Source organism: Streptomyces lancefieldiae, from assembly GCF_031845825.1.
In the GTDB taxonomy this organism is placed as follows: domain Bacteria; phylum Actinomycetota; class Actinomycetes; order Streptomycetales; family Streptomycetaceae; genus Streptomyces; species Streptomyces lancefieldiae.
The window spans coordinates 1-57,671 of the sequence record NZ_JAVRFH010000037.1; the positions used below are offsets into that span (position 1 = coordinate 1).

General features: G+C 71.4%; 48 protein-coding genes, 1 pseudogene and 1 riboswitch (1 of these 50 running past the window's edge). Of the genes and pseudogenes, 24 read left to right on the forward strand and 25 right to left on the reverse strand.

The genetic code is table 11. The annotated features are described in order from the left end of the window. From RM812_RS28710 to rarD, 3 genes and pseudogenes are all read left to right on the forward strand, one after another. Positions 1 to 131 (forward strand): annotated as a pseudogene (locus tag RM812_RS28710) (2-oxoacid:ferredoxin oxidoreductase subunit beta); the annotation flags it as partial. 173 nt (positions 132 to 304) lie between these two features. After that, entirely contained in the window at positions 305 to 1,159 is an 855-nt protein-coding gene (locus tag RM812_RS28715; protein WP_311578450.1) for an SDR family oxidoreductase, read from the forward strand. 125 nt (positions 1,160 to 1,284) lie between these two features. Beyond that, positions 1,285 to 2,331, forward strand: a complete 1,047-nt coding sequence (gene rarD, locus RM812_RS28720) for an EamA family transporter RarD (RefSeq protein ID WP_311578452.1) — start codon at positions 1,285 to 1,287, stop codon at positions 2,329 to 2,331. A 22-nt stretch (positions 2,332 to 2,353) separates the two neighbouring features. Here rarD and RM812_RS28725 read toward each other — a convergent pair whose 3' ends face one another. After that, a complete protein-coding gene (locus RM812_RS28725; protein WP_394816531.1) occupies positions 2,354 to 3,007 on the reverse strand; it encodes a CGNR zinc finger domain-containing protein in 654 nt (217 codons plus the stop codon). Positions 3,008 to 3,043: 36 nt separating this feature from the next. Between RM812_RS28725 and RM812_RS28730 the strand changes: the two genes are divergently transcribed. Together RM812_RS28730 and RM812_RS28735 are read left to right on the forward strand one after the other, a co-directional pair. Continuing rightward, positions 3,044 to 3,514, forward strand: coding sequence for a VOC family protein (locus RM812_RS28730; protein WP_311578455.1), 471 nt, complete (start codon positions 3,044 to 3,046; stop codon positions 3,512 to 3,514). Between the two features lie 153 nt (positions 3,515 to 3,667). Then, positions 3,668 to 4,639 carry a M28 family metallopeptidase gene (locus RM812_RS28735; RefSeq protein WP_311578458.1) on the forward strand — a complete coding sequence of 324 codons (972 nt, stop codon included), beginning with the start codon at positions 3,668 to 3,670 and terminating at the stop codon, positions 4,637 to 4,639. A 33-nt stretch (positions 4,640 to 4,672) separates the two neighbouring features. Here RM812_RS28735 and RM812_RS28740 read toward each other — a convergent pair whose 3' ends face one another. Further along, positions 4,673 to 6,259, reverse strand: a complete 1,587-nt coding sequence (locus tag RM812_RS28740; protein WP_311578461.1) for a tetratricopeptide repeat protein — start codon at positions 6,257 to 6,259, stop codon at positions 4,673 to 4,675. Positions 6,260 to 6,560: 301 nt separating this feature from the next. On the opposite strand from RM812_RS28740, the gene RM812_RS28745 reads away from it, so the two are divergent. Then, positions 6,561 to 7,166 carry a flavodoxin family protein gene (locus RM812_RS28745; protein WP_311578464.1) on the forward strand — a complete coding sequence of 202 codons (606 nt, stop codon included), beginning with the start codon at positions 6,561 to 6,563 and terminating at the stop codon, positions 7,164 to 7,166. An 18-nt stretch (positions 7,167 to 7,184) separates the two neighbouring features. Here RM812_RS28745 and RM812_RS28750 read toward each other — a convergent pair whose 3' ends face one another. The 4 genes from RM812_RS28750 to RM812_RS28765 all read right to left on the reverse strand — a co-directional run bounded on the left by RM812_RS28750 (position 7,185) and on the right by RM812_RS28765 (position 11,863). Further along, positions 7,185 to 8,150, reverse strand: a complete 966-nt coding sequence (locus RM812_RS28750) for an ABC transporter permease (protein ID WP_311578467.1) — start codon at positions 8,148 to 8,150, stop codon at positions 7,185 to 7,187. Then, positions 8,137 to 9,120, reverse strand: a complete 984-nt coding sequence (locus RM812_RS28755; protein WP_311578470.1) for an ABC transporter ATP-binding protein — start codon at positions 9,118 to 9,120, stop codon at positions 8,137 to 8,139. The genes RM812_RS28750 and RM812_RS28755 overlap by 14 nt, the downstream gene beginning before the upstream one ends. A gap of 39 nt (positions 9,121 to 9,159) precedes the next feature. After that, positions 9,160 to 10,380: a LolA family protein gene (locus RM812_RS28760; RefSeq protein ID WP_311578473.1), complete on the reverse strand. Its 1,221-nt coding sequence runs from the start codon at positions 10,378 to 10,380 to the stop codon at positions 9,160 to 9,162. Positions 10,381 to 10,852: 472 nt separating this feature from the next. Next, entirely contained in the window at positions 10,853 to 11,863 is a 1,011-nt protein-coding gene (locus RM812_RS28765; protein WP_311578476.1) for a polyprenyl synthetase family protein, read from the reverse strand. Between the two features lie 712 nt (positions 11,864 to 12,575). After that, positions 12,576 to 12,743: riboswitch (cyclic di-AMP (ydaO/yuaA leader) on the forward strand. Positions 12,744 to 12,747: 4 nt separating this feature from the next. Between RM812_RS28765 and RM812_RS28770 the strand changes: the two genes are divergently transcribed. Further along, positions 12,748 to 13,239, forward strand: a complete 492-nt coding sequence (locus RM812_RS28770) for a transglycosylase SLT domain-containing protein (RefSeq protein ID WP_311578479.1) — start codon at positions 12,748 to 12,750, stop codon at positions 13,237 to 13,239. 6 nt (positions 13,240 to 13,245) lie between these two features. Here the strand turns inward: RM812_RS28770 and RM812_RS28775 are convergent, their stop codons facing one another. After that, positions 13,246 to 14,055, reverse strand: a complete 810-nt coding sequence (locus tag RM812_RS28775; RefSeq protein ID WP_311578482.1) for an HAD family hydrolase — start codon at positions 14,053 to 14,055, stop codon at positions 13,246 to 13,248. A 277-nt stretch (positions 14,056 to 14,332) separates the two neighbouring features. Here RM812_RS28775 and RM812_RS28780 point away from each other — a divergent pair, with 277 nt between their 5' ends. The 6 genes from RM812_RS28780 to RM812_RS28805 all read left to right on the forward strand — a co-directional run bounded on the left by RM812_RS28780 (position 14,333) and on the right by RM812_RS28805 (position 21,551). Further along, complete coding sequence (locus RM812_RS28780; RefSeq protein WP_311578485.1) at positions 14,333 to 15,397, forward strand: GNAT family N-acetyltransferase; 1,065 nt, start codon at positions 14,333 to 14,335, stop codon at positions 15,395 to 15,397. A 44-nt stretch (positions 15,398 to 15,441) separates the two neighbouring features. Then, positions 15,442 to 16,851, forward strand: coding sequence for a glycosyltransferase (locus tag RM812_RS28785; protein ID WP_311578488.1), 1,410 nt, complete (start codon positions 15,442 to 15,444; stop codon positions 16,849 to 16,851). Between the two features lie 155 nt (positions 16,852 to 17,006). Then, on the forward strand, positions 17,007 to 17,762 hold the full coding sequence (locus tag RM812_RS28790) for a polysaccharide deacetylase family protein (RefSeq protein WP_311578696.1): 756 nt from the start codon (positions 17,007 to 17,009) through the stop codon (positions 17,760 to 17,762). A gap of 226 nt (positions 17,763 to 17,988) precedes the next feature. Continuing rightward, on the forward strand, positions 17,989 to 19,896 hold the full coding sequence (locus tag RM812_RS28795) for a hypothetical protein (RefSeq protein ID WP_311578491.1): 1,908 nt from the start codon (positions 17,989 to 17,991) through the stop codon (positions 19,894 to 19,896). Positions 19,897 to 19,941: 45 nt separating this feature from the next. Beyond that, positions 19,942 to 20,397: a hypothetical protein gene (locus tag RM812_RS28800; protein WP_311578494.1), complete on the forward strand. Its 456-nt coding sequence runs from the start codon at positions 19,942 to 19,944 to the stop codon at positions 20,395 to 20,397. Then, positions 20,394 to 21,551 carry a glycoside hydrolase family 26 protein gene (locus RM812_RS28805; RefSeq protein WP_394816528.1) on the forward strand — a complete coding sequence of 386 codons (1,158 nt, stop codon included), beginning with the start codon at positions 20,394 to 20,396 and terminating at the stop codon, positions 21,549 to 21,551. Before RM812_RS28800 ends, RM812_RS28805 begins: the two co-directional genes overlap by 4 nt. A 7-nt stretch (positions 21,552 to 21,558) precedes the next feature. Here RM812_RS28805 and RM812_RS28810 read toward each other — a convergent pair whose 3' ends face one another. After that, on the reverse strand, positions 21,559 to 23,892 hold the full coding sequence (locus RM812_RS28810) for a lipopolysaccharide biosynthesis protein (RefSeq protein ID WP_394816529.1): 2,334 nt from the start codon (positions 23,890 to 23,892) through the stop codon (positions 21,559 to 21,561). Then, positions 23,885 to 25,069, reverse strand: a complete 1,185-nt coding sequence (locus RM812_RS28815) for a DegT/DnrJ/EryC1/StrS family aminotransferase (RefSeq protein WP_311578500.1) — start codon at positions 25,067 to 25,069, stop codon at positions 23,885 to 23,887. Before RM812_RS28815 ends, RM812_RS28810 begins: the two co-directional genes overlap by 8 nt. Before the next feature lie 476 nt (positions 25,070 to 25,545). On the opposite strand from RM812_RS28815, the gene fahA reads away from it, so the two are divergent. From fahA to RM812_RS28855, 8 genes are all read left to right on the forward strand, one after another. After that, positions 25,546 to 26,778 carry a fumarylacetoacetase gene (fahA, locus tag RM812_RS28820; protein ID WP_311578503.1) on the forward strand — a complete coding sequence of 411 codons (1,233 nt, stop codon included), beginning with the start codon at positions 25,546 to 25,548 and terminating at the stop codon, positions 26,776 to 26,778. A 334-nt stretch (positions 26,779 to 27,112) separates the two neighbouring features. After that, positions 27,113 to 28,051 (forward strand): M56 family metallopeptidase, encoded by a 939-nt coding sequence (locus RM812_RS28825; RefSeq protein ID WP_311578506.1) that lies wholly within the window; start codon positions 27,113 to 27,115, stop codon positions 28,049 to 28,051. A 268-nt stretch (positions 28,052 to 28,319) separates the two neighbouring features. Further along, positions 28,320 to 29,108: a GntR family transcriptional regulator gene (locus tag RM812_RS28830; RefSeq protein WP_311578509.1), complete on the forward strand. Its 789-nt coding sequence runs from the start codon at positions 28,320 to 28,322 to the stop codon at positions 29,106 to 29,108. Between the two features lie 35 nt (positions 29,109 to 29,143). Continuing rightward, positions 29,144 to 29,371 carry a 4Fe-4S dicluster domain-containing protein gene (locus RM812_RS28835; protein ID WP_189876099.1) on the forward strand — a complete coding sequence of 76 codons (228 nt, stop codon included), beginning with the start codon at positions 29,144 to 29,146 and terminating at the stop codon, positions 29,369 to 29,371. A 14-nt stretch (positions 29,372 to 29,385) separates the two neighbouring features. Beyond that, a complete protein-coding gene (locus tag RM812_RS28840; RefSeq protein ID WP_311578516.1) occupies positions 29,386 to 30,747 on the forward strand; it encodes an ABC transporter substrate-binding protein in 1,362 nt (453 codons plus the stop codon). Then, positions 30,744 to 31,625 carry an ABC transporter permease gene (locus tag RM812_RS28845; protein ID WP_311578520.1) on the forward strand — a complete coding sequence of 294 codons (882 nt, stop codon included), beginning with the start codon at positions 30,744 to 30,746 and terminating at the stop codon, positions 31,623 to 31,625. Before RM812_RS28840 ends, RM812_RS28845 begins: the two co-directional genes overlap by 4 nt. Positions 31,626 to 31,794: 169 nt before the next feature. Then, complete coding sequence (locus tag RM812_RS28850) at positions 31,795 to 32,565, forward strand: ABC transporter ATP-binding protein (RefSeq protein ID WP_311578703.1); 771 nt, start codon at positions 31,795 to 31,797, stop codon at positions 32,563 to 32,565. Positions 32,566 to 32,576: 11 nt separating this feature from the next. Continuing rightward, positions 32,577 to 35,309, forward strand: a complete 2,733-nt coding sequence (locus tag RM812_RS28855; RefSeq protein WP_311578523.1) for a fumarate reductase/succinate dehydrogenase flavoprotein subunit — start codon at positions 32,577 to 32,579, stop codon at positions 35,307 to 35,309. 48 nt (positions 35,310 to 35,357) lie between these two features. Here the strand turns inward: RM812_RS28855 and recQ are convergent, their stop codons facing one another. Continuing rightward, positions 35,358 to 37,349: a DNA helicase RecQ gene (gene recQ / locus RM812_RS28860; protein WP_311578526.1), complete on the reverse strand. Its 1,992-nt coding sequence runs from the start codon at positions 37,347 to 37,349 to the stop codon at positions 35,358 to 35,360. A gap of 224 nt (positions 37,350 to 37,573) precedes the next feature. Here recQ and RM812_RS28865 point away from each other — a divergent pair, with 224 nt between their 5' ends. After that, positions 37,574 to 38,173 (forward strand): Uma2 family endonuclease, encoded by a 600-nt coding sequence (locus tag RM812_RS28865; protein WP_311578706.1) that lies wholly within the window; start codon positions 37,574 to 37,576, stop codon positions 38,171 to 38,173. Positions 38,174 to 38,250: 77 nt separating this feature from the next. On the opposite strand, the gene nuoN is transcribed toward RM812_RS28865, so the two are convergent. From nuoN to RM812_RS28935, 14 genes are read right to left on the reverse strand one after another with little or no spacing between them, the layout of a single operon-like run. Continuing rightward, positions 38,251 to 39,903: an NADH-quinone oxidoreductase subunit NuoN gene (gene nuoN, locus RM812_RS28870; RefSeq protein ID WP_311578529.1), complete on the reverse strand. Its 1,653-nt coding sequence runs from the start codon at positions 39,901 to 39,903 to the stop codon at positions 38,251 to 38,253. Further along, positions 39,900 to 41,471: an NADH-quinone oxidoreductase subunit M gene (locus RM812_RS28875; RefSeq protein WP_311578532.1), complete on the reverse strand. Its 1,572-nt coding sequence runs from the start codon at positions 41,469 to 41,471 to the stop codon at positions 39,900 to 39,902. Before RM812_RS28875 ends, nuoN begins: the two co-directional genes overlap by 4 nt. Positions 41,472 to 41,476: 5 nt before the next feature. Then, positions 41,477 to 43,441, reverse strand: a complete 1,965-nt coding sequence (gene nuoL / locus RM812_RS28880) for an NADH-quinone oxidoreductase subunit L (RefSeq protein WP_311578535.1) — start codon at positions 43,439 to 43,441, stop codon at positions 41,477 to 41,479. A 14-nt stretch (positions 43,442 to 43,455) separates the two neighbouring features. Next, positions 43,456 to 43,755 carry an NADH-quinone oxidoreductase subunit NuoK gene (gene nuoK / locus RM812_RS28885; protein WP_003974374.1) on the reverse strand — a complete coding sequence of 100 codons (300 nt, stop codon included), beginning with the start codon at positions 43,753 to 43,755 and terminating at the stop codon, positions 43,456 to 43,458. Continuing rightward, the gene (locus RM812_RS28890) at positions 43,752 to 44,594 is read right to left on the reverse strand and encodes an NADH-quinone oxidoreductase subunit J (protein WP_311578551.1); all 843 of its coding nucleotides are present in this window, start codon (positions 44,592 to 44,594) and stop codon (positions 43,752 to 43,754) included. The genes nuoK and RM812_RS28890 overlap by 4 nt, the downstream gene beginning before the upstream one ends. Further along, positions 44,591 to 45,232, reverse strand: a complete 642-nt coding sequence (gene nuoI / locus RM812_RS28895) for an NADH-quinone oxidoreductase subunit NuoI (RefSeq protein WP_311578553.1) — start codon at positions 45,230 to 45,232, stop codon at positions 44,591 to 44,593. The genes RM812_RS28890 and nuoI overlap by 4 nt, the downstream gene beginning before the upstream one ends. Beyond that, entirely contained in the window at positions 45,225 to 46,601 is a 1,377-nt protein-coding gene (gene nuoH, locus RM812_RS28900) for an NADH-quinone oxidoreductase subunit NuoH (protein WP_311578556.1), read from the reverse strand. Before nuoH ends, nuoI begins: the two co-directional genes overlap by 8 nt. Next, a complete protein-coding gene (locus tag RM812_RS28905) occupies positions 46,598 to 49,126 on the reverse strand; it encodes an NADH-quinone oxidoreductase subunit G (RefSeq protein ID WP_311578559.1) in 2,529 nt (842 codons plus the stop codon). The genes nuoH and RM812_RS28905 overlap by 4 nt, the downstream gene beginning before the upstream one ends. Further along, positions 49,123 to 50,472: an NADH-quinone oxidoreductase subunit NuoF gene (nuoF, locus tag RM812_RS28910; RefSeq protein WP_311578563.1), complete on the reverse strand. Its 1,350-nt coding sequence runs from the start codon at positions 50,470 to 50,472 to the stop codon at positions 49,123 to 49,125. Before nuoF ends, RM812_RS28905 begins: the two co-directional genes overlap by 4 nt. Further along, positions 50,469 to 51,341, reverse strand: coding sequence for an NADH-quinone oxidoreductase subunit NuoE (gene nuoE, locus RM812_RS28915; protein ID WP_311578566.1), 873 nt, complete (start codon positions 51,339 to 51,341; stop codon positions 50,469 to 50,471). The genes nuoF and nuoE overlap by 4 nt, the downstream gene beginning before the upstream one ends. After that, on the reverse strand, positions 51,338 to 52,672 hold the full coding sequence (locus tag RM812_RS28920; RefSeq protein ID WP_311578568.1) for an NADH-quinone oxidoreductase subunit D: 1,335 nt from the start codon (positions 52,670 to 52,672) through the stop codon (positions 51,338 to 51,340). Before RM812_RS28920 ends, nuoE begins: the two co-directional genes overlap by 4 nt. Then, entirely contained in the window at positions 52,669 to 53,448 is a 780-nt protein-coding gene (locus tag RM812_RS28925) for an NADH-quinone oxidoreductase subunit C (RefSeq protein ID WP_311578571.1), read from the reverse strand. The genes RM812_RS28920 and RM812_RS28925 overlap by 4 nt, the downstream gene beginning before the upstream one ends. Continuing rightward, a complete protein-coding gene (locus RM812_RS28930; RefSeq protein ID WP_018528252.1) occupies positions 53,445 to 53,999 on the reverse strand; it encodes a NuoB/complex I 20 kDa subunit family protein in 555 nt (184 codons plus the stop codon). The genes RM812_RS28925 and RM812_RS28930 overlap by 4 nt, the downstream gene beginning before the upstream one ends. A gap of 12 nt (positions 54,000 to 54,011) precedes the next feature. Beyond that, entirely contained in the window at positions 54,012 to 54,371 is a 360-nt protein-coding gene (locus tag RM812_RS28935) for an NADH-quinone oxidoreductase subunit A (protein WP_003974383.1), read from the reverse strand. A gap of 764 nt (positions 54,372 to 55,135) precedes the next feature. Between RM812_RS28935 and RM812_RS28940 the strand changes: the two genes are divergently transcribed. After that, a complete protein-coding gene (locus tag RM812_RS28940) occupies positions 55,136 to 55,978 on the forward strand; it encodes a C40 family peptidase (protein WP_311578588.1) in 843 nt (280 codons plus the stop codon). 460 nt (positions 55,979 to 56,438) lie between these two features. Then, positions 56,439 to 57,062 (forward strand): peptide deformylase, encoded by a 624-nt coding sequence (gene def / locus RM812_RS28945; protein ID WP_311578591.1) that lies wholly within the window; start codon positions 56,439 to 56,441, stop codon positions 57,060 to 57,062. Positions 57,063 to 57,078: 16 nt separating this feature from the next. Here def and RM812_RS28950 read toward each other — a convergent pair whose 3' ends face one another. Beyond that, on the reverse strand, positions 57,079 to 57,671 hold the final stretch of the coding sequence (locus RM812_RS28950) for a geranylgeranyl reductase family protein (RefSeq protein ID WP_311578594.1). The gene runs 691 nt beyond the window's last position; 593 of the gene's 1,284 nt are visible here — the last part of the coding sequence; its start codon lies beyond the right edge, outside the window; it ends in the stop codon at positions 57,079 to 57,081.

Here is a 57,671-nt window from a genome sequence, read left to right on the forward strand (position 1 = left end):
TGCGCTCCGTCGACCGGCCCGTCTACGACACCCTCATGTCCGACCAGCTCGACACCGCCGTCGAACGCAACGGCAAGGGCGACCTCGCCACACTCCTCGCCGGCGGCGACACCTGGACCGTCGTCGGCTGAGAGCGGCGGTGCGCGACGATTTCTCGAGGCCCGGGCCCCAGGCGCCCGGGCCTTTTCGCGCGCCGGGCACTTACAGGTACGCCAGTACCTTACTTTGAAGTGCGCACTTTCCAGAAGTTAGCGCTCCCTCTAGGGTTAGTGTCATCGACCCCGCCACAAGGAGCACTGAAGCCATGAGCATCGTCGTCACCGGAGCCACCGGACACCTCGGCCGCCACGTCGTACGGCAGCTGCTGGAGAAGGTGCCGGCCGACCAGGTCACCGCGGTCGTCCGGGATCGCGACAGGGCCGCCGACCTCGCCGCCCGGGGGGTCCGCCTCGCGGTCGCCGACTACAACGCCCCCGAGACCTTCGACGGCCTGTTCGCGGCCGGCGACCGGGTCCTGCTGATCTCCGGCAACGAGTTCGACAAGGGCCGCGTCCAGCAGCACACCGTCGTGATCGAGGCGGCCAGGAAGGCCGGAGTCGCCCTGCTCGCCTACACCAGCGCCCCCAGCAGCCTCAAGGCCTCGCTCGCCGACGACCACCGCGCCACCGAGGAGGTGCTGGTCGGCTCGGGCGTGCCGTACGTGCTGCTGCGCAACGGCTGGTACCACGAGAACTACACCGAACGGCTCGCCCCGGTCCTGGAGCACGGCGCCCTCGTGCAGGCGGCCGGCGAGGGCCGGATCTCCTCCGCCTCCCGCGCCGACTACGCGGCCGCCGCCGTCGCCGTACTGACCGGCGAGGGCCACGAGAACACGGCGTACGAGCTGGGTGGCGACGAGGCGTGGAGCTTCGCCGAGTACGCCGCCGAGCTGAGCCGGCAGACCGGCAAGGAGATCGCCTACAACCCCGTCTCCGCCGAGGCCTACACCGGCATCCTCACCGGCGCCGGAGTGCCCGGGCCGCTGGCCGCCGTCCTGACGGGCGTGGAGGCATCCATCGAGAGGGGCGAGCTGGTCGTCTCCACCGGCGACCTGTCCCGCCTCACCGGCCGCCCGGCCACGCCGTTCGCCGAGGCGATCGCCGCCGCGCTCACGGACTGACCTCCCTCTCGCCTGTCATGACCGTATGCCGATACGGGCATGACAGGCGGTCGGGTGCGGCGCTACCTTCGTCCTGGCATGCATCCGCCGTCCGGCATGCCGTACGTGAGAAGGAGGTGCCCGCGGTGGCAGGGTCGTCGAGGAGTGAGCAGCGCATAGGTCTGCTGAACGGCTTCGCCGCGTACGGGATGTGGGGGCTCGTCCCGCTGTTCTGGCCGCTGCTCAAGCCCGCCGGGGCCGGAGAGATCCTGGCCCACCGGATGGTGTGGTCCCTCGGCTTCGTCGCCGTCGCGCTGCTCGTCGTACGGCGCTGGGCCTGGGCCGGCGAGCTGCTGCGGCAGCCCCGCAAGCTCGGCCTGGTGACCGTGGCCGCCGCGGTCATCACCGTCAACTGGGGCGTCTACATCTGGGCCGTGAACAGCGGTCACGTCGTCGAGGCCTCGCTCGGGTACTTCATCAACCCGCTGGTCACCATCGCGATGGGCGTGCTGCTGCTGAAGGAGCGGCTGCGGCCCGTGCAGTGGGCGGCGGTCGGCACCGGCTTCGCGGCCGTGCTCGTCCTCACCGTCGGCTACGGCCAGCCGCCGTGGATCTCCCTCTGCCTCGCCTTCTCCTTCGCCACGTACGGCCTGGTCAAGAAGAAGGTCAACCTCGGCGGAGTCGAGTCGCTGGCCGCCGAGACGGCGATCCAGTTCCTGCCCGCGCTCGGCTATCTGGTGTGGCTGGGCGCGCACGGCGACTCCACCTTCACCACCGAGGGCGCCGGCCACGCGTCCCTGCTCGCCGCGACCGGCGTGGTCACCGCGGTCCCCCTGGTCTGCTTCGGCGCGGCGGCGATCCGCGTGCCGCTGTCCACGCTGGGGCTGCTGCAGTACCTGGCCCCGGTCTTCCAGTTCCTGCTCGGCGTCCTCTACTTCGGCGAGGCCATGCCGCCCGAGCGTTGGGCCGGTTTCGCTCTGGTCTGGCTGGCGCTCACGCTGCTCACCTGGGACGCCCTGCGCACGGCCCGCCGGACCGCCCGGACACTCAGGGCGCAGCTCGACCGGGCGGGCGCCGGCGTACCGCCGGGCAGGGGGAACGTGCCGAGCGAGCCGCAGATCGTCGCCTCCGGCGCGCCGGTCCCGGATCCGGCCGGGCACCAACAGCTCGACGCCCCGGTGAGGAAGCCGTAGCGGCGAAGCCGCAGCGTCCGCGTCAGTCCATTTCCGGTGCCCGTCGTGCGCGGTGTGCCCTGACCTTCTCCCGGTTGCCGCAGTGCTCCATCGAACACCAGCGGCGGCGGCCCGGGCGTGAGGTGTCGACGAAGAGCAGACGGCAGTCGGGGGCACCGCACTCGCGGATGCGCTCGGCGTACGGGCCGGTGAACAGCTCGATCGCGTCGTGGGCGACCGTGGACAGGAGCCGCGTCCCCGTGGCGCCCGGGGCCCAGCCGCGAGTGCCGTCCGGTTCGATGCGGGTGACGAGCGGGGGCTCGGCCGCCGCGGCGTTGACGACGTCCAGGTGAGCGGGACGGAGCGGACGCCCGTGCGCGCGGTCCGCGGTGAGCAGGAAGAGGGCGTCGCGCAGGCCGCGGGCCCGCTCCACATCCGCCCGGTCCACGGCCAGGTCCAGTCCGTCCGGCAGTCGGCTGCGGTCGGCCCAGGCCGCCAGATCGGCGGGTTCGTACAGCACCTCCCAGCGCGCGTAGGCGCCCGGCCCGCCCGTCGTCAGCAGTTCGAGGCAGAGTGCGCCCGGGTCGAAGCGGTACGGCTTGCCCTCGCGCGACAGGAGCGTCAGTCCGGGAGGCCCCGAAGGCTTGGGAGGACCGGGAGGCACGGGAGGACCTGGGGTCGGTTTCGGCGATTCCATTGCGCGCTCACTCATGTAACCAGTATTACTAGTTACATGACCTTCCGCACAGGCCCCACTCCCCTGCACTTCAAGATCGTCTTCGACTCCGCCGCCCCGCACGCGCAGGCGGACTTCTGGGCCGCCGCCCTCCATTACGAGGTGGAGGACAACAGCGCGCTCATCGAGAAACTGCTGGGATTCGGGGCCGTACCGGCCGAGTTGACCGTCGAGTCCCACGGCCGCCGCGCCTGGCGGGACCTGGCTGCCGTGCGGCACCCCGACGACCCGTTCCAGGAGGAGAGCGGCACCGGGCTGGGGCGGCGCCTGCTGTTCCAGCGCGTGCCGGAGGCCAAGGCCGGCAAGAACCGGATCCACCTCGACCTGCACTCGGGCGAGGCTGCGCGCGAGGAGGAGGTCGCCCGGCTGGAGGGGTTGGGGGCGAGCGTCCTGCGGCAGGTGAAGGAGCCGGGCGGGGAGTGGGTGGTGATGGCGGACCCAGAGGGGAACGAGTTCTGCGTCCACTAGAGGGACGCGCGACGCCGAGGGTTTCCGATATGTGCAACGCGGTGGCCGAATAGCGGCCTTGACGGGGGGTCAGCCCCGGCCACACCATCCAGGCACCCCATTCACTGTGGAGTCCCTTCCCCAGGGATCCCCTAGGAATTCGGAGCCCCCCACATGAAGCTCCCCGTTTCCGGGCGTGCGCTGGCGGCCGGTGCCGTCGCGGTCACCACGCTGGTGACCGGCGGATCCGTCGTCGGCGCCGCGTCGGCCTCCGAGCACGCCGCGTCGGCCCCCGCGCACGCGGCCGCCGCCGCACCCGACATACCGCTGGCCGGCGTCAAGGCCCACCTGACGCAGCTCCAGTCGATCGCCACGGCGAACGGCGGCAACCGCGCCCACGGCCGGCCCGGCTACCAGGCCTCGATCGACTACGTGAAGTCCAAGCTGGACGCGGCCGGGTTCACCACGACCGTCCAGCAGTTCACCGCCTCCGGGCGCACCGGCTACAACCTGATAGCCGACTGGCCCGGCGGTGACGCGAATCAGGTTGTCATGGCCGGGTCACACCTGGACAGCGTCTCGTCCGGCCCCGGCATCAATGACAACGGCTCCGGTTCGGCGGCCGTCCTGGAGACCGCGCTCGCCGTGGCCCGGTCCGGCTACCAGCCCACCAAGCACCTGCGTTTCGCCTGGTGGGGCGCCGAGGAACTGGGGCTGGTCGGTTCCCGCTACTACGTCAACAGCCTGTCCTCCGCCAACCGCGCGAAGATCAGCGGCTATCTGAACTTCGACATGATCGGCTCACCCAACCCCGGCTACTTCGTCTACGACGACGACCCGACGATCGAGCAGACCTTCAAGGACTACTTCACCGGCCTCGGCATCTCCACGGAGATCGAGACCGAGGGCGACGGCCGCTCCGACCACGCGCCCTTCAAGAACGCCGGCGTTCCCGTGGGCGGTCTCTTCAGCGGCGCGGACTATCGCAAGACGTCCGCCCAGGCGGCCAAGTGGGGCGGCACCGTGGGCCAGCCGTTCGACCGCTGCTACCACTCGTCCTGCGACACGACCGCCAACATCAACGACACGGCGCTGAACCGCAACAGCGACGCCATCGCTTACGCGATGTGGGAACTGTCGGAGTAGGCCCGCCGCCTAGTCCCGCCCGGGGCTGCCCGCTCAGTCGGTCCGGGCGCGGACGCGCTCGGTGAGACGGTTCATGCGGGAGCGGGCGGACTCCAGTTGCTCGACGTCCTCCGCTGCCGGTCCTTCCTCGGCGGCCAGTTCGCCCCACAGGCCGACCAGGTCGTGCCCCAGCTCGAGGCCCCGTGACGGGTCGCGTACGGCGCGCCAGGCGGTGGCCGCGCTCTGGACGTTGCCGTACGCGGCCTCCGCGTCGCCCGTGCTGCGGTGGATCCGGGCCAGGTCCAGGGAGAGGTGGAAGGCGCGGTCCGGGTCCCCCGACAAGTAGGCGATGTAGGCCGTCAGTTCGCGGAGCCGGAGTACCTCCGGGTGCTCCGGACCCAGCGTGTGTGAGGCCTCCAGCACCGTCTGCTCCGCCAACCGCGCCGCCTCCTCCGTACGCCCCTCCTTGACGGCCTCGTTGATACGGGCCGTCGGCCCCGCGAGGATCGCGGGGGTGGTGGCGTCGCCGGGAGCGGTGAGCGGTTCGTCCCCGAGCACCGCCTCGGCCACGGCGTCGAAGCCACGGGCGGGGGTGGGCTTGGGGTCGGGGTCGCGGTCGACGACCGGCTTCGAGGAACGGAACGGCTCGGGGGCGGGGGCCGACTCGGGGGCGGGGACCGGCTCGGATACAGAAGCCGGCGTGAGGGCACGAACCGGATCGGACCCGGTGGGCGACCCGGGTCCAGTGGGTGACCCAGGCCCGGACGTCGGCCGGGCACCGGCGTCCGCCCGGGCACCGGAAGCCGGCTCAGCCCCCGTGGCTGCCCCAGAACCCATGGGCGACCCGAACGCGGCGGGCCACTCGGGCCCGGTGACCGGCCCAACGCCGGTTGCCGACCCCACACCGGTTGCCGACCCGGACCGGGCGTCCGGCCCGTACCCGGTGGGCCCGTACCCGGTGGGCCCGTACCCGGTGGGCCCACCCCAGGCGGGCGACTCGGCCCAGGCGGGCGTCCCAGCCCCGGCTGCCGACGTAGGCCGGGTAGGTGTCCCCGCGCCCTCGGACGGATCGGTCGCGGGGACCCCGTCCATCCGTGGCGGCGGCCCGAACACCCCCGTCGGCGGCGCCACCGTACCCGGCGCCGCACCTTCGGCCGGTTCCGACAGCGCCCGCAGCGTGAACGTCGGCACCGACTCGCCGGCCGACGCCCGCTGCGGCTCGGGCGCCGGGCGGAACGTCGGAGCACTGTCCCGCGTCGGCTCCATCGGCCGCAGGACGGACGTGGGGCGGTCCCGCCGTACGGCGTCGTCCTCCTCGGGAGCCGTCGGCACCGGCTCCGCGGCGAGGTGGCTTGAGCCGTCCGGGTCGACCCGGAGCGGGACGGCGTAACCGAGGCGCTCGTCGTGGATCGTGGCGAGGACCGGGTGGCCGGCGGCGAGGGCGAGCCGGTGGAGGCGGTTCAGGACGGCGTTCTGGATCTCCTCGCCGGGAGCCGCGACGACCGGCGAACCGTCGACCGAAGCGCTGCGCGCGCCGGAACCGCCCCCCGGCACGCGGACGTCGATCGGCGTCGCCGCGGGGGCGGACGAGCGCTCGGCACGCTCATGGTCCCGCTGCTTGTCGCGGCCGAGACGAGACATCGTTCCCCCACTCATCGGCGGCTTCCGGCGGCGTTGTCGGTTTCCGCACCGTCCAGAGCCTGTCATGCCTGTCATGCCTGTCATACACCTGCAGTCGAGTGTCTCCGCTCACCCGCGATTCCCGCGTCACCGGGGTGTCACAGGCTCGTTCCAGGAGGTCACGCCCGTGTCGGCGGGGCGTGCGCACGAGGGGCGTGACACAGGAAGAGCGCGGGTCGGCGGCCACACATGCGAACTTTCATGCACATGCATATACTGCACGTGCTGGTATTCGCGCACGCCGATGATTCCGGGGGACCTCATGACCCGCCGTTTCCTCTTCCTGCTGGGCAGCAGCCGCCCCGACGGCAACACCGAGCTGCTCGCCCGCCGCGCCGCCGAACAACTGCCCGCGGACGTCGAACAGCGGTGGATCGACCTGGCCGAGCACCCCCTGCCCGAGTTCGAGGACCTGCGGCACGACAGCGACCACAGGCGACCCGCGGAGGGCAACGCGGGCCTGCTCCTCGGCGCCACGCTCGCCGCGACCGACCTCGTGATCGCCTCGCCGCTGTACTGGTACTCGCTGTCCGCCCCGGTCAAGCGCTACCTCGACCACTGGTCCGGCTGGCTGCGCACCCCCGGCCTGGAGTTCAAGGCGACCCTGTCCGGCCGCACCCTGTGGGGCGTCACCGCGCTCGCGCACGAGGAGCAGGAGGTCGCCGACCCCCTGATCGGCAGTCTGAACAACTCGGCGGCCTACATGGGCATGCGCTTCGGCGGCGTGCTGCTCGGCAACGGCAGCAGGCCCGGTGACGTCCTGAAGGACACCGAGGCACTGAAGCGCGCCAAGACCTTCTTCGCCGAGGAGGCGCCGCTCGCCCGCTTCCCCTACGAGCGGACGGGCGCCGCCGCGCCTACGCCGTGATGTCCTACGCCGTGATGTCTACGCCGTGATGTCCTTCGCCGTGAACCGCGCCCAGGCGGCCGAGCCGAACACCGCCGCGTAGAGGCCCTGGAGGCCGAGGTTCTTCACCAGGTCGTCCCAGTAGACCGGTTCGCGCATCAGGTCGGCGAAGGACAGCCAGTAGTGGGAGAAGAAGTAGGGCTGGAGCGCGTCGAGCTGCGGGATCTGGTCGAGGATCTGGACGGTGATCAGCAGCCCGACCGCGGTCGCCATCGCCGCGATGCCGCTGCCGGTCAGGGTCGAGACGAACAGGCCGAGAGCCGCGACACCGACGAGGGAGGCGGCGACGACCAGGGCGATCAGCAGCGCCCGCCCCAGGCCCTCGGCGTAGGTGATCCGGGTGCCGGAGATGGTGACCAGGTCGCCGACCGGGAAGAGCAATGCCCCGACCGCGAGCGCCGAGACCGCGACGACCAGGGTGGCGGCGAGGCAGAAGGCGATCACCGTCGCGTACTTGGTGAGCAGCAGCCGGGTGCGGCCGGCCGGGGCGACCAGGAGGTAGCGGAGGGTGCCCGCGCTCGACTCGCCGGCGATCGCGTCGCCCGCGATGACACCGACCGCCATCGGCAGGAAGAACGGCAGGGTCGCGGCGAGCGCGGTGAAGACCAGGAACAGGCCGTTGTTGCTGATCTGCGAGATGAAGGCGGGCCCCTCGCCGCCTCCGCCGCCCCCTCCTCCGCCTCCGAAGGACGACCCGTCGCTCGTCTCGATCTTCACGGCGATTCCGACCAGGACCGGCACCGCGGCCAGCACGCCCAGCAGGGCGAGAGTACGCCAGCGCCGGAAGGTGATCAGCAGCTCGCTGCGGAGCAGCCCGAAGGACCACAACGGACTCGGGACGCGCACCGCCGCCCTCTGCGCTTCGGCCCCCGAAGCCTCCACCCGCGACGCATCCACCCGCGACGCCTGCGACGACTCCGCCCGCGACGCCTCAGCCCGCGACATCGAAACCCTCCCCGGTCAGCGCCACGAACGCGTCCTCCAGGGAGGCCCGTTCCACTCCGAAGCCGCGGACCCGCACGTGGGCCGCGACCAGGGCGGCGTTCAGGTCGGCGAGGTCACGGTCGGGTGGCTCCGCCGTCACCCGGTCCTCGGCGACGACGACGTCCCCGGCCCCCTGCTCCTTCAGCACCCGGGCCGCCTCCCCCGTGTCCGGCGTGGTCACCACCAGCCGCCCCCGCGCCCCGGCCGCCAGGTCGGCGACCGCGCCCTGCGTGATCAGCCGTCCCCGCGCCATCACCGCGGCGTGCGTGCAGACCTGCTCGATCTCGTCCAGCAGGTGGGAGGAGAGGAAGACGGTGGTGCCGTCGGAGGCCAGTTCGCGCACGAGCGCGCGGATCTCACGCATGCCCTGGGGGTCGAGTCCGTTGGTGGGCTCGTCCAGGACGAGCAGGCGGCGCGGCTGGAGCAGCGCCGCGGCGAGGCCGAGCCGCTGCTTCATGCCGAGCGAGTACGCCTTCGCCTTCTTGCCGGCGGCGGCCGCGAGGCCCACTCGCTCCAGCGCCGCCGCGACGCGCTCGCGCCGGGTGCGCGGGTCCGCGGTCGGGTCGGCGGCGTCGTAGCGCAGGAGGTTGTCGCGGCCGGAGAGGAAGCCGTACAGGGCCGGTCCCTCGATGAGGGCGCCGACCTGGGGCAGTACGGCGCGGGCGGCGCTCGGCACGGGCCGGCCCAGCACACGCGCGGTCCCCGAGGTCGGCTCGATCAGGCCCATCAGCATGCGGATGGTGGTCGTCTTGCCGGAGCCGTTGGGGCCGAGGAAGCCGAAGACGCTGCCCGCCGGGACGGTCAGGTCCAGACCGTCGACGGCGAGCTGTCCGCCGCGGTAGCGCTTGGTGAGCCCGCGGGTGGCGATGACGGCGTGCTCCGCGCTCCCCTGGTCCGGGCGCTCCGGCTCCGTGGCGGACGGTTCGGCCATCGGCTCCCTCTCCTCGTCGTCGTACGGGACGGACCCCGTCTACTGCGCGGCGTCGGCCGCCTTCACCAGTGCGTCCTTGGTGACCGCACCGGCGTAGACCTTGCCGTCGTCGGTGATCAGGGCGTTGACCAGGCGGGTCTTGAAGACCGTGCCCGAGCCGAAGTCGCCCTTGACCTGGTCGCCGAACGAGCCGAGGAAGCCGCCGAGGTCACCGCCCGCCGAGGCGGTGGGCAGGCCCTGACCGCCGGTGTCGAAGGTGGCTATCGCGTTCCAGCCCTCGCCGATGACCTCGAGGCCGTCCATCTCCCCGGCGAGGTCGCCCTCGGCCACCCGCCCGTGCTCCGGCGCCTTGGCCGCCTCGTCGGCCTCGTCGGCCTCGGTGACCTTCGCACCCTTGGGCGGGGTGAAGTCGAACGTCGACGCGGCCGGCTTCGCGAAGCTGACCTGCGTGAAGCCCGCGTCGAGGACGGCTGCACCACCGCTCGACGGGGTCAGCGTGAACTTCAGCGGCATGCCGGTCTCGGCGTCCACCGCCACGGTGATCGCGCCGACCGTGGAACCGTCCTGCTTGGGCTTGACGACCAGTCGGTACGCGTCCCGGCCGGCCACCTGCGCGGTGCCGTCGACCGTGACGGACGTGGTGTCGTCGACCGCCTTGAGCGCCTGGTCGGTGAGGTCCTTCGGGGTGGCCGGCACCTTCTTCTCCGGCTGCTCCGCGCTGCCGGACGCGGTGGAGTGGTAGACCTCGTTGGACTTGCTGTCGTAGCCCCAGACGTCCTTGCCGTCGTGGATCAGGCTGTACTCGGCGGCGTTCTCCAGCAGCGACAGCTTCTGCCGGTCGGGGCCGTCGGCGGCGACCCGCAGCGTGTGCGTGCCGGTCACCAGCTCGGTGAGCTTGGCCGACGGGTCGGCGGCCGAGCCGTCCTTGTCCCCGTCCGAGCTCGGACCGCCAGACATTCCGGACATCAGGCCGCTCTCCAGGCCGCCGAGGTCCGGCAGGCCCAGGTCCGTGCTGATCTTGACCGTGCCGGACAGCTGCTGGACGTCCGACGTGGCGATCTTCTCGATGAGCTGCTCCGCCGTGACCTTCGGCAGGTCGGGGTCCCCCGAGTCGGCGAGCGCGGGGACGAGTCCGATCGTCGCGGCCGCCACTCCCATCACCGCGACCGGGACGGCGTACCGCGCGGCCCTGCGCCGTCCGGACCGCAGGCCCTCGCCCGCTCCGGCGGTCGTGTTGTCGTCGGAATCGATCGATGCCATCTGTGCCCTACCTCCGTCGTCGGCGGCGGCTGTCTCGCGACCTCGCACTCGTTCACCCGTGAGCCGCCATTCTCACCCGAATCGGTGAGGATTGGTGTGTTCCGTGGTGACCATCTGACCAAATCGACCGAGCGGAATCGTCAGACCCCGGGCTCAACTCCGTGTACTCCTGCGGGATGACACGAAGGGGCGGCGACTCCCCCGGCCCGTAGGGGTGGGGTACACCGTCCGGTACCGGGCGGCGGAATACGCCGTCCACCAGGCGGCCGGACACGCCGGCCGCACCGGGTAGCGGGATACGCCCGCCGCACCGGGCAGTGGGACACGCGCCGATCCACACCGGGCAGTGGGCCATGCCGGCCGCACCGGCGGCGGGACACGCCGGTCGGCACAGGGCGGTGGACACGCCGGACGGCACCGGAAACGCGCTCGCACGGGGAACCCGTGACGCGGGTCACGGGCGGCCGGGCGCTCAGCCGGCCCGGTGCACCACGGCGTCGCACAGCTCCACCAGCGCGGCCTTGGCCTCGCACTCCCTGAGCGGGGCCAGCGCCGCACGGGCGTCCTTGGCGTACCGCACGGTGTCCCGCCGCGCCTGCTCCAGCGCGGGGTGGGCGCGCAGCAGCCGCAGCGCCTCCGCGTGCCGCGCGTCGTCACTGAGGTCGGAGTCCAGCAGCTCGCACAGGGCGATGTCCTCGGCGAGCCCCAGCCGGGCCGCCCGCTCGCGCAGCCGCAGCACCGGGAGGGTCGGGATGCCCTCGCGCAGGTCGGTTCCGGGTGTCTTCCCCGACTCGCGGGAGTCGGAGGCGATGTCCAGGACGTCGTCCGCGAGCTGGAAGGCGACGCCGAGGCGCTCGCCGTACTGGGTCAGCACGTCCACGACCGTCTCGTCGGCGCCGGACATCATCGCGCCGAACCGGCAGGAGACCGCCACCAGCGACCCCGTCTTGCCGCCCAGCACGTCCAGGTAGTGGTCGACCGGGTCGCGCCCGTCCTGCGGGCCCGCCGTCTCCAGGATCTGGCCGGTGACCAGCCGCTCGAACGCGAGGGCCTGCACCCGGACCGCCTCGGGCCCGAGGTCGGCGAGGATCTGGGAGGCGCGGGCGAAGAGGAAGTCGCCGGTGAGGACCGCGACCGAGTTGCCCCAGCGGGTGTTCGCGCTGGGCACCCCGCGCCGCACGGCGGCCTCGTCCATCACGTCGTCGTGGTACAGCGTGGCGAGGTGGGTCAGCTCCACGACCACGGCCGAGGGCACGATCCCGGGGGCGTAGGGGTCGCCGAACTGGGACGCGAGCATCACCAGCAGTGGCCGGAACCGCTTGCCTCCGGCACGTACCAGGTGCTGGGCGGCCTCGGTGATGAAGGGAACCTCGCTTTTGGTTGCCTCAAGCAACCCTTCCTCGACAGCCACCAATCCGGCCTGGACATCGGCTTCCAGAGCCTGGTCCCGCACGCTCAGCCCGAACGGCCCGACGACGGTCACGAGGGGTCTCCTGTCTGCTGGTGTCTACTGGCGATTACCTGGCTTGTCGATAGGTCGCTGCCACCACTCGAGCCAGCGTATCCGGTCACGTTTCGATCACCGCTAGCGCCCACCGTTACAGGCCGGTCGGTATCGGATCATGCGCGCTATGTTTTTGATCAGCTGATATGAGCAGATATTGATCGACATCACTCGAGGGTCTCGATACGGGGCACGGTGGCCGGAAGCCGCCACCGAAGATCCCATCACCGCTCCCCGGGGTCCGCACTCCGGGAGCGTCACCCACTCGGCACACACACCCCCCTCCCCCTCTCGAACGGATGCCCGCACAGCATGCGGGAACACCCGCAGGGGCGCGACACGAGACACGAGGAGCGGTCGGCCGGGCCGGACCGCCGGCCGGCTGCCGACGCCCTCACCACCGGCAGCCGGTTGACGCCCAGTTGGGCCTAATGCCCGATTTGCCACTCTTCTCGGGTCCCGTGAGTTGGCTCACGTCGCCCCACCCGTCGCCGACCCCGCCGCGAACCGTGTCTCCCCTTTGCCCCGTAAGCCAGTTGAGGCTTGGCAACCGCAAAGGATCAAGCACCCCAAACGCCCCAGAACAAGGTCAACAGGCACGTTGGGTGATTCCTGCACTTGTTTCGGACATGTGCTCTCGCATACGTTCCCGGCCAGTCGGGCGGACGCCGAATCCTGCCACCGCCGGACGCACAGTCATCCACCAACACACTCGCAGGCAGGAGCGGGGGACCCAGGTAAGTCGCCGCGCCGGTCACCACCGGAGCGGCTCGGGGTGAAGCCGTGCCCGACAGGGCGCGGCCGGGCACCTCCCCGCCCGAACCCGACAGCTCACCTCGCAGGCGTAAGGAGAGGGACTCAACATGTCTGCCAACGGTCAGAACCGTCACGCCCGGACCACCCGCCTCGCCCGCAAGCTCGCCCTGGCCGGCACCGGCGCCGCCGTACTCGCCCTGCCGCTCATCGGCGCCACCGGCGCGTCCGCGGCCACCCCGGCCGCCGCCACGACCGCCACCACGGCGACGACGACGTACCCGAACAACCTCGACGGCTGGATCCGGGAGTCGCTCGACATCATGGCGCAGCACGGCATCCCCGGGTCGTACGAGGGCATCCACCGCAACATCATGCGGGAGTCGTCCGGCAACCCGCTCGCCATCAACAACTGGGACATCAACGCCGTCAACGGCACCCCGTCCAAGGGCCTGCTCCAGGTGATCGACCCGACCTTCCGGGCGTACCACGTGGAGGGCACCTCCTGGGACCCGTACGACCCGGTCGCCAACATCACCGCGGCCTGCAACTACGCGGCCGACCGTTACGGCTCGATGGACAACGTCTTCGGCGCCTACTGAGCCGCACTAGGACATCGCGAAGACACGCTCGAGGACGACGGCCACGCCGTCGTCCTCGTTCGTCAAGGTGACCTCGTCGGCCACCGCCTTGAGTTCCGGGTGGGCGCCGGCCATGGCGACGCCGTGGGCCGCCCAGTGGAACATGGGGATGTCGTTGGGCATGTCCCCGAAGGCGATGGTCCGGCGCCGGGACAGGCCCAGGTGCTCGGCGGCCAGCGCCAGACCGGTCGCCTTGGTGATGCCGCACGGCTGGAGTTCCACCGTCCCCGGCCCCGACATCGTGACCGTCGCGAGGGAACCGACCACCGTGCGGGCCGTCGCCGCCAACTCGTCGTCGGACAGATCGGGATGGCGCAGCAGCACCTTGCTGATCGGCGCGCTCCACAGCTCGTCGCGCCGCTCGACCCGCACCGCCGGCAGCGTCGGGTGGGGCATCAGGTACCCCGGCTCGATGAGCGTCAGGCCGTCGACGCCGTCCTGGTCGGCCGCGGCGTACACCTGCCCCACCTCCGCCTCGATCTTGCCGAGCGCGGTCTCGGCCAGCTCCCGGTCCAGGGTGACCGACCACAGCATCCGGTGCGCGCCGGCGTCGTACACCTGCGCGCCCTGTCCGCACACCGCGAGCCCCGTGCAGCCGAGGCGGTCGAGCAGGGCCCGCACCCTGGGCGCCGGCCGCCCGGTCACCACCAGATGCCGCGCACCGGCCTCACCCACCCGCGCCAGCGCGGCCAGCGACCGGTCGGAGACGGTGTCGTCGCCGCGGAGCAGCGTGCCGTCGAGGTCGGTGGCGACGAGTGAATACGCGGTGCGGTCCATGATCAGAGAATACGGACGCCGCACCTGTCCGACTCACCGGCGATCGCATCCGAACGAGGACGCACGACTACGTACGACAAGGCGCGAGGACGGCGCGAGGACAGCCCGAACGTGTCCGAAACCTGTCACATCATCGGCTACAGCCGGTTAAAGGCCTGTGCACCGATTGGCAACAACATCTGCCGCTACCTACCCTGCGGGGCGGCCCCGGGGGTACCTTCCTGTTGTCCAGGGGGGACTTGATCGGGGGGTCGGGTTGAACGGCGGACGTGTACGCGTGCTCAGGCCACAGGAGCTGGGCGAGGGGGAACGGCAGCACTGGCGCGAGCTGCGCGCCAGGTCGACGGCGCCGCGCAACCCGTTCATGGAACCGGAGTTCACCGACGTCGTGGGCCGGGTACGGCCGCGGGCGCGGGTGGCGGTGCTGTACGACGGCGGTGAGGCGGCCGGTTTCCTGCCGCACGAACGCGGACCACTGGGCCAGGGCCGGGCGATCGGGCTCGGGGTGTCGGACTGCCAGGGCGCGGTGCTGCGCCCGGGACTCACCCCGGACACCCGCCAACTCCTGCGGGCCTGCGCCCTGTCGAGCTTCGCCTTCGACAACCTGGAGGCGGAGCAGGAGCTGTTCGTGCCGCACGCCGCCGAGGAACACACCGCCTACGTCATCGACGTGGAGAAGGGGTACGAGGCGTACGAGAGCGTGCTGCGCGCCCAGTCGCCGAAGTTCCTGAAGACCACCCTCGCCAAGGAGCGCAGGCTCGGCCGCCAGGTCGGGGACGTGCGCTTCGTGTTCGACGAGCGCGAACCGGCCGCGCTGCGCACGCTCATGGAGTGGAAGTCGGCGCAGTACCGCAGGACGGGCCGACGGGACCGGTTCGCGCAGGAGTGGATCAGCCGGCTCGTCGCCCGGCTGGCCGAGACCCGGGCGCCGGAGTGCACCGGCACCCTGTCCGTGCTCTACGCCGGCGGCCGACCGGTCGCCGCCCACTTCGGGCTGCGCTCGGCGACGGTCCTGGCGTGCTGGTTCCCGGCCTACGACCTCGACTTCGCCAAGTACTCGCCGGGGCTGGTACTGCATCTGCGGATGGCCGAGGCGGCCGCCGCCGAGGGCATCGGCATGCTCGACATGGGGCGTGGGGCTGCGGAGTACAAGGACTCGCTGAAGACCGGCGAACTTCCCGTGTACGAGGGATCGGCAACCCGCCCGGGGGCGGGGGCCGCGCTGCACTGGCTCGGCCGCGAACCGGCCCGCCGCGCGCACGGCTTCGTGCGCACCCGTCCCCGGCTGGCCTCGCTGGCGGCACGGACGTTGAAGGGCATGGCCCGGCTGCGCCGGTCATGACGGGCCGTGTGCGGCCCAGGGGCTTCGAGCGAGGGGGTGGGCGCGTGTCCCGAACGGCACGTGCGCGACAGGAGACGCAAGAGGAGATCGCCCGGTTTCTGAGCATCGGGCCGGTCCAGGTCGCCGAGCTGGACCTGGGCGCCGAGGCGGGGGGCCTCAGACCCGGGCCCGGCAGTCCTCCGGTGACGTCCGGCGCGGTCTTCGTGCTGGTCAGGAGGGACGGCCGGCCCGTCGGCACACTGCTGGGGCAGGTACCGGAGGGGGCTGATCCGGCTGAGGTGCTGGCGGGGCCGGCCGGCGCCATGCTGGAGGGGGCGCCTCACGAGGCGGTGCGCGGGGCGGCCTGCGAGGCCCACGGCGAGCCGGTGCCCGGGGCGGACGACGGGACGCTCGGCGATGCGGGCCGTGTGGCCAACGGCGAGGCGGACGACGCGAAAAGCGGCCAGGTGGCGCGCGGTGCGCCGCCCGCCAGTGTCGTGGTCGCCACCCGGGAGCGCGCCGGCCAACTCGCCCGCGCACTGGACTCGCTGCTCGCACAGGACCACCCGGACTTCGAGATCGTCGTCGTGGACAACGCGCCCGTGACCCGGGAGACCCGGGAGCTGGTCGAGCGCAAGTACGGCGAGCGGGTGCGGTACGTGTGCGAACCGCACCCCGGCCTCGCGGTCGCGCACAACCGGGGGCTCGCCGCCGTGCGGCGCGAGGTGGTCGCCTTCACCGACGACGACGTGGTCGCCGACCCGCGCTGGCTCACCGAACTGACCTCGCCCTTCGCCGCCGACCCGCGCCTGGGATGCGCGACCGGGCTGATCCTGCCCGCGCGGCTGGGCACCCCGGCGCAGGTGCTGCTGGAGAGCCACGGCGGCTTCGCCAAGGGCTTCACCCCGCGGACGTACGACCCGCGGCGACCGCCCGCCGACGAGCCGCTGTTCCCGTTCACCGCGGGACGCTTCGGCTCCGGCGCCAACATGGCCTTCCGTACGAACGCGCTGCGTGCGGTCGGCGGCTTCGACCCGGCGACCGGCGCGGGCACGCGCGCGCGGGGCGGCGACGACCTCTACGGGTTCGTCCGCGTCCTCGCCCAGGGACACCGGCTGCGCTACACCCCCTCGGCGTTGGTGTGGCACCACCACCGGGAGACCTGGCGCGACCTGGAGACCCAGGCGTACGGCTACGGCGCCGGCCTCACCGCCTACCTCACGGCGATCCTGGTGAACCGGCCCGCGCTGCTGCCGGCCTTCCTCGCCCGAGTGCCGGGCGGTCTGGCGCACGCGCGCGGGCTGACCGCCGTACGGGAGGCGCAGGGCGGCGGCGCGCCGGGCTCCCACGACGAACGGACCCATCCGTGGCCGCGGCGGCTGTCGCGGTTGCAACGGAGGGGAATGGTGTACGGACCCGTGGGCTACCTGCGTGCGCGGTACGCCCTCCGGACGGCGCTCAGGGGGCCGGGATGACGACGACGGACGGCCGCGGCCAGGACGCCGCGGACGGCAGACGACCGGGACGACGACCGGCGGGGGGAAGCGGCGCGGACGGGGACCCGGCGCCGACTGCCGGGAGCGCCCCGGCGGCGGGCTCCGGTATTCCCGTCTTCCTCTACCACGCCGTGATGGACGATCCGCCCGCCTGGATCGCCGAATTCACCGTCAGTCCCAAGGACTTCGCCGCCCAGCTCGACGCGATCGTCGACAGTGGGCGGACGCCCGTCACCATCAGCGCGGTCTCCGACCACCTCGCCGGGCGGGCGCCCCTGCCGTCCCGGCCCGTGGTGCTGACCTTCGACGACGGCTTCGCCGACCTGCCGGGGCCCACCGCCGAGGCACTGGCCGACCGCGGACTGCCCGCCACCGCCTACCTCACCACCGGAGCCGTCGCGCCGGGCGGCCACAGTCTGCTGCCCCCCGCGCCGATGATGACCCTGGACCGGGCGGCGGAGCTGGAACGTTCCGGCATGGAGATCGGCAGCCACACGGTCACGCACGCCCAGCTGGACACGTTGTCCGGGAAGGCGCTGGCGCACGAACTGCGCACGTCCAAGGACGTGTTGGAGGACGCCCTCGGCCACCCGGTACGCCACCTCGCCTACCCGCACGGCTACAACAGCCCGCGGGTACGGGCCGAGTCGGCCCGCGCCGGCTATGAGACGGCCACCGCCGTGAGGCACGCGCTCAGCTCGGACCGCGACGAGCGCTACCGCATCGCCCGCCTCATCGTGCGCCGCGGTCACACCCTCGCCGACTTCGAGGGCTGGCTGGCGGGCGGCGGCGCCCGGATCGCGCCGTACCGCGACGGTCCGAAGACGGTCGGCTGGCGGTGGTACCGCCGGGCCCGCGCCGCCGTACGCGGTCCCGTCTTCGCCGGGTGAGCAGGGGACGGCCGGGATCGGGACGGGCCGGAATCGGGTCCGGCCCGGTCGGCCGGGAAGGGTCGGGCCGATCCGGGGTGATCCCGGGTGATCCGGGGTAAGCCGGGGTAAGCCGGGGTAAGCCGCGATGAGGGGGACAACGGTCGCGTCGGGGCGAGTCTGACGATTTTGGTGTGAAAAGCCGAGTAAATTCTTATACTTGTCCCCGGGGGAGGGGAGCCTCAGCGTGCAGCAACATGTGCCCGTACCGACCGCCGAGAGCAGCGTGCCGCCCGCCCCCGATCCCGCCGCCGGCCCGGGGCGCCCGGGAGGAGGCACCGACGGTGAACCCGGTTCCTGGCGGACCGCCCTGCGCCGGCCCCGCACCCTCGGCCTGCTGACGCTGCTGCTCGCAGCCGCCCTGTGGCTGTACGCGCTGCCCCGCATCGGCTTCCGGGAGATGGGCGACTACGGTCTGCTGGACCGCCTGCCCGCCGCCTACTACCTCTCGCTGCTGGTCCTCACCGCGGGCTTCGTCCTCAGCCTGCGGCGCGCGGCCACCGCACCCTGGTGGCCGACCGCACACTGCGCCGCGATGCTGTTCGCCCTCAAGGCACCACCTGCGGTGCTCTACGACGAGGTGCGCTACCCGTGGGCCTCCAAGCACGACGCCGTCGTCAACACGCTGCTCGCCAACGGCGAACTGCGGCCGGGGGCGGCCCTGTCGGGCAACATGTCGGCGTACGACCAGTGGCCGGGGTTCTTCACGCTCAACGGGGGCCTGGTCCGCGCCTTCGGCGTGGAGAGCGCCGCCACGTACGCCAACTGGGCACCGATCGTCTTCGGCCTGCTCATGATGCCGGTGCTGGTGCTGATCTACCGCACCTTCTGCCGGGACTGGCGCCTGGTGTGGACCGCCGTCTGGATCTTCCAGCTCGCCAACTGGGTGGGCCAGGACTACTTCGCTCCGCAGGGGCTGGCGTACCTGCTGCATCTGACGGTCATCGCGGTGGTGCTGCGGCACTTCGTACGCCCCGGCTCCGCCGGACGGCTGCGCGACCGCACCTTCCTCGACCCGGCGGCGGCCACCGTGCCGCCCCCCACGGGCACCAGGCAGCGCGCGATCTGCGTGGCGGTCCTCGCCCCGCTGATCGCCGCCGTCAACGCCACGCACCAGCTCACCCCGGTGATGCTCTGCATCTGCCTGCTCGCCCTCAACCTCACCCGCCGCTACCGCAACCTCGGGCTGCTGGCGGTCGCCGGCCTGCTGATGCTCACCTGGGACCTGACCATGGGGCGGCCCCTGTTCGTCGAGACGCTCTCCACCCTCAAGGAGTCCCTCGGCGAACTGACCCAGAACTCCCGCGCCGGCTACGCGGGCCAACTCACCGGCCCCGGCCCCGAACTCGCCGGTACAGCCAACGTACTGATGGTGCTGGCGATCGTCGTCCTCGCCGGGTCCGCCGTCGTGCTGCGGCGCCGGCTGACCCGCAGCGCGCTGCCGCTGCTGCTGGTCTCCGTCGCCCCGGTGCCGCTCTTCGTCGTCAACGACTACGGCGGCGAGATGCTCTTCCGCGTCTATCTGTTCGGCCTGCCCGGCGGTGCCTTCTTCGCCGCCGCCGCTCTCGTGCCGGCCTTCGCGGGCACCCACCGCGGCCGGGCGAAGGTGCTGCGGCACAGGGCCGCGGCCGTCGCCCTGCCGGCCGTACTGCTGGTGCTGCTGGCCGGGTTCCTGCCGTCCTACTACGGCAAGGAGAAGATGTACTACACGCCGCCCGCGGAGACCGCAATGGTCACCCGGACCCTGGACAACGCCCCCGAGGGCTCGCTGATCCTCGCCACCACCGGCTCCTTCCCGCAGGCCCTGCACCGCTACGACAGCCTCGAGCACTGGTACTTCGCCGAGCAGGAACTGCCCGAGAACGAGAAGATGCTGAAGGACCCGGCCGGTTACCTCGCCGAGGGAATCCCGCCGGGGACGACGGCGTACGTGATCCTCACCCGCACCCAGGACACCTACACCGCCGGAGAGGGCCTGCTGCCGGCCGACGGCTTCGAGAGCCTGCGGACGAGACTGTCCGCCTCGCCGCTCTTCCGGACCGTCGAGAGCCACCCCTACGGCGTCGTCCTGGAGTACCGCCCCGCCACCCGATGACGACCACCAGGTGATCGCAGAGACGAAGGGCAGTCAGGTCAGTCCATGAACACCGCAGGCTCGCAGGACACCGACCACAGCGAAGAGACCCGGGGCGCCAGGGTCACCCCGACACACCTCAGAGTCCTCGTCGCGGCCTCCGGCTGGCTGGCGCTGGCCGCCACCGCCCTGCCCGGGCCCTCACCGCTGCGCTGGATACCGGTACTGCTCTTCGTCCTGTTCGGGCCGGGCTGCGCGGCGCTGTATCCGCAGCCGCGCGGGCTGGCCGCCGGTGCCCGCCTGGAGGCCGCCGCGCTCGTCGCGCCCGTCAGCCTCTCGCTCGGTGTGCTCGCCGCCACCTCGCTGTTCCTGGTGGAGGGCTTCTCGACAACCGCCTTCCTCGCCTCGCTGGCCGTCCTCACCACGGTCACCGCCGCCCTGCCGGGACTGCCCCTGCCCGCCGCGCGGCGCGGCGCGGCCGAACGCGTCAAACGCGGGCCCGCCGCCGGTGGTGGCACATGACGGGCCGGCACCGGGTGAGCGGACGGTCCGAATCCCGCGGGGTGGCGGACAGGGGCGCGGCGAAACGCGCCTACACGGCGGTCGTACTGGTGGCCGTGGCCGCGCTGATCGCCGGGCTCGGCATCTGGGCCGGCCGCTCCGAGGAACCGGAGGCCTCGGGGGACGCCCTGCCCGACAACGCGGCCTCCGGCAAGGTGCCCACCGGCCCCTGCGCGCCCAGCGACACGCTCGTACCGGCCTGCGGCGCCTGGTGGGGCGCCTATGTGCCGTACGCCGGGAACGGATCGCTCAAGGACGCCGTGCTCGGCTTCGAGAAGCGGATCGGGCGCAAGCTGGACCTCGTCTACAACTACCACGACATGTCGGGCACCGAGCTCGACGGACAGCTGCTCACCCCTGACGAACAGGAGCTCGGCAGGGACAGGCTGCTCATGCTGGCGTGGGAGTCCACCGTCTGGACCGAGCCGCACCACGAGAACTGGACCGAGACCCAGCTCGGCTGGAAGAACATCGCCTCGGGGAAGTACGACGAGGAGATCCTCGATCCGCAGATCCGGCGCATCAAGGCCTACGGCAAACGGGTCTTCGTCTCCTTCGACCAGGAGACCGACGCCCGCATCAAGGAAGGCGCCGGGACCCCGGAGGAGTTCGTCGCCGCCTACCGCCATCTCCGCGACCGGTTCCGTGAACTGGGGGCCGACAACGTGGTGTGGGTGTGGACCGTCTCCGGCTACCTCGGCAGCGCGGACGAGATGAAGGCGCTCTACCCCGGGGACGAGTACGTCGACTGGATCGCCATGGACCAGTACAACTACTACCAGTGCCACAACACCACCGACTGGAAGGACTTCCTGCGCAGCCAACAGCCCAGCTACGCATGGCTGCGCGAGAACATCAGCGACGACAAGCCGGTCATGCTCGCGGAGTTCGCCACCGCGCCCGACGCCGACAACCCCACGCGCCAGCGCGACTGGTACACCCGGATTCCCGCCGACGTGAAGAAGCTCCCGGAGGTGAAGGCGCTGGTGCACTGGAACCGGCCGACCTCCGACAAAGCCGCGTGCGACCTGACCGTCAACGACGGTCCGGGGCTCGACGGCTACCGGGAGGCCGGGAAGAACGGCTACTTCCACCAGCCGGTGCCCTCTCGCTGACCGGCGGTCAAGGGCCGGGTCGGCCGCTGCGCCTCCACCGGGGCGGGAGCCACCGCATCGAGGCGGTGCGGTCGGCCAGCAGGAGCAGGAGAAATGCGGCGAGGAGCGGCAGCGCTGCGGGGACGAGCGCCTGCCGCCACACCCAGCCGCTCACCGCGACGAGGTACAGGACCCCCCAGCACCCCTGCCACGTCAGCCGCCCGACGGCGCGCGCGAGCAGCAGCCACAGCGGAACCAGGCAGAGGAGAAGCGCGGCCTGCGGCACCCACCGCAGCAGCGGCTCGGTCCCGCGCAGTCCCACCGCCTCCACGAGGACCCCGGCCGTCCGTTCGTACCACGCCCCGTCGACCGGTCGGGGTTCCCACCCGAGGGCCACGGGCGCGGTGTGCAGGGCGAGCAGTGCGGATCCCAGAGCCGTCCCCGACAACCACGTGGCACGCGCCGCGCACAGCGTCACCGACGCCACGAACACCACGAGCAGCAGGGCTCCCGCGACGAGCGCCGGGAACGGCAGCCACTCCAGCAGCTGCCGCCCGGTCAGTACACCACTGGCGTCCCCGGACGCGCCGGACGCGCCGTCGAGCCAGGGCAGGCCGCGCAGCGCGGCCCAGAAGACCACGGTGGCGGCGGCGAGCAGGCACCACAGGGCGCCCCTCAGCCACCGCTCCCGGGAATCGTCGGGCCCCTCCCCCGCGGCAGGCGCCCTCCCGTCCGGCCCGTCGGCCCGTGCGTCGGCGCCGACGTCGGGGGCGGCCTCGGCGTCGGGGGCGGCGTGGTGCGGTCGCACGACCAGCGCCAGCGTGTCCGCCTGCAGTGCCTCGCGCTCGTATCCGGGCCGCCCGATGAACAGGCCGACCGTGTCCTCGTCCGGGCCCTTGTGCCCGTAGGCCGCCCAGCGCGCCCAGTTGGTGCCGTAGCCGGCGGTCGCGTTCAGCCGCGCCCACCGGGTGCCGTAGTCCGGCCCGGTAGCGGCCGGACCCCTGCCCCAGCGCCGCCTCCTGTCCGTGCGCGGCCCCTTGCCGCCGGCGTCCTCGATGCCGCGGAGGGCGCCGCGCAGTCCGGGCGCGCATCCGGCGGCGACCACCGTCATGCTCAACAGCACCGCCCAGCCGGCGCCCGCGATCCCGGCCGGCGTGAACAGCATCGCCGCGCTGCCCAGGACGAGGACGCACATGGTGCCCTGCACGGCGGCGAGCACGCCGGTGCGCCCCTGGACGCGCAGCACTCCTATGTACAGCTCGACGACGATGCGCGGCAGCGCACCGATGGCCAGCAGCCGCAGCACCGTGGAGCCGTGCTCGGAGTAGTCGGCGTCGAAGGGCGCGAGGATCTGCGGGGCGAAGACGACCAGGAAGAGCACCACCGGCACCAGCAGCAGCGTCATGCGGCGCAGCGCACCGCGGACGCCGTCGGCGAGGCGGCGGGGGTCGTGCGAGGCGTGCGCGGTGAGGGAGGAGGCCATGTTGATGGCCATGAACTCCATCGTGCCGCCGACGGTGTAGGCGACGTAGAAGTAGCCGTTCTCCGCGGCGCTGAAGCGGACCGCGACCATCACCGGCAGCAGGTTGATCATCGCGAGGCTGAACAGCGCGCCCAGCGAGTCCCCGGCCAGGAAGCGGCCCATCTCCCGGGCCTCGGGCGGCTCCACGTCGTGGTCGGCGGCGGCCTGGCGCGGGATGAGTCTGCGGAAGATCAGCCAGCCCAGTGGCAGCGTGGAGAAGGCGATGGCCACGGCCCACGACACGAAGATGCCGAGCACCGGAAGCGTGCCGGCGAAGACGGCCAGGAGGACCAGTTTCCCGACCGAGAACACCGCGTTCCCGGCCGGCACCCACTCGGCCCTGCGCAACCCGGTCAGCACCCCGTCCTGGAGGGTGAGCAGCGCCCAGGCCACGCACGCCGCGACGAACAGCGTCCCCGCCTGGGCGGTGCCCAGCGGTGCGTAGGACGCCCCCCACAGGTCGAGGGTGAGCAGGAAGACGACGGCGGCCAGGGCGACGACCACCGAACTGGCCACGTACGCACGCCACACCAGCGGCCCGGTGGCGCGGCCGGCGCGCGGCACGAAACGGACCACGGCGCCGATCATCGTGGTCGCCGTGATGCTGGCGAGCAGCCGCATGGCGGCGATGGCGGCCGAGCCCTGCCCGACGGCCTCCTCCGAGTAGTAACGCGCGGCCACGAGCCAGAAACCCAGGCCGAGCACGGCGGAGACACCGGTGCTGAGCATGAGGAAGTAGGCGTTCTTGAAGAGCGAGTCGCCGCCACGCCCTCCCCCGGGCGGCTTCGAGCCGCCCGCCGCGGGTGCCGCGGCGGTCACGTGCACCTGGGTCTCAGCCACCGGACGGACCCAGCCCTTCCGGCACCTCGGCCGGCCGCACCCCGGACTCCTCCAGCGCCGCGACCACCGCACGGGCGCGCCGCGGGTCCACGGGCAGCGCGTGCCGGGCGAACCAGCGCGCTCCCTCGGGGGACGGGGACAGGTCGGTGAAGGCGGCGCCCGCGTAGTCGTCCAGGGGCGGATCGTAGAGGTAGCCGACGACGATGCCGCGCCGGGCCAGCGCCCGCTCCGCCGCGTCCCGGTCCGCCACGAACAACGGCACCCGGAACAACGGGGGCGCCACGCCCGGCGGCCGGCTTCCCGGACCTCCCCACACGGCCGGCTTCGCCCAGCGCGTCGACAGCAGCAGCTCCGCCCCCGCCCGGCAGCCGTCGAGTACGCCGTCCAGCCGGTCGAGCCTGCGCCCGACGCGTCCGAGCCGGAACCGGCCGGACCGCAGCCGGTAGTCGTGCATGTCCACGCGGACCCATGGATCGTGCGCGGCGAGATTGGGGGCGGTGGCGACCGCGCGGGCCAGCTCCTGGGGACGCAGCGGCATCCGGATCTCCTCCCGCTCCATCAACCCCAGCAGCCGCATCGTGGCCCAGGCGGCCCGCCGCAGTCCCAGCCCTCGCACCGCCGCCTCCGCGTACGGCCGTACGGCGTAGGCGAGCTCGGCCGTCGTGCTGCGCGGCAGCAGCAGTTCGTCGCAGGTCTTCTCCAGCGCCTCCCGCAGACCCGGGTCGGCGAGCGCGAGGATGCCTCCGGCCTTGGCGCCGACATGCTTGGACAGGCTGAAGACGGAGGCGTCGCCCCAGGCACCGACCGGCCGGCCGCCCACCTCGCTGCCGATGGCGTGCGCCGCGTCCTCGAGCAGCGGGATGCCCAACGCGTCGCAGCGGGCGCGCAGTTCCGGGGCCGGGTCGGGGTTCCCGTACAGGTTCGTCGTCAGCACGGCGGACAACGAGCCCCACACCTGCGCGGGCACGGCATCGATGTCGATGGACGCGTCCGACGGCTTCAGCGGCGCCTGCACCGGCCGCAGTCCGGCCGCGAGCACGACGAAGAAGATGACGTCGTCGTTGACCGGCGACATCAGCACCCGGCCGCCGGGCGGGCACCAGTGGCGCAGTGCCACGTACAACCCGAAACGGCATGACGGTACGTACACGCATTCCCGGCCGAGTCGGCCGCGCATGGTCTCTTCCAGCCGTCTCCTCGGCCGCGAACCATCCCGCACCGATCCCGGACCGGCCTCCCCAATGGCCATCCGCCCCCCTGGTGTGCCCTCGAACGCCCCCTCCCCGAGGCCTTCCGGCACCCGCCCAGAGTCACCCCGTTCGCACCGCTCCGTCAAGATTGCGTACCGGCCTGTGGACAACTTCCCGCACACAACCGGATGCGGAGCGCCACAGCCCCGTCCGTTCACGCGGGCGTACGCGGGCGGCGAAGCAACCGCCCCACCGGCCACTGTCCGCGCCTCTCGTACCGGCGCCCGGCTCACTCCCCGCACGTCAGCCCGCCTGAACGCGCCCTCCCCGCCACGCACCGCCACCTCGCGGTGCACTGCCCAAGACCGGTATGTCCCCCGTAACGTGTGGCCCGGCCACGGATCACGTGGCGCACACGGCGCGCACGGCGCACATGGCGAGCACGAAAGCGAGGCAGCACCCGATGCCCCCCTTCGATGTCCCCGAGGGCGACCCCTTCGGCCCGCACAACCTTCCGTACGGCGTGTTCTCGATCCCCGGCACGCAGGAGCGGACGGTGGGCGTCCGGCTCGGCGACCACGTCCTCGACGCCGGCGCGGCGGCCCACGCGCTCGGATCGCCGTACGCCTCCCTGCTCGCGCGGCCCACCCTGAACCCGCTGCTGGCGGCCGGCCGCACCGCCTGGTCCGACGTACGGCGCGCGCTGACGGCCTGGGTGACGGTCCCCTCCCACCGGGAGACCCTGGCCCCGCTGCTCCACCCGCTGTCGTCGGTGACCCTGCACCTGCCCTTCGAAGTCGCGGACTACGTCGACTTCTACGCCTCCGAGAACCACGCGCGGAACGTCGGCCGGATCTTCCGTCCCGACGCCGCCGACTCCCTCACCCCCAACTGGAAGCACCTCCCGATCGGCTACCACGGCCGCTCCGGCACGGTCGTCGTGTCGGGCACGGACGTCGTACGGCCGTCCGGCCAGCGCAAGGCCCCGGCCGACGCCGCCCCCGTCTTCGGCCCGTCCGTCCGCCTCGACATCGAGGCGGAGGTCGGCTTCGTGGTGGGCGTGCCGTCCGAGCCGGGCAGCCCGGTGGCGCTCGGCGACTTCCGCGAGCACGTCTTCGGGCTGTGCCTGCTCAACGACTGGTCCGCGCGGGACGTGCAGGCCTGGGAGTACGTCCCCCTCGGCCCGTTCCTCGGCAAGTCCTTCGCCACGTCGGTGTCGGCCTGGATCACGCCGCTGGACGCCCTGGAGGAGGCGCGGGTGTCGCCGCCGGAACGGACGCACGAACTGCTCCCCTACCTGGACGACACGAACGGGGAGGGCGACGGCCCCGGCGGCTACGACCTGCGGATCTCCGTCGCCGTCAACGGTCACGTCGTCTCCGAGCCGCCGTTCTCCACCATGTACTGGACGGCCGCCCAGCAGTTGGCCCACATGACCGTCAACGGCGCCTCGCTGCGCACCGGCGACCTCTACGGTTCGGGCACGGTGAGCGGACCGGCCGAGCGCGAGCGCGGGTCGCTGCTGGAACTGACGTGGAACGGACGTGACCCGCTGGAACTCCCCGACGGCAAGCGGACGTTCCTGGAGGACGGGGACGTGGTGACCCTGTCGGCCTGGGCGCCGGGTCCGGGCGGCACCCGGGTGGGGCTGGGAGAGGTGACCGGGCGGGTGGTCGGCCGGGCGGCGCAGCGGTAGCCTCCGCGCCCGGTCCCGAACCCGTTGCCCGTCGGCACCTGACTCACACCGCCCGTCACCGTCATACTGGCGTCGGGCGGTGTGCGCGGCACGTTCGCCCTCCCGGGCAGTGTTCGAGGGCCGCACACGACGCGGGCCCCGGATACGACTCGGAGCACCGCACGACCGGAGCCGCCCTCACCGCCGCGCAGCCCCACAGCAAGACAGCCCTCCGCACAGCCCGCACCACCCAGCACAGCCCGCACGACCCCGCACAGCCCCCACCACCCAGCACAGCCCCGCACGACCCAGCAAGCCAGAGCCGCCCTTCCGACCAGGATCCGGAGCCCGTGGCATGACCGTCTGCCTGCTCCTGCTGTTCGTCGTCGCCGTGACCGCCGCGGTACCGGCACCGCGCGCGCTGACCCGGTCCACGTGGCCCGAACGGGATCCCGTGGTCGCGCTGTGGGTATGGCAGTGCCTGGTCGCCACCGTACTGCTGTGCTGCCTGACGGCCCTCGTCCTCGGCGCCGCGGCCGTCTTCGGCACGGTGCGCGCCCAGCTCTTCGCACCAGCGCCGCCCGCGGTGACCGCGGCCTACGACCTCTCCGCCGGCCCGACCTGGGCGGCAGCGCTCACCCTGCTGCTGGCCGGCGGCGCCGCCTGGACGACCGCCATGCTCGCCCGCGAGCTCGTCGAGGCCCGCCGACGCCGTGCCCGGTCCCGCGCCCACCTGCGCGAACGCGCCCCCGACCTGCCCGCCGGGCTCCCCGCCGCCCGCGGTCCCCTGCTGGTCCTGGAGGACGAGTACCCGGACGCCTGGTGGATGCCCGGGGCCCCTCCTCAACTGGTCGTCACCACCGGCGCCCTGCACCGCCTCACCGATCACCAGCTCGACGCCGTCCTCACCCACGAGCGCGGCCACGCGCGGGCCCGCCACGACTGGCTGCTGCATCTGTCCACCGCCCTGGCCACCGGCTTCCCGCGGGTACCGCTCTTCACCCATTTCTGCGACCAGACCCACCGGCTGGTCGAACTCTCCGCCGACGACACCGCCTCCCGCCGCTGCGGCCACCTGACCACGGCGCTGGCCCTGATCGAGCTCAACCAGCACCGCGGTGTCCTGTCCTGCTCCTCCAGCCACCGCCTCCTCGGCGAACGAGTCGACCGCCTCCTGGAGCCCCCACCCCGTCTGACCCCGCGCCACCGCGCCCTGACCACGGCGACCGCGGCGCTGGTCCCGTTCCTCCCCCTGCTGATCACCTTCGCCCCGGGCCTGACGGCCCTGGCATAACCGTCGGCACCGCCACGTCCGGCACATCCAGCGGACAGTGGTCCCGCTCCCGCGTTCGGCCCGCTCCCCCGCAGGCCACCCCGTGGGCCGCCGGAGGGCGGCACGCCGGTGGCTGCGCCCCAGGGCGGCAACCGGTGGCGGCACACCGGTGGCAGAACTCCCCTGCCCCGGCGGAAAACCCCAGCTCACCCGCCCGACCGGCGGAGCCCCCGGTGGCGCAACAATCCAGCAACACCACCAACCCCACCGAATAGGTATGGTTCCGGCCATGCCCGCCACCGACCGCATCCGAGACCACGCCGGCCAGGGCGCGACCACCGTCGCCGCCCACCGCACGCGGCGTCGGCTGCGCGCGGACCGGGCCCGGCAGCTCGCCGACCTGCTCCGCCGCCAACTCCTCACCGACGCCTTCCCGGACGGCGTGCTCCCCCACGAGGACGCCCTCGTCGGCGAGTACGACGCGTCCCGCAACACCGTCCGCCAGGCTCTCGACCTCCTGCGCGCCGAAGGCCTCGTGGCCCGTCAGCCCGGCGTCGGCACCGTGGTCGTGGCCCGTAAGTACGCCCACGGACTGGACCGTCTGATGGGCCTCGCGGAAACCCTCCACGAACACGGCCGGGTCACCAACGAGGTCCGGACGACGGTCCCCGTCCCGGCCCCCGCTCCGGTCGCCGAACGCCTCCGCGTCCCACCCGGCGCCGACGTCCTCTACATCGAACGCCTGCGCCGCCTGGGCGGCGTCCCCCTCTCCCTGGACCTCACCTATCTCCCCCTCGACATCGGCACCGAACTGCTCGGCGCCGACCTCGAGAACACCGACGTCTTCCGCCTCCTGGAGTCCGTCACCGGGCGGCCTCTCGGCCACGCCGAGATCACCCTGGAGGCCGTCACCGCGGACGCGCACTCCGCCGCCGTACTGGAGGCTCCGCGCGGCGCGGCGGTCCTCATGCTCGAACGCCTCACCCACCTCGCGGACGGCCGGCCCGTGGACCTGGAGTTCATCCGCTTCCGCGGCGACCGCATCGCGATGAACGGCCTTCTGCACCGGTCCCTGTAAACACCCTCTTTCGCGCACCCTCCCTGGAGACAGCCATGCCCTTGGCGCCCCAGCGGGCCGACGTGCCCGTGACCATCGACGAGTCCAAGTGCATCGAAGGCTGCACGCTCTGCGTCGACATGTGCCCGCTGGACTCCCTCGCCATCGACGAGAGCAACGGCAAGGCGTACATGCACGTCGACGAGTGCTGGTACTGCGGCCCGTGCGCCGCCCGCTGCCCCACCGGGGCCGTCACGGTCAACATGCCCTACCTGCTCCGGTGAGAGGCCCGACGCCCATGAAACCCCACCGCACCGCACTCCTCGCCACCGCGGCCGTCGCCGCGCTGCTCCTTCCCCTCACCGCCTGCGGCGGCGACGCGTCGGCCGACGGGAACGGCTCCACGGTCACCGTCACCGTCGGCTACCAGTCCAGGACGATCAACACGGTCACGGCCGGCACCCTCCTGCGCTCCCTCGGCTACTTCGAGGAACAGCTCAACGCCCTCGGTGACGGCGTCACCTACAAGGTGAACTGGCAGGACTACGCGACCGGTGCCCCCATCACCGCCCAGATGACCGCCGGGAAGATCGACATCGGCTCGATGGGCGACTTCCCGCTGCTCATCAACGCGGCCCGCGGCAAGCAGCTCGGCAAGCCGACCCGCCTGGTCTCGGTCACCGGCTACAACCTCCTCGGCGGCCTCAACACCATCGTCACCGCACCGGGCTCCTCCCTCACCTCCCTGAAGGACCTCAAGGGCAAGAAGGTCTCGACGAGCGTCGGCTCGGCCGCCGACGGCACCCTCGTACGCGCCCTGCAACGCGCCGGCCTCGACGCCGACAAGGACATCGAGAAACTCAACCAGCAGCCCGCGGTGGGTGCTTCGGCCCTCTCCTCGGGGAGCGCGGACGCCCTGTCGCAGTTCGTCGCCTGGCCCGGACTGCTTGCCCACCAGGGCAAGGCGAAGGCACTGTACGACGGCGCGCAGCTGAACCTGCCCACCTTCCACGGCGTCACCGCCCGCGAGGACTTCGCGAAGAAGCGCCCGGCCGTGCTGGAGGCGTTCCTGAAAGCGCAGACACAGGCGACCGACTACCTCGAAGGCCACCCGGTGGCCGCCGCCGAGCAGGTCGCGAAGGCCACCGGCCTGCCCGCCGAGGCCGTCTACCTCTACAACGGCGCCCAGGGCATCGCCACCTTCGACCCGGCGATCAAGCCACAGCTCGTCGCGGCCCTGAAGGAGGACGTGACGATCCTCAAGGACGCCAAGCTCACCGGCGACGTGGACGTGGACGCCTTCGTCGACGACCAGTACGTGAAGAAGGCGCTCGGCCCGAAGGAGTACGCCGAACGGCTCTCCGCCACACCCCCGAATCCGGCCGGCGAGGTCTGGCCCAAGGGCGCGCAGAAGACCGTCGCCTTCACCTCCCCCACGGCGCTGCTGCGGCACGTGGCCGAGCATCGCGACGCCGTCCGGGCCGCCTACGTCCCCGACACCACCACCGGCACCCTGTGGTTCGCCGACCAGGCGGTGTGGGTGTCCGACGGCTCCGCGCTCCTGCCCTTCGTCGCACCGGCGACCGCCGAGGCGTACGTCGCCGGGCACGACGGAGCGCGTGTCGTCACCTACGCCGAGGCACTGGAGCGGGCGTCGTGACCCGGTATGCGCTGCGCTGCGCCTCGCTCGCCGTCGCCCTCGGCCTGTGGCAGCTGCTGACCGGCCAGGACATCGACCTCTGGCTGCGCTTCTCCCAGTTCCCCACCGTCACCGACGTGGCCCATGCCTTCGCCGACCGGCTGGCGGGCCCCGACTACTGGACGGACCTCACCGACAGTCTCACCCGCATCCTCACCGGCTTCCTGCTCGCCGCCGTCCTGGGCGTGGCGACCGGCGTGCTCGTGGCACGCTCGCGGCTCGCCGAGGACCTGCTCGGCCCGGTGCTGGAAGTGATCCGCCCGATCCCGGCCATCGCCCTGGTCCCCGTCGCGATCCTCCTCTTCCCCTCCAACGAACAGGGCATCGTCTTCATCACCTGCACCGCCGCCTTCTTCCCGGTCCTGGTCTCCACCCGGCACGCCGTGCGCGCGCTGACCCCCGTGTGGGAGGAGGCGGTGCGCACCATGGGCGGCGGCCGATGGCGGGTGCTCGGCTCGGTGGTGCTGCCGGGCGCCCTGCCCGGCGTCTTCGGTGGCCTGTCGGTCGGGATCGGCGTCTCCTGGATCTGCGTGATCTCCGCCGAGATGATCTCCGGCCAGTACGGAGTCGGTTACCGCACCTGGCAGGACTACACGGTCGTCGACTACCCGGGTGTCTTCGTCGGCATGGCCACCATCGGCGTGCTGGGCTGGCTGACCTCCACGGCCGTGGAACTGCTGGGCCGCCGCCTCACCCGCTGGCTGCCGCGCACGTCCTACGTCCCCGCCGTCCGCCCGAAGTCCGCGCGGGCTGGCGCGGCCACCTCGCGCGCCGGCACCGCGGTACGCAAGGAACCCGAACTCGAGGAGGCACGCGATGAGCACCTCGTCCGAGACTGAGACTGAGACCGGAACCGACACGGGGGCGGACACCGGAACCGGAACCGGCACCGGCACCGGCACCGGCACCGAGATCAAGACCAGGCCTGAGACCGCGACCTTGACCGGAACCGACACCGACACCGAGACCGAGACCGCCACCGATCTCGAGACCGGGACTGCGACCGAGATCGATACCCGCCCGTCGGCCGCCGCACGGACCTCCCCCCGCGGCACCGGCCTCGCGCTCCGGGACGCCACCCTCGGCCGCCCGGACGCTCCCGCGCTGACCGGCGTGGACGTCGACGTGTCCCCCGGCGAGATCCTCGCCGTGGTCGGCCCCTCGGGCTGCGGCAAGTCGACGCTGCTGCGCACGCTCGCCGGGCTGCTTCCCCCGCTGGCCGGGGCGGCGGAACAGGACGGCCGCCGGATCGACGGGCCGGGGGCCGACCGGGCACTGGTCTTCCAGGAGGACGCCCTCCTGCCCTGGCGCACCCTGCGCGCCAACGTCGAGCTCCCCCTCGCCATCCAGGGCCTGCCCCGAGCCCAACGCCGGGAGCAGGCGGCGGCCTGGCTGGAGCGGGTCGGACTCGCCGCGCAGGCCCGGCAGCTGCCCCACCGCGTCTCCGGGGGCCAGCGCCAGCGCGCCCAGTTGGCCCGCGCGCTGGCCGGACGTCCCCGCGCCGTCCTGATGGACGAACCCTTCGGCGCCCTCGACGCCCAGACCCGCGCCGGGATGCAGGACCTGCTGGTGGAGGTGCTGAACGGCACCGGTGCCACCGTCGTCTTCGTCACCCACGACGTGGACGAGGCCCTGTTCCTCGGCGACCGTGTCGCCCTGCTCGGCGCCGGCCGTCTCACCGCCGTACGCGACGTGCCCCGTCCCCGGGACCGCTCGGCCCACGACGACCCGGCGCGCGTGGCGCTGCGGCACGACGTCCTGACATCCCTCGGCACCTGAAAGGCCCTCTGGTGGAGATTCCCGCCCTCACCGACGCCGAAGAACTCTCCTGCGACGTCCTCGTCATCGGCGGCGGCACCGCCGGCACCATGGCCGCGCTGACCGCCGCCGAGCACGGCGCGAACGTACTGCTGCTGGAGAAGGCCCACGTCCGGCACTCCGGTGCCCTCGCCATGGGCATGGACGGCGTCAACAACGCCGTGGTCCCCGGCCGCGCCGAACCCGACGACTACGTCGCCGAGATCACCCGCGCCAACGACGGCATCGTCGACCAGTCCACCGTCCGCCAGACCGCCACCCGCGGCTTCGCCATGGTCCAGCGTCTGGAGTCGTACGGGGTGAAGTTCGAGAAGGACGAGCACGGCGACTACGCGGTCCGCCAGGTCCACCGCTCCGGCTCGTACGTGCTGCCGATGCCGGAGGGCAAGGACGTCAAGAAGGTCCTGTACCGGCAACTGCGGCGGCGCGAGATGCGCGAGAGGATCCGCATCGAGAACCGCGTGATGCCGGTGCGGGTCCTGACGGCGGAGGGCCGGGCGGTGGGCGCGGCGGGCTTCAACACCCGCACGGGACAGTTCGTGACCGTCCGCGCGGGTGCCGTGATCCTGGCGACCGGCGCCGCCGGCCGGCTCGGCCTGCCCGCGTCCGGCTACCTCTACGGCACCTACGAGAACCCGACCAACGCGGGGGACGGCTACGCCATGGCCTACCACGCGGGCGCCGAGCTGACCGGCATCGAGTGTTTCCAGATCAACCCGCTGATCAAGGACTACAACGGGCCGGCCTGCGCCTACGTCGCCAACCCCTTCGGCGGCTACCAGGTCAACCGGCACGGCGAGCGCTTCGTCGACTCCGACTACTGGTCGGGCCAGATGATGGCCGAGTTCGCGGCGGAGGTCGCCAGTGACCGCGGCCCGGTGTACCTGAAGCTCAGCCATCTCCCGGAGGAGTCCGTCTCCGCGCTGGAATCCATTCTGCACTCCACCGAGCGCCCGACCCGCGGCACCTTCCACGCGGGCCGCGGCCACGACTACCGCACCCACGACGTCGAGATGCACATCTCCGAGATCGGCCTGTGCGGCGGCCACTCCGCCTCGGGCGTACGGGTGGACGACCACGCCCGCACCACCGTCCCCCGCCTCTACGCCGCCGGTGACCTGGCCTGCGTGCCGCACAACTACATGATCGGCGCGTTCGTCTTCGGCGACCTGGCGGGCGCGGACGCCGCCCAGTACACGGCGTACGCGGGCGAACTGCCGGCCGAGCAGGTGCGTCAGGCGCACGAGCTGGTCTACCGACCGCTGCGCAACCCCGACGGCCCGCCGCAGCCCCAGGTCGAGTACAAACTGCGCCGCTTCGTCAACGACTACGTGGCCCCGCCGAAGTCCGGCGCCCGGCTGTCGCTCGCCCTGGAGTCGTTCGAGCGGATGCGCGCGGACATCGCGGCGATGGGCGCCCGCACCCCGCACGAGCTGATGCGCTGCGCCGAGGTCACCTTCATCCGCGACTGCGCGGAGATGGCCGCCCGGGCCTCCCTGGCCCGCACCGAGTCCCGCTGGGGCCTCTATCACGAACGCGTCGACATTCCCGAGCGCGACGACGCCTCCTGGTTCCACCACCTCGATCTGCACAAGTCCCCCTCCGGTGCCATGGAGTTCACGGCGCGTCCCGTGGCTCCCTATCTGGTGCCGATCGACGAGTTCACGCCGGTCGGTGGTCCCTCCCGGCACCTCGGTGAGGTGCACCCGGAGCAGGTGGCGACGGCCGGCGCACGTGATGTCGCGCCGCTGGCGGCGGGGCTCCGACCCACTGCGAGCGCGCCGGGCGACGGCGGCCACGACACCGCCGAGCCGACCGCCACGGCCTCGCCCCGGCTGCTGGAACTCCTCTCCCTGGCCGAGAGCGAATCCGAGCTCACCGTCCTTCGGCCATACCTGTCCGACCCCGAGCCCGCCGTCCGGCGCACGGCGGTCACCGTCCTCACCGAGACCGTGCCTCCCGGCACCGGCCCGGCGCTCGCCGCCGCCCTGTCCGACACCGACGGCGAGGTACGGGCCGCCGCGGCCGCCTCCCTGCGCGAACTGGTCGAGACGCTGACACCGGAACCCGCGCTGGGCGAGCCCCTCGTCCAGGCACTGACCCAGTCCGACCCCGTCGTACGCGCCACCGCCCTCGACCTGTTGCGCGTCCTGCGCCTGGGCGGCGCCGGCACCTTCACCACGGCCCTCGCCGACCCGGACACCGCCGTGCGCATCGAGGCGGTTCGCGGTCTGGTCTCCCTGGACGCCGCGGAGTCGCTCTCCCCGGCCGCCGCGGATCCCTCCCGCGAGGTCCGGGTCACCGCCGCCAAGGCGCTGGGGACGCTGAAGGCGGATGCCGGCGCCGACAGTGCCCTCGGCCGGCTCACCGAGGACCCCGACGCTCTGGTGCGCGGCGCCGCCTTCGCGGCCCTGGCGGAGACGGGCTGCCCGGCCCCGCTCGCATCACGGGCGGTCACCGCGCTGTCCGACCCCGCATGGCAGGTCCGGGCCGGCGCGGCCACCGCGTTGTCGGCCGCCGACTCCGGCAGCGCGGTCCCCGTTCTCGCCAAGGCCCTCGCCGATCCGAACGCCGACGTCCGCAAGGCGGCCGTTCTCGCCCTGACCCGGCACACGGCCACCACCGAGGACGCCCGGTCGGCGCTCTCCACCGCCACGAGCGACACCGACGCCGACGTCAGGGCGTACGCGAGCCGGGCGCTGTGACGCCGAGGACGGCTGTGCCGGGACGCGTCCCGCTGTCCGGTCGCCCGGCTATATCCAGTCGTCCGGCTCCGGCTCCGGCTCGGTCTCGGGCCAGTCGTCCCGGCCGGCTCCGGCGTCGATCGCGGCGGAAGGGGCCGGTGGCGTCTCGCCGGCCAGCCCGGCGAGTACCGCCAGCACGCCTTCCCCGTACGTCACCAGCTTCTTCTCGCCGACGCCGCTGATGCCCCCGAGCTGCCCGATCGAGGTGGGCCAGGCGGTCGCGATCTCCCGGAGCGTGGCGTCGTGGAAGATGACGTACGCCGGGACGCCCTGCTCGCGGGCCTGCTCCGCACGCCAGGCGCGCAGCGCCTCGAAGGCGGGGAGCAGCTCCGCGGGCAGCTCCGCCGCGGCGGCCTTGGCCTTGCGGTCTCCTCGTCCGCCGCCTGTCGCCCGGGCCGCGGCCGGCTTCTTGGGCTCCTTGCGCAGCGGCACCTCGCGTTCCCGCCGCAGCACCGCACCGCTGGCCTCGGTCAGCACCAGCGTGCCGTACTCCCCCTCGACCGCGAGCAGCCCCTGCGCCAGCATCTGTCGGGCGACGCCCCGCCACTCGCCCTCGGTCAGCTCCTCTCCGATGCCGAACACGGAGAGCTGGTCGTGGTCGAACTGGATCACCTTGGCGGTGCGCTTGCCCAGCAGGATGTCGATGATCTGACCGGCGCCGAACTTCTGGCCGCGCTCCCGCTTCAGCCGCACCACCGTCGAGAGCACCTTCTGTGCGGCGACCGTGCCGTCCCAGGTCTCCGGCGGGGTGAGGCAGCTGTCGCAGTTGCCGCAGCCGGCCGGGTCCGGCTCCTGTCCGAAGTAGGCGAGGAGCTGGCCGCGGCGGCACTGGACGGTCTCGCACAGGGCGAGCATCGCGTCCAGATGGGACTGGGCCCGGCGTCGGAACGCCTCGTCGCCCTCCCCCGACTGGATCAGCTTGCGCTGCTGTATGACGTCGTTGAGGCCGTACGCCATCCAGGCGGTCGACGGCAGCCCGTCCCGGCCTGCGCGGCCGGTCTCCTGGTAGTAGCCCTCGACCGACTTGGGCAGGTCCAGGTGGGCGACGAACCTCACGTCCGGCTTGTCGATGCCCATGCCGAAGGCGATGGTCGCCACCACGACCAGGCCCTCCTCCCGCAGGAACCGGGACTGGTGCGCGGCGCGGGTGCCCGCGTCCAGGCCGGCGTGGTACGGAACGGCCTCGATGCCGTTGCGCGACAGGAACTCGGCGGTCTTCTCGACCGAGTTGCGCGAGAGGCAGTACACGATGCCCGCGTCGCCGGGGTGCTCCTCGCGCAGGAAGCTCAGCAGCTGCTTCTTGGGGTCGGACTTCGGCACGATCCGGTACTGGATGTTGGGCCGGTCGAAGCTCGCCACGAAGTGCCGAGCCGTCGGCATGTTCAGCCGCTCGGTGATCTCGCGGTGCGTCGCGTGCGTGGCCGTCGCCGTGAGCGCGAGCCGGGGGACGTCCGGCCAGCGCTCGCCGAGCAGCGCCAGCGCGAGGTAGTCGGGCCGGAAGTCGTGGCCCCACTGCGAGACGCAATGCGCCTCGTCGATCGCGAAGAGGGAGATCTTGCCGCGGGAGAGGAGGTCGAGGGTGCCCTCCAGCCGAAGCCGCTCGGGCGCCAGGTACAGCAGGTCGAGCTCGCCGGCGAGGAACTCGGCCTCCACCACGCGGCGCTCGTCGAAGTCCTGCGTCGAGTTCATGAACCCGGCCCGCACACCGAGCGCCCGCAGCGCGTCCACCTGGTCCTGCATCAGCGCGATGAGCGGCGAGACCACGACGCCCGTACCGGGCCGGACCAGGGCCGGGATCTGGTAGCACAGCGACTTCCCGCCGCCGGTCGGCATGAGCACGACGGCGTCGCCACCCGCGACCACGTGATCGACGACCGCCTCCTGCTCGCCGCGGAAGGCCTCGTACCCGAAGACCCGGTGCAGCGTGGCCAGCGCCTCACTGTCCGTGTCCCTCGCCTGTGCCGCCTCTGCCATCTCGCCGATCACGCCCGTCCCGCCCATCGTCGTGTCCCCCGTACGTCCTGCCTCGCCCGTCCTGGTCCGTCCTGTCCCGACCACTGCCTCAACGATAGGGGCCCGCACCGACAGCTCCGGAGTTATCCACAGGCCGCCTGCCGCTGCCCACGTCAAGGACACGATCGTCGTTCACACGTTCGCGGGAGACCCGTCCGTTTCCGGCGGATAGTCTGATTGCACCCGCGAGACTCCGTCCCATGGGAGCACTGATGAGCGTCGCACCGAAGGCGTCCACCCCCACCTGGCCCATCCCGCCGGAGGGCGGCTGGACCGCAGACGACCTGGACCGGCTTCCGAATCTGCCTCCGCATACGGAACTGATCGACGGGAGCCTGGTCTTCGTTAGTCCGCAGACCGCCTTTCATGAACGAGCTGTCGACTTCTTCAAATGGCAGTTGCAGTCGCTGGTCCCAGCCGAGTTCGAGGTCTTCCGTGAGTTCACGATCGACATCGACGCGCAGAACAGGCCGGAACCGGACGTCGTCGTCGTGCGGGCCGACGCGTGGACGGAGTCGGATCAGACCCGGTTCCCGTCCACGGCCGTGATGCTGGCGGTCGAGGTGGTCTCCACCGATTCCATCTCCCGCGACCGCGAAACGAAGCCTCTGAAGTACGCCAGGGCCAAGATCCCCCACTACTGGCGTATCGAGAACGAGCAGGGGCTTGCGGCAGTGCACGCCTTCGAACTCGAGCCGACCGTAGAGGCCTACACCAGCGTCGGCATCTTCCGCGAGCGAATGAAGGTGAGTGCGCCCTTCCCGATGGACCTGGACCTGACCGCCATCAAGGCGCGCCCCGGCGGCGAGTGACTCGCGCACAACAAGACGGCGGCCCGGCCTTTCACAGGAAAGGTGCCGGGCCGCCGTCTCCCGCGGCGAGCGCCGCGTCAGCGCACGAACACACCCGCCTGTCCCGCCAGGTCCAGGAAGTACTGCGGCGCCACGCCGAGCACCACCGTGACCGCCACGCCCACGCCGATCGCCGTCATCGTCAGTGGTGACGGCACCGCGACGGTCGGGCCCTCCGGCCGCGGCTCGCTGAAGAACATCAGCACGATCACGCGGATGTAGAAGAACGCCGCGATCGCCGACGAGATCACGCCGATCACGACCAGCGGGGCCGCGCCGCCCTCCGCCGCCGCCTTGAACACGGCGAACTTGCCCGAGAACCCGGAGGTCAGCGGGATGCCCGCGAAGGCGAGCAGGAACACCGCGAACACGGCCGCCACCAGCGGCGACCTGCGACCGAGCCCGGCCCACTTCGACAGGTGCGTCGCCTCACCGCCCGCGTCGCGCACCAGCGTGACGACCGCGAAGGCGCCGATCGTGACGAAGGAGTACGCGGCCAGGTAGAAGAGGACGGACGAGATGCCGTCCGGCGTGGTCGCGATGACACCCGCGAGGATGAAGCCCGCGTGCGCGATCGACGAGTACGCCAGCAGCCGCTTGATGTCCGTCTGCGTGATCGCGACGATCGCACCGGCCAGCATGGTGACGATCGCCACGGCCCACATCACCGGCCGCCAGTCCCAGCGCAGGCCCGGCAGGACGACGTAGAGGATGCGGAGCAGGGCACCGAAGGCCGCGACCTTGGTCGCCGCCGCCATGAACCCGGTCACCGGCGTCGGCGCGCCCTGGTAGACGTCCGGCGTCCACATGTGGAACGGCACCGCGCCCACCTTGAACAGCAGGCCCATGACGATCAGCGCGGACCCCACGAGCAGCAGCGCGTCGTTGCCCATGGTGTCGGCGAGTGCCGGGGAGACGTTCTGCACGGTGCCGTCGACGACCTGGGCGATCGTGCCGTACGACATCGAACCCGCGTAGCCGTAGAGCAGGGCGATGCCGAACAGGGTGAAGGCGGAGGCGAACGCGCCGAGCAGGAAGTACTTGACCGCGGCCTCCTGCGACAGCAGCCGCTTGCGGCGGGCCAGCGCGCACAGCAGGTACAGCGGCAGGGAGAAGACCTCCAGCGCCACGAAAAGCGTCAGCAGGTCGTTGGCCGCCGGGAAGACCAGCATGCCGGCGACGGCGAAGAGCAGCAGGGGGAACACCTCTGTGGTGGTGAACCCGGCCTTCACCGCCTTCTGCTCGCTCTCGCTGCCCGGGACGGCCGCGGCCTGCGCGGCGAAGGAGTCGACGCGGTTGCCGTGTGCCGCCGGATCGAGCCGTCGCTCGGCGAAGGTGAACAGGCCGACCAGGCTCGCCAGCAGGATGGTGCCCTGCAGGAACAGGGCCGGTCCGTCGACGGCCACGGCGCCCATCGCCGCGATGCCGGCCTTGGTCGTGCCGTATCCGCCCGCCGCGAGCGCGACGACCGCGGCGAAGGCGGCGATCAGCGCGACGACGGACACGAACAACTGCGCGTAGTAGCGGGACCTGCGCGGCACGAAGGCCTCGATGAGGATTCCGATGATCGCCGCGCCGATAATGATCAGGGTGGGCGACAGCTGCCCGTACTCGATCTTCGGCGCGTCGATCTTCGCGATCGGGTCGGCCGCCGCCGTTGTCCACAGGCTGTGGACGGCTGTTGCGCTCACTTGGCCGCCTCCACCTCAGGCTTGGGGTCCGTCTTGTGTACGTCGGACATGGTCTGCTTCACCGCGGGGTTGACGATGTCCGTGACGGGCTTCGGGTAGACGCCCAGGAAGATCAGTAGCGCCACCAGTGGCGCCACGACCACCAGCTCGCGCACCCGCAGGTCGGGCATCGCGGACACCTCCGGCTTCACCGGGCCCGTCATCGTCCGCTGGTAGAGGACGAGGGTGTAGAGCGCGGCGAGCACGATGCCGAAGGTGGCGATGATGCCGATCACCGGATAGCGCGTGAACGTGCCGACCAGGACGAGGAACTCACTGACGAAGGGCGCGAGGCCCGGCAGCGACAGGGTCGCCAGGCCGCCGATCAGGAAGGTGCCGGCGAGCACCGGGGCGACCTTCTGCACTCCGCCGTAGTCGGCGATGAGCCGCGAACCGCGGCGCGAGATCAGGAAGCCGGCGATCAGCATCAGGACGGCGGTCGAGATGCCGTGGTTGACCATGTAGAGCGTCGCGCCGGACTGGCCCTGGCTGGTCATCGCGAAGATGCCCATGATGATGAAGCCGAAGTGCGAGATCGACGCGTACGCGATCAGCCGCTTGATGTCGCGCTGGCCGACCGCGAGCAGCGCCCCGTAGATGATGCTGATGACCGCGAGGACGAGGATGACGGGCGTCGCCCACTTGCTCGCCTCCGGGAACAGCTGGAGGCAGAAGCGGAGCATCGCGAAGGTGCCGACCTTGTCGACGACCGCCGTGATGAGCACGGCGACCGGGGCGGTCGACTCCTGCATGGCGTTGGGCAGCCAGGTGTGCAGCGGCCACAGCGGCGCCTTCACGGCGAAGGCGAAGAAGAAGCCGAGGAACAGCCAGCGCTCCGTGCTGGTCGCCATGTCCAGCGAACCGTTGGCCCGTGCTTCGGCGATCTCCGTGAGCGAGAAGTTCCCGGCGACCACGTAGAGCCCGATCACCGCGGCCAGCATGATCAGTCCGCCGGCCAGGTTGTAGAGCAGGAACTTCACCGCGGCGTACGACCGCTGTGTCGCCGCCGTCTTCTCGCCGTGCTCGTGGGCCCGGTCGCCGAAGCCGCCGATGAGGAAGTACATCGGGATGAGCATGGCTTCGAAGAAGATGTAGAAGAGGAAGACGTCGGTGGCCTCGAAGGAGATGATCACCATCGCCTCGACGGCCAGGATCAGGGCGAAGAAGCCCTGGGTCGGCCGCCACCGGCTGCTGCCGGTCTCCAGCGGATCGGCGTCGTGCCAGCCCGCCAGGACGATGAACGGGATCAGCAGGGCGGTCAGCGCGATCAGCGCCACCGCGATGCCGTCCACACCCAGTTCGTACCGGACGCCGAACTCTGCGATCCAGGAGTGGGACTCGGTGAGTTGGTAGCGGTCGCCGTCGGGCTCGAAGCGGACCAGGACCACGATCGCCAGTGCGAGGGTGGCCAGCGAGAACAGCAGCGCCAGCCATTTGGCCGCGGTGCGTTTCGCGGCCGGCACGGCGGCCGTGGCGATGGCCCCGACGGCCGGGAGGACCGCCGTGGCTGTCAGCAGGGGAAAGGACATCGGTATCAGACCGCCCTCATCAGCAGGGTCGCGGCGACGAGGACCGCCGCACCGCCGAACATCGAGACCGCGTACGAGCGCGCGAAGCCGTTCTGCAGCCTGCGCATCCGCCCGGACAGGCCGCCGACCGAGGCCGCCGTGCCGTTGACGACCCCGTCGACCAGGGTGTGGTCGACGTAGACCAGGGAGCGCGTGAGGTGCTCGCCGCCGCGGACCAGGACGACATGGTTGAAGTCGTCCTGGAGCAGGTCGCGCCGGGCGGCCCGGGTGAGCAGCGACCCGTGCGGGGCGACGGCCGGGACCGGACGCCGTCCGTACTGCGCCCACGCGATCGCGACGCCGATGACCATGCAGGCCACGGTCGCTCCGGTGACCACCCCGGCGCTGATCGGCGCGTCACCGTGGTCGTGCCCGGTGATGGGCTCGAGCCAGTGCAGGAAGCGGTCGCCGATGCTGAAGAACGCGCCGCCCGCCACCGACCCGACAGCCAGCACGATCATCGGGATCGTCATGACCTTCGGGGACTCGTGCGGGTGCGGTACGGCGTGCTCGCCGCGTTCCTCGGCGGCGGGCTCCACATCGGGCGCCGCCGGGGACGGAGTCGGCCGGTTGCGCCAGCGCTCCTCACCGAAGAACGTCATCAGCATCACGCGCGTCATGTAGTACGCCGTGATGGCCGCGCCCAGCAGGGCCGCGCCGCCGAGGATCCATCCCTCGGTGCCGCCCTTGGCGAACGCCGCCTCGATGATCTTGTCCTTGGAGAAGAAGCCGGACAGGCCGGGGAAGCCGATGATGGCGAGGTAGCCGAGGCCGAAGGTGACGAACGTGATCGGCATGTACTTGCGCAGTCCGCCGTAGCGGCGCATGTCGACCTCGTCGTTCATGCCGTGCATGACCGAACCGGCGCCGAGGAACAGCCCGGCCTTGAAGAAGCCGTGCGTCACCAGGTGCATGATCGCGAAGACGTAGCCGATGGGGCCGAGGCCCGCCGCCAGCACCATGTAGCCGATCTGCGACATGGTCGAGCCGGCCAGTGCCTTCTTGATGTCGTCCTTGGCGCAACCGACGATCGCACCGAACAGCAGCGTGACCGCGCCGACGATCGTGACCACCAGCTGCGCGTCGGGCGCGCCGTTGAAGACGGCTCCCGAGCGGACGATCAGGTACACGCCCGCCGTCACCATGGTCGCGGCGTGGATGAGGGCCGAGACGGGGGTCGGGCCCTCCATCGCGTCCCCGAGCCAGGACTGCAACGGCACCTGGGCGGACTTGCCGCAGGCAGCGAGCAGCAGCATCAGGGCGATCGCGGTGAGCTTGCCCTCGTCGGCCGAGCCCGCGAGTCCGGCCTCCCCGTGGCCGCCGAGCACCGGCCCGAAGGCGAAGGTGCCGAACCACAGGAACATCAGCATGATCGCGATCGACAGGCCCATGTCGCCGACGCGGTTGACCAGGAAGGCCTTCTTGGCCGCCGTGGCCGCGCTGGGCTTGTGCTGCCAGAAGCCGATCAGCAGGTAGGAGGCGAGACCGACGCCCTCCCAGCCGACGTACAGCAGCAGGTAGTTGTCGGCGAGGACGAGCAGCAGCATCGCCGCGAGGAACAGGTTCAGGTAGCCGAAGAAGCGGCGGCGCCGCTCGTCGTGCTCCATGTACCCGATCGAGTACAGGTGGATGAGCGAGCCGACGCCGGTGATCAGCAGGACGAACGTCATCGACAACTGGTCGAGCCGGAAGGCGACGTCGGCCTGGAACCCCTCCACCGGGATCCAGCTGAACAGGTGCTGCGTCAGGGTGCGGTCCTCGGCGCCGCTGCCGAGCAGGTCGGCGAAGAGGACGACGCCGATCACGAAGGACGCGGCGGCCAGCAGCGTGCCGATCCAGTGGCCGACGGCGTCCAGTCGGCGGCCGCCGCACAGCAGGACCACCGCTCCGAGCAGAGGCGCCGCCACCAGCAGCGCAATCAGATTCTCCACGATTCAGCGACCCCTCACAGCTTCATCAGGCTGGCGTCGTCGACCGAGGCCGAGTGGCGGGAACGGAACAGGGACACGATGATCGCGAGCCCGACCACGACCTCCGCGGCGGCGACGACCATCGTGAAGAAGGCGATGATCTGGCCGTCGAGGTTGCCGTGCATCCGGGAGAAGGCGACGAACGCGAGGTTGCAGGCGTTGAGCATGAGCTCGATGCACATGAAGACCACGATCGCGTTGCGCCGGATGAGCACGCCGGTGGCGCCGATCGTGAACAACAGGGCTGCGAGATAGAGGTAGTTGACGGGGTTCACTTCGACGCCTCCTCGGACCGCTTGAAGTGCGCCGGCTCGACCGCCTTGCGCTCCAGGCGCTCCTCGGCCCGCTGCTCCAGGGCCTTGAGATCGTTGAGCGCCTCCATCGACACGTCACGGATCTGGCCCCGCTCGCGCAGCGTCTTGCTGACGGTGAGCTCGGACGGAGTGCCGTCGGGCAGCAGGCCCGCGATGTCGACCGCGTTGTGCCGGGCGTACACGCCGGGTGCGGGCAGCGGCGGCAGGTGCGTGCCCTCGCGGACGCGCCGCTCGGCCAGTTCGCGCTGGGTCGCGGCCCGTTCGGTGCGCTCTCGGTGGGTGAGCACCATGGCACCGACGGCGGCCGTGATCAGCAGGGCGCCGGTGATCTCGAAGGCGAAGACGTACTTGGTGAAGATGAGGGACGCGATGCCCTCCACGTTGCCGTTCGCGTTCGCCTGGGCGAGGCCGGTGAACTCCGTGACGGACGCGTTGCCGATGCCGGCGATCAGCAGGATGCCGAAGCCGAGCCCGGACAGCAGGGCCAGCCAGCGCTGGCCCTTGATGGTCTCCTTCAGGGAGTCCGCCGCGGTGACACCGACGAGCATCACCACGAACAGGAACAGCATCATGATGGCGCCGGTGTAGACGACGATCTGCACGATGCCGAGGAAGTAGGCACCGTTGGCGAGGTAGAACACCGCCAGGACGATCATGGTCCCGGCGAGGCAGAGCGCGCTGTGCACGGCCTTCTTCATGAAGACGGTGCACAGGGCGCCGATCACCGCGACGGTGCCGAGGATCCAGAACTGCACGGCCTCTCCGGTGGACGTGGAGTAGGCGGCGAGCTGTGCGCTCATCGGCGGATCACCTCCTCCGAGGCCGGTTCCTGCGCACCGAAGGTCGAGGCGGCCTCCTGGACCACCTCTCCCTTGGAGTGGGCGACCTGCTGGACCGTGCCGGGGGCGGCCTCGGTCACCAGGCCCCGGTAGTAGTCCTGCTCGTCCGTGCCCGGATAGATGGCGTGGGGCGAGTCGACCATGCCCTCCTCCAGGCCGGCCAGCAGCTGCTCCTTGGTGAAGATGAGGTTGGCGCGACTGGAGTCGGCCAGCTCGAACTCGTTGGTCATCGTCAGCGCGCGTGTGGGGCACGCCTCGATGCACAGGCCGCACAGGATGCAGCGGGCGTAGTTGATCTGGTAGACGCGGCCGTACCGCTCACCCGGCGAGTAGCGTTCCTCGTCGGTGTTGTCGGCGCCCTCCACGTAGATCGCGTCGGCGGGACACGCCCAGGCGCACAGCTCGCAGCCGACGCACTTCTCCAGGCCGTCCGGATGGCGGTTGAGCTGGTGCCGTCCGTGGAAACGCGGAGCGGTGGTCTTCCGCTGCTCCGGGTACTGCTCGGTCAGCCGCTTCTTAAACATGGCCTTGAAGGTCACGCCGAAGCCGGCCACGGGGTTCAGGAAACCGGGGTCGGTCTCCTTCGGTTCCTCAGCCATCGGACGCCTCCTTTCCATCCGTAGATCCGCCCAGAGATCCGTCACTCTGAGTATCGGGCCCACCACTGACAATCAGCTCCGGCTCCCGGCGCGGACGGCGTCGCGGCACCGGCGGCAACTCCTGTCCGGGCAGCGGCGGTACGGGGAAGCCGCCGGCCATCGGGTCGAAGGCTGCCGGTTCCTCGACCGGGGCCTCGGCCTGCTTGCCCTTGTCGCGGTACATGTCCACGACGAAGGACAGCACCAGCAGGGCCAGGACCGCGCCACCGATGTAGAGGGCGATGTCGGTGAACTCGTAGTCCTCGTTCCGCAGGGCCCGCACGGTCGCGACCAGCATCAGCCAGACCAGGGAGGCCGGGATGAGGACCTTCCAGCCGAGCTTCATCAGTTGGTCGTAGCGGACGCGCGGGAGCGTGCCGCGCAGCCAGATGAAGAAGAACAGCAGCAACTGGACCTTGACCACGAACCAGAGCAGCGGCCACCAGCCGTGGTTGGCGCCCTCCCAGAAGGTGCTGACCGGCCACGGTGCCCGCCATCCGCCGAGGAAGAGGGTGGTGGCGACCGCCGAGACGGTCACCATGTTCACGTACTCGGCGAGCATGAACATCGCGAACTTGATCGACGAGTACTCGGTGTTGAAGCCGCCGACCAGGTCGCCCTCGGACTCCGGCATGTCGAAGGGGGCGCGGTTGGTCTCGCCGACCATCGTCACGATGTAGAGGATGAAGGAGACCGGCAGCAGCACGATGTACCAGCGGTCGGTCTGCTGCGCGACGATCTCCGACGTCGACATGGAGCCCGAGTAGAGGAACACCGAGGCGAACGCGGCGCCCATCGCGATCTCGTAGGAGATCATCTGCGCACAGGACCGCAGGCCGCCGAGGAGCGGATACGTCGATCCGGAACTCCAGCCGGCGAGCACGATGCCGTAGATGCCGACCGAGGCGACCGCCAGGATGAACAGCATGGCGATCGGCAGGTCGGTGAGCTGCATGGCGGTGCGCTCACCGAAGATCGAGACTTCGTTGCCGGCGGGCCCGAAGGGGATCACCGCGATCGCCATGAAGGCCGGGATGGCCGCGACGATCGGCGCGAGGACGTACACCGCCTTGTCGGCGCGCTTGACGACGACGTCTTCCTTGAGCATCAGTTTGATGCCGTCGGCGAGCGACTGGAGCATGCCCCAGGGGCCGTGCCGGTTCGGTCCGATGCGCAGCTGCATCCAGGCGACGACCTTGCGCTCCCACACGATGGAGAACAGCACGGTCACCATGAGAAACGCGAAGCAGAAGACCGCCTTGACGACGACCAGCCACCAGGGGTCGGTGCCGAACATCGAGAGGTCTTCAGCAGCGAGGGTCGGGCTCATGCCTCCACCTCCTTGGGGGCCACGCCCGCGGACGTCGCCGGGCCGATGCGGACGAGGGATCCGGGCAGCACCCCGGCGTCGGAGGCGACGCCGGCGCCGGCCGAGTTCAGCGGCAGCCAGACCACCCGGTCCGGCATCTCGGTGACCCGCAGCGGGAGCGCGACGGCGCCGGCGGGGCCGGTCACGGCCAGAAGGTCGCCGTCCTTGACGCCCGCCTCGGCGGCCGTGGCGGCCGACACGCGCGCGTGTGCGGCGTGCCGGGTACCGGCGAGTGCCTCGTCGCCCTGCTGGAGCACACCCTGGTCGAGCAGCAGCCGGTGTCCGGCCAGCACGGCCTCCCCGGCGGCCGGTCGCGGCAGCGCGCTCGCGGTGTGCAGCGGCTCACCGGCCCGCGGCCCGCCCCAGGGACCGAGCCGGTCGATCTCCGCGCGTGTCGTGCGCAGATCCGGCAGGCCCAGGTGTACGTCCATGGCGTCGGCGAGCATCTGGAGGACCCGCGCGTCGGTGGGCGCCAGGCGGCGGGTCATCTGGTCGGGCTTGAGCGCGGCCTCGAAGAAGCGCACCCGCCCCTCCCAGTTGAGGAAGGTTCCGGCCTTCTCGGCGACCGCGGCGACGGGCAGGACGACGTCGGCGAGTTCGGTGACCTCGCTGGGCCGCAGCTCCAGCGACACCACGAAACCGGCCTCGGCGAGTGCCGCACGCGCGCGTGCCGGATCGGGCAGGTCGGCGACCTCCACGCCCGCCACCAGCAGCGCCTGGAGCTCGCCCCGGGCCGCCGCCTCGACGATCTCGCCGGTGTCGCGGCCGTAGCGGTGCGGCAGGGCGGCCAGGCCCCAGACCGCGGCGACCTCCTCACGCGCGCGCGGGTCGGTCGCCGGGCGCCCTCCCGGCAGCAGCGACGGCAGCGCGCCCGCCTCGATCGCGCCGCGCTCCCCGGCCCGGCGCGGGATCCACACCAGTCGGGCGCCGGTCGCGGAGGCGGTCCGTACGGCGGAGGTGAGGCCACCGGCCACGGACGCCAGCCGTTCACCCACGACGATCACGGCGCCCTCGGCGCGCAGCGCCTCGGCGGCCCGGGCCCCGTCACCCTCCAGGCCGATGCCGCTCGCCAGCGCGTCCAGCCACTCGGTCTCGGTGCCGGGAGCGGCGGGCAGCAGGGTGCCGCCGGCCTTCTCCAGGCCCCGTGTGGCGTGCGTGGCCAGCGAGAAGACCTTCTGTCCGTGCTTGCGCCAGGCCTTGCGCAGCCGCAGGAAGACACCGGGCGCCTCCTCCTCGGCCTCGAACCCGACCAGCAGGACGGCGGGCGCCTCCTCCAGCGCCGTGTACGTGATCCCCGTACCGTCGAGGTCACGGCCGCGTCCGGCGATCCGGGAGGCGAGGAAGTCCGCCTCCTCCGAGCTGTGCACGCGCGCGCGGAAGTCGATGTCGTTGGTGTCGAGCGCCACGCGCGCGAACTTGCTGTACGCGTAGGCGTCCTCGACGGTGAGCCGGCCGCCGGTCAGCACGCCGGTCCGGCCCCGCGAGGCGAGCAGTCCCTGGGCGGCGATCTGCAGGGCCTCCGGCCAGGAGGCCGGCTCCAGGTCGCCCTCGGCGTTGCGCACCAGCGGGGTCTCCAGCCGGTCCCGCTGCTGCGCGTACCGGAACGCGAAGCGCCCCTTGTCGCAGATCCACTCCTCGTTGACCTCGGGCTCGTTGGCCGCGAGCCGCCGCATGACCTTGCCGCGCCGGTGGTCGGTGCGGGTCGCGCAGCCGCCGGAGCAGTGCTCGCAGACGGACGGCGAGGAGATCAGGTCGAAGGGACGGGAACGGAACCGGTACGCCGCCGAGGTGAGCGCGCCGACCGGGCAGATCTGGATGGTGTTGCCGGAGAAGTACGACTCGAAGGGGTCGCCCTCGCCGGTGCCGACCTGCTGGAGCGCGCCCCGCTCGATCAGCTCGATCATCGGGTCGCCCGCCACCTGGTTGGAGAACCGGGTGCAGCGGGCGCACAGCACGCACCGCTCGCGGTCGAGCAGCACCTGCGTGGAGATCGGCACGGGCTTCTCGTAGGTCCGCTTCTTGCCCTCGAAGCGGGAATCGGCCTGGCCGTGCGACATGGCCTGGTTCTGCAACGGGCACTCGCCGCCCTTGTCGCAGACCGGGCAGTCCAGCGGGTGGTTGATGAGCAGGAGCTCCATCACACCGTGCTGGGCCTTCTCGGCGACCGGCGAGGTGAGGTGGGTCTTCACCACCATTCCGTCCGTGCAGGTGATGGTGCAGGACGCCATGGGCTTGCGCTGGCCCTCGACCTCGACGATGCACTGGCGGCAGGCGCCGGCCGGGTCGAGGAGAGGGTGGTCGCAGAACCGGGGGATCTCGATGCCGAGCTGTTCGGCGGCCCGGATGACCAGGGTGCCCTTGGGCACGCTGATCTCGGCGCCGTCGATCGTCAGCGACACGAGGTCCTCCGGCGGGACCGCCGCCTCTCCCCCGCCCGCGGGGCGTTGGCCCGCGGCGGAGCCGCTCACAGACTGCTGTACGGTCATGCGTTCACCTCCGTGCGGTCGGCCCAGGCCGTCGACTTGGCCGGGTCGAAGGGGCAGCCGCGGCCCGTGATGTGCTGCTCGTACTCCTCGCGGAAGTACTTGAGCGAGGAGAAGATCGGCGAGGCGGCACCGTCGCCGAGGGCACAGAAGGACTTGCCGTTGATGTTGTCGGCGATGTCGTTCAGCTTGTCGAGATCGCTCATCGAGCCCTTGCCGGCCTCGATGTCACGCAGCAACTGAACGAGCCAGTACGTGCCTTCGCGGCACGGTGTGCACTTGCCGCAGGACTCGTGCGCGTAGAACTCGGTCCAGCGGGTGACGGCCCGCACGACGCAGGTCGTCTCGTCGAAGCACTGGAGTGCCTTGGTGCCGAGCATGGAACCGGCGGCGCCCACTCCTTCGTAGTCGAGGGGGACGTCGAGGTGCTCGTCGGTGAACATCGGCGTCGAGGAGCCGCCCGGTGTCCAGAACTTCAGCCGGTGACCGGGGCGCATGCCGCCGCTCATGTCGAGGAGCTGGCGCAGCGTGATGCCGAGCGGGGCCTCGTACTGGCCGGGGCCCGCGACGTGGCCGCTGAGCGAGTAGAGCGTGAAGCCCGGGGACTTCTCGCTGCCCATCGACCTGAACCAGTCCTTGCCCTTGTTCAGGATCGCGGGAACCGATGCGATCGACTCGACGTTATTCACCACAGTCGGGCACGCGTAGAGGCCCGCGACGGCAGGGAAGGGGGGACGGAGCCGCGGTTGACCCCGGCGGCCTTCGAGCGAGTCGAGCAGTGCGGTCTCCTCACCGCAGATGTACGCGCCCGCGCCCGCGTGCACGGTGAGTTCGAGGTCGAGTCCGCTGCCCAGGATGTTCTCGCCGAGGAAGCCGGCCGCGTAGGCCTCGCGCACGGCCTCGTGCAGCCGCCGCAGCACTGGGACGACTTCACCACGCAGATAGATGAAGGCATGCGAAGACCTGATGGCGTAACACGCGATGACGATGCCCTCGATGAGGCTGTGCGGGTTCGCGAAGAGGAGCGGGATGTCCTTGCAGGTCCCCGGCTCCGACTCGTCGGCGTTGACAACTAGATAGTGAGGCTTGCCATCCCCCTGGGGAATGAACTGCCACTTCATCCCGGTGGGGAACCCCGCGCCGCCGCGTCCGCGCAGACCGGATTCCTTGACGTACGCGATCAGGTCGTCCGGCGACATCGCCAGCGCCTTGCGGAGCCCCTCGTAGCCCTCGTGCCTCCGGTACACGTCCAGCGTCCAGGACTCGTCCTCGTCCCAGAAGGCCGACAGCACGGGTGCGAGCAGCTTCTCCGGGCTGGTGTCCTTGATCTCGGCTGCCAAGGTCATCACTCCCCCTCCTCGGCGGTAGGCCCTGCCGGGTGGGCTGGGTCGGAGGCCGATGTGTCCTGCGGCGCGTCGTGCGAGCTGAGGTGTTCCGTCGGGGACGGGTCGTGCACGGCCCGGTCCTGCGGTGCGTCGTGCGGCCCGCCGTCCCGCGGGTGGACCACGCGCGCGGCGGACGCCTCGCCCTTGGCCAGCTTCAGGCCGGCCAGGGAAGCGGGACCCGCGCTGCCGCCGGCCGCGACGGCGCCGTCCCGCTCGTCGGGGAAGCCCGCCAGGATGCGGGCGGTCTCCTTGAAGGTGCACAACGGCGCACCGCGCGTGGGCGTCACCGGCCGTCCCGCGCGCAGGTCGTCGACGAGGCGCCTGACGCTCGCCGGGGTCTGGTTGTCGAAGAACTCCCAGTTGACCATCACGACCGGCGCGAAGTCGCAGGCCGCGTTGCACTCGATGTGCTCCAGGGTGACCTTGCCGTCCTCGGTCGTCTCGCCGTTGCCGACGCCCAGGTGCTCCTGGAGGGACTCGAAGATCGCGTCGCCGCCCATGACCGCGCACAGCGTGTTGGTGCAGACCCCGACCTGGTAGTCACCGCTCGGCCCGCGCCGATACATGGTGTAGAAGGTCGCGACCGCGGTGACCTCGGCCGTGGTCAGGCCCAGCATGTCCGCGCAGAACCGCATCCCGGTGCGCGTGACGTGGCCCTCCTGCGACTGCACGAGGTGCAGCAGCGGCAGGAGGGCGGACCGGGAGTCCGGGTAGCGGGCGATGACCTCGCGCGCGTCGGACTCCAGCCGGGCCCGGACGTCGTCCGGGTAGGCGGGCGCGGGCAGTTCCGGCATGCCCAGGCTGACGCCCCGCTCCGAAGAAGAGGTGGTCACCGGTCGACGCCTCCCATCACGGGATCGATGGACGCCACCGCGACGATGACGTCGGCGACCTGGCCGCCCTCGCACATCGCCGCCATGGCCTGCAGGTTGGTGAAGGACGGGTCGCGGAAGTGGACCCGGAAGGGGCGGGTGCCGCCGTCGGAGACGACGTGCACCCCGAGCTCGCCCTTGGGTGACTCGACCGCCGTGTACGCCTGTCCCGGCGGCACGCGGAAGCCCTCGGTGACCAGCTTGAAGTGGTGGATCAGGGCCTCCATGGAGGTGCCCATGATCTTCTTGATGTGGTCGAGGGAGTTGCCCAGTCCGTCCGGTCCGAGCGCGAGCTGGGCGGGCCAGGCGATCTTCTTGTCGGCGACCATGACCGGACCGGGCTGCAGCCGGTCCAGACACTGCTCGACGATCCGCAGCGACTGGCGCATCTCCTCCAGCCGGATCAGGAAGCGGCCGTAGGAGTCGCAGGTGTCGGCGGTCGGGATGTCGAAGTCGTACGTCTCGTAGCCGCAGTACGGCTGGGTCTTGCGCAGGTCGTGCGGCAGGCCGGTGGACCTGAGGACGGGGCCGGTGGCGCCGAGGGCCATGCAGCCGGCCAGGTCGAGGTAGCCGACGTCCTGCATGCGGGCCTTGAAGATGGGGTTCCCGGTGGCGAGCTTGTCGTACTCCGGGAGGTTCTTCTTCATCTTCTTCACGAACGCGCGGATCTGGTCGACCGCACCGGGTGGCAGGTCCTGGGCGAGTCCGCCCGGGCGGATGTACGCGTGGTTCATCCTGAGGCCGGTGATCAGCTCGTAGATGTCGAGGATCAGTTCACGATCACGGAAGCCGTAGATCATGATCGTGGTGGCACCGAGTTCCATGCCGCCGGTGGCGATGCACACCAGGTGGGAGGAGAGCCGGTTCAGCTCCATCAGGAGCACGCGGATGATGGAGGCCCGGTCCGGGATCTGGTCCTCGATGCCGAGGAGCTTCTCGACGCCCAGGCAGTACGCCGTCTCGTTGAAGAACGGCGTCAGGTAGTCCATGCGCGTCACGAACGTCGTGCCCTGCGTCCAGTTCCGGTACTCGAGGTTCTTCTCGATGCCGGTGTGCAGGTAGCCGATGCCGCAGCGGGCCTCGGTGACCGTCTCGCCGTCGATCTCCAGGATGAGACGGAGCACGCCGTGGGTGGACGGGTGCTGGGGGCCCATGTTGACGACGATGCGCTCGTCGTCGGAGCGGGCCGCCGACTGCACGACCTCGTCCCAGTCGCCGCCGGTGACCGTGTAGACGGTGCCCTCGGTGGTCTCGCGCGCCGAAGCCGCGGACGCTGACTGTGTGCTGCTCACGAGTACGACCTCCGCTGGTCCGGAGCCGGGATCTGGGCGCCCTTGTACTCGACGGGGATGCCGCCGAGGGGGTAGTCCTTGCGCTGCGGAAAGCCCTGCCAGTCGTCCGGCATCATGATCCGCGTGAGGGCCGGGTGACCGTCGAAGACGATGCCGAAGAAGTCGTACGTCTCGCGCTCGTGCCAGTCGTTCGTCGGGTAGACGGAGACCAGCGACGGGATGTGCGGGTCGCTGTCGGGGGCGCTGACTTCCAGGCGGAGCAGCCGGTTGTGGGTGATCGAGCGCAGGTGGTAGACGGCGTGCAGCTCGCGGCCCTTGTCGTTCGGGTAGTGGACTCCGCTGACCCCGGTGCACAGTTCGAAGCGCAGGGCCGGGTCGTCGCGCAGGGTGCGGGCGACGCGGACCAGGTGCTCGCGCTCGATGTGGAAGGTCAGCTCGTCGCGGTCGACGACCGTCTTCTCGATGGCGTTGTCCGGCAGGAGCCCCTGCTCCTCCAGGGCGCCCTCGAGCTCGTCGGCGAGCTCGTCGAAATCTCCGTATCCGTCTGCGCCGCGCGGGCCGCCGTAGGGCCTGCTCGCCGGCCCGGGGAGTCGGACGGAGCGGACCAGGCCGCCGTAGCCGGAGGTGTCGCCGCCGTTGTTGGCGCCGAACATCCCGCGCTGGACGCGGATCTCCTCACCGCCCTGGCCGCGCTGGCCCGGGAGGTTCTCCGCGGACAGGTCCTTCTCGGGGTTCACCCCGTTCGCGTCACCCGTGGTGTTGTCGGCGTCACTCACCGCAGCAGCCCCTTCATCTCGATGGTGGGCAGGGCCTTGAGCGCCGCTTCCTCCGCCTCGCGGGCCGCTTCCTCGGCGTTCACACCGAGCTTGGAGCTCTGGATCTTCTGGTGGAGCTTGAGGATGGCGTCCATCAGCATCTCGGGCCGGGGCGGGCAGCCGGGGAGATAGATGTCGACCGGGACGATGTGGTCGACGCCCTGGACGATCGCGTAGTTGTTGAACATGCCGCCCGAGGAGGCGCAGACCCCCATGGAGATCACCCACTTCGGGTTCGGCATCTGGTCGTAGACCTGCCGCAGCACCGGCGCCATCTTCTGGCTGACCCGGCCGGCCACGATCATCAGGTCCGCCTGCCGCGGTGAACCGCGGAAGACCTCCATGCCGAAGCGCGCCAGGTCGTAGCGGCCGGCGCCGGTGGTCATCATCTCGATGGCACAGCAGGCGAGGCCGAACGTGGCGGGGAAGACGGACGACTTGCGCACCCAGCCCGCGGCCTGCTCGACGGTGGTCAGCAGGAAGCCGCTCGGCAGTTTTTCTTCGAGTCCCATGTCAAAGGCCCCTCAGTCCCATTCCAGGCCGCCGCGCCGCCATACGTACGCGTACGCGACGAAGACGGTGAGCACGAAGAGCAGCATCTCCACGAGCCCGAAAATCCCCAGGGCGTCGAAGGTGACGGCCCAGGGGTAGAGGAAGACGATCTCGATATCGAAGATGATGAAGAGCATCGCCGTCAGGTAGTACTTGATGGGGAAGCGCCCGCCACCGGCCGGCGTGGGGGTCGGCTCGATGCCGCACTCGTAGGCCTCGAGCTTCGCCCGGTTGTACCGCTTCGGACCGATCAGCGTGGCCATGACCACGGAGAAGATCGCAAAGCCTGCCCCGAGGGCTCCCAGTACGAGGATGGGCGCATACGCGTTCACCGCTCCTCGCTCCTCTCAGTCGGCACTGACTGCTGGCGGTTGCATCGGACTCACCACCGCCCCAGCAGCACCACGAGCCCCGCTTGTCCCGGCGAAGATCGCGAACATGTGAAGCAGGTCACAAGCCCAACTGCTCCGCATCTTATGCCTGCGACTCTGTGATCTGCGACACGGGGTATTGCACAAGCTTTGTGATCTCCACCACCTGACGAAGGATCATGAAGTCGGATGAGCGGTGATCTTCACACAAGAAGCGTTCAGCTGATCACCAGAGGTGACATTTTTGTTCATCGCCGCTGGCCAGAGAGGGCTCGCAACGAGCGTCTCCATATCAAGATGCTTCCCTTGCATGCAAATTGGTGCTGGACGGGATCCCTTGGTAGTGGAGTCCGTTCACACGTCGGGGGGAGGCGGGGGTGCGATGTGAACACGTGCGCGCGTTCACGAGCGTCGCGGACACCGGCCGGGCCGGCCTCCGCGCGGGGGACGCGTCCGCCGGAGTAACCGTTCCGTGACCTGCGCCACATTCATGAGAGGCGCCTGAGAACCGGGCTTGGCCAACCGTGCCAACCAGTGGTAAGCGCGGGGCAATTCGGGCGTAACGATCAAAGACCGTGATCACAGGCCGGTTACGACCCGCCCGCAATGTCCGTTAGGGCGTCAATAAGGGGCGACACGCCCGGGATTCGGTGGCCGATTGAACAACTGTGGCGCAGGACACGTTTCTTGAAGGTATGGAGGAGCTACTGATACCGGTTGTCCCTATGTCCCACACCGCTCACATACGCAGCCACCGGAAGCCCCGCCGCAGCGCGTCGACCATCGCGATGCGGGCCGGAGTCGCCGGTGGCGTCCTCAGCACCCTGGCAGTGGCCGGGGCGTCGGGTTCGGCCAACGCGGCCGAGCCGGTGACGCAGACCCTCGAACTGCCCACCCTGACGGCCGACCTCGCCGCTCAGGTGGCCCAGTCCGCGGACGTCACTCAGCAGGCGGCCGCGAGCTACGAGCTGCAGGCCGAGCGCGACGCCGCCGCCGCCCAGGCAGCCAAGCAGGCCAAGGCCGACCTCGCCGAGGCCAAGAAGAAGGCCGCGGAGGCCAAGGAGAAGGCCCAGGAGGCCGCGCGCAAGGACGCCGCCGAGCGCGCCGCGCGCAGCGCCGAGCGCGCCACCCTGAGCGCCTCGGTGGACACCGGCTCCTCCGACAGCTCCTCCGGCGGCACGGGCGGCAGCGTCAGCAGCACGTCCACGGCCACCGGTTCGGCCGCCGCGGTCGTCTCCTTCGTGCAGGCCCAGATCGGCGACGCCTACGTCTCCGGCGGCACCGGTCCCAACTCCTGGGACTGCTCCGGTCTGGTGCAGGCCGCCTTCAAGCAGGTCAACATCGACCTGCCGCGCGTCTCCCAGGCCCAGTCGACCGCCGGCACCCAGGTCTCGCTGAGCAACCTCCAGCCGGGCGACATCCTGTACTGGGGCGGCGCGGGCAGCGCCTACCACGTGGGCGTCTACGTGGGCGACGGCATGTTCGTCGGCGCGCAGAACTCGTCCACCGGCGTCGTCATGAAGCCGCTGTCGTACGACCCGCCGAGCGGCGCGGTGCGCGTGCTGTAGAGCTCGGGCACATCCGCACGAAGGGCCACAGCCGCTCGGGGGCTGCGGCCCTTCGCGCTCTCGCGAGCCTTGGAGGTCTCGCAGGCTTCAAGATCTCGCCGGCCTTCGAGGTCCGCCGACCCTTCCCGCTCTCGCGGGCCTTCGGGGTCCCGCAGGCTTCGAGGCCCGCCGACTCTTCCCGCTCTCGCGGACCTTGGGGGTTCCGCAGGCCTTCGGGGTCTCCAGGCCTTCCCGCGCGCTCGCGGGCTTCGGCGTGCCACGGCGCTTCGGCGAACCACGGCGCTTCGCCCTCTCGCGGGCCTTGGAGTCCCGCAGGCCTTCGAAGCCCCCGAGCATTAACGCTCTCGCGGTCACACACTCCCGCGGCCCTTCGCGTTCTCGCGGCGCTCCGGGGTCTCCTGGCATGCTCGGCGCGGGTCGGCTCCCGCCGGCCCGTCCACGAGCCGAAGGAGAGAACGTCATGCCGAGTGTGTTCGTGCAGGGGCGGCCCACCGCCTCGTATCCGCCGCTCGCGCCGGAGGCCCGGCGCGGGGCGGTGCGTCGGATCACCGAGGTCGGTGAAGAGGTGCTGCACAAGCCGTGCCGGGACGTCACCGAGTTCGGACCCGACCTCGCCGCGCTCATCGACGACATGTTCCGCACGATGTACGTCGCGGAGGGAGCCGGGCTGGCGGCGAATCAGGTGGGGGTCGATCTGCGCCTGTTCGTGTACGACTGCCCCGACGACGACGGCGTCCGACATGTCGGACACTTGGTCAATCCGGTACTGGAGCCCCTCGACCCGGCCGCGCGGCGGCTGCTCGACGAGGGCGAGGGGTGCCTGTCGGTGCCGGGCGCCGTGATGGCCGTACCGCGGCCCGACCGGGCCGTCGTGCGGGGCCTGGACAAGGACGGCAATCCGCTCCTCGTCGAGGGCACCGGCTACTTCGCGCGCTGCCTCGCCCACGAGACCGACCACGTGAACGGGCAGGTCTACCTGGACCGGCTCTCCGGCCGGGAACGGAAGGCGGCGCTGCGGCAGTCGGCGGACCGGCGGGACGAGGTCCTCGCGCGCCGGGCCGCCAACGCCGCGGCCTTCGACTGATCAGGCCTTCGACTGATCAGGCCTTCGGCGCGACCTTGCTCAGTCCGTTGATGATGCGGTCCATCGCGTCGCCGCCCGTCGGATCCGTCAGGTTGGCGAGCATCTTCAGGGTGAACTTCATCAGGATCGGGTGGGTGAGGCCGCGCTGGGTCGCGATCTGCATGACCTTCGGGTTGCCGATGAGCTTCACGAAGGCGCGTCCCAGCGAGTAGTAGCCGCCGTAGGTGTCCTTCAGGACGCGCGGGTAGCGCTGGAGGGCGATCTCACGCTGGGCCGGCGTGGCCCGCGCGTGTGCCTGGACGATGACGTCGGCGGCGATCTGGCCGGACTCCATGGCGTAGGCGATGCCCTCGCCGTTGAAGGGGTTCACCAGGCCGCCGGCGTCACCGACCAGGAGCAGGCCCTTGGTGTAGTGGGGCTGGCGGTTGAAGGCCATGGGGAGGGCGGCACCGCGGATCGGGCCGGTCATGTTGTCCGGGGTGTAGCCCCAGTCCTCCGGCATGGACGCGCACCAGGCCTTGAGGACCTCGCGCCAGTCGAGCTCCTTGAAGGAGGCGGAGGTGTTCAGCACGCCCAGGCCGACGTTCGACGTGCCGTCGCCCATGCCGA

What these genes read in the sequence shown, in the direction of transcription:
- RM812_RS28770 (WP_311578479.1), top strand. Translation starts at nt 12,748, where the DNA reads ATGTCTGCCAACGGTCAGAACCGTCACGCCCGGACCACCCGCCTCGCC.
- RM812_RS28750 (WP_311578467.1), bottom strand. Translation starts at nt 8,150, where the DNA reads ATGTCGCGGGCTGAGGCGTCGCGGGCGGAGTCGTCGCAGGCGTCGCGG.
- RM812_RS28930 (WP_018528252.1), bottom strand. Translation starts at nt 53,999, where the DNA reads ATGGGACTCGAAGAAAAACTGCCGAGCGGCTTCCTGCTGACCACCGTC.
- RM812_RS28755 (WP_311578470.1), bottom strand. Translation starts at nt 9,120, where the DNA reads ATGGCCGAACCGTCCGCCACGGAGCCGGAGCGCCCGGACCAGGGGAGC.
- RM812_RS28775 (WP_311578482.1), bottom strand. Translation starts at nt 14,055, where the DNA reads ATGGACCGCACCGCGTATTCACTCGTCGCCACCGACCTCGACGGCACG.
- RM812_RS28840 (WP_311578516.1), top strand. Translation starts at nt 29,386, where the DNA reads ATGAAACCCCACCGCACCGCACTCCTCGCCACCGCGGCCGTCGCCGCG.
- RM812_RS28875 (WP_311578532.1), bottom strand. Translation starts at nt 41,471, where the DNA reads ATGTCCTTTCCCCTGCTGACAGCCACGGCGGTCCTCCCGGCCGTCGGG.
- fahA (WP_311578503.1), top strand. Translation starts at nt 25,546, where the DNA reads ATGCCCCCCTTCGATGTCCCCGAGGGCGACCCCTTCGGCCCGCACAAC.
- RM812_RS28825 (WP_311578506.1), top strand. Translation starts at nt 27,113, where the DNA reads ATGACCGTCTGCCTGCTCCTGCTGTTCGTCGTCGCCGTGACCGCCGCG.
- RM812_RS28905 (WP_311578559.1), bottom strand. Translation starts at nt 49,126, where the DNA reads ATGACCGTACAGCAGTCTGTGAGCGGCTCCGCCGCGGGCCAACGCCCC.
- RM812_RS28815 (WP_311578500.1), bottom strand. Translation starts at nt 25,069, where the DNA reads ATGCGCGGCCGACTCGGCCGGGAATGCGTGTACGTACCGTCATGCCGT.
- RM812_RS28735 (WP_311578458.1), top strand. Translation starts at nt 3,668, where the DNA reads ATGAAGCTCCCCGTTTCCGGGCGTGCGCTGGCGGCCGGTGCCGTCGCG.
- recQ (WP_311578526.1), bottom strand. Translation starts at nt 37,349, where the DNA reads ATGGGCGGGACGGGCGTGATCGGCGAGATGGCAGAGGCGGCACAGGCG.
- RM812_RS28890 (WP_311578551.1), bottom strand. Translation starts at nt 44,594, where the DNA reads ATGAGCGCACAGCTCGCCGCCTACTCCACGTCCACCGGAGAGGCCGTG.
- RM812_RS28830 (WP_311578509.1), top strand. Translation starts at nt 28,320, where the DNA reads ATGCCCGCCACCGACCGCATCCGAGACCACGCCGGCCAGGGCGCGACC.
- RM812_RS28865 (WP_311578706.1), top strand. Translation starts at nt 37,574, where the DNA reads ATGAGCGTCGCACCGAAGGCGTCCACCCCCACCTGGCCCATCCCGCCG.
- RM812_RS28835 (WP_189876099.1), top strand. Translation starts at nt 29,144, where the DNA reads ATGCCCTTGGCGCCCCAGCGGGCCGACGTGCCCGTGACCATCGACGAG.
- RM812_RS28760 (WP_311578473.1), bottom strand. Translation starts at nt 10,380, where the DNA reads ATGGCATCGATCGATTCCGACGACAACACGACCGCCGGAGCGGGCGAG.
- RM812_RS28940 (WP_311578588.1), top strand. Translation starts at nt 55,136, where the DNA reads ATGTCCCACACCGCTCACATACGCAGCCACCGGAAGCCCCGCCGCAGC.
- RM812_RS28745 (WP_311578464.1), top strand. Translation starts at nt 6,561, where the DNA reads ATGACCCGCCGTTTCCTCTTCCTGCTGGGCAGCAGCCGCCCCGACGGC.
- RM812_RS28730 (WP_311578455.1), top strand. Translation starts at nt 3,044, where the DNA reads ATGACCTTCCGCACAGGCCCCACTCCCCTGCACTTCAAGATCGTCTTC.
- RM812_RS28800 (WP_311578494.1), top strand. Translation starts at nt 19,942, where the DNA reads ATGAACACCGCAGGCTCGCAGGACACCGACCACAGCGAAGAGACCCGG.
- nuoH (WP_311578556.1), bottom strand. Translation starts at nt 46,601, where the DNA reads ATGAGCCCGACCCTCGCTGCTGAAGACCTCTCGATGTTCGGCACCGAC.
- RM812_RS28790 (WP_311578696.1), top strand. Translation starts at nt 17,007, where the DNA reads ATGGACGATCCGCCCGCCTGGATCGCCGAATTCACCGTCAGTCCCAAG.
- RM812_RS28725 (WP_394816531.1), bottom strand. Translation starts at nt 3,007, where the DNA reads ATGGAATCGCCGAAACCGACCCCAGGTCCTCCCGTGCCTCCCGGTCCT.
- RM812_RS28715 (WP_311578450.1), top strand. Translation starts at nt 305, where the DNA reads ATGAGCATCGTCGTCACCGGAGCCACCGGACACCTCGGCCGCCACGTC.
- RM812_RS28740 (WP_311578461.1), bottom strand. Translation starts at nt 6,259, where the DNA reads ATGTCTCGTCTCGGCCGCGACAAGCAGCGGGACCATGAGCGTGCCGAG.
- nuoI (WP_311578553.1), bottom strand. Translation starts at nt 45,232, where the DNA reads ATGGCTGAGGAACCGAAGGAGACCGACCCCGGTTTCCTGAACCCCGTG.
- def (WP_311578591.1), top strand. Translation starts at nt 56,439, where the DNA reads ATGCCGAGTGTGTTCGTGCAGGGGCGGCCCACCGCCTCGTATCCGCCG.
- RM812_RS28805 (WP_394816528.1), top strand. Translation starts at nt 20,394, where the DNA reads ATGACGGGCCGGCACCGGGTGAGCGGACGGTCCGAATCCCGCGGGGTG.